The sequence below is a fragment of the Frigoribacterium sp. CFBP 13605 genome, assembly GCF_014839405.1.
In the GTDB taxonomy this organism is placed as follows: Bacteria; Actinomycetota; Actinomycetes; order Actinomycetales; family Microbacteriaceae; genus Frigoribacterium.
The window spans coordinates 1-57,671 of the sequence record NZ_JACYNS010000002.1 but is presented as its reverse complement, the minus strand read 5'-3'; the positions used below and the strand labels follow the sequence as shown (position 1 = coordinate 57,671).

General features: G+C 70.5%; 52 protein-coding genes, 2 tRNA genes and 1 pseudogene (1 of these 55 running past the window's edge). 38 read left to right on the top strand and 17 right to left on the bottom strand.

All coding sequences use genetic code 11. The features are described from left to right. From IFT36_RS01400 to secA, 4 genes are all read left to right on the top strand, one after another. Positions 1-383: the 3' end of an LpqB family beta-propeller domain-containing protein gene (locus IFT36_RS01400; protein WP_157485337.1), read on the top strand. 1,318 nt of this gene lie to the left of the window's left edge; the window shows 383 of its 1,701 coding nt (coding positions 1,319-1,701); its start codon lies beyond the left edge, outside the window; the stop codon is at positions 381-383. Positions 384-484: 101 nt separating this feature from the next. After that, positions 485-1,222, top strand: a complete 738-nt coding sequence (locus tag IFT36_RS01395; RefSeq protein WP_162234604.1) for a ComF family protein — start codon at positions 485-487, stop codon at positions 1,220-1,222. 117 nt (positions 1,223-1,339) lie between these two features. Further along, positions 1,340-2,044, top strand: coding sequence for a ribosome hibernation-promoting factor, HPF/YfiA family (gene hpf, locus IFT36_RS01390; protein WP_056046276.1), 705 nt, complete (start codon positions 1,340-1,342; stop codon positions 2,042-2,044). Between the two features lie 200 nt (positions 2,045-2,244). After that, entirely contained in the window at positions 2,245-5,091 is a 2,847-nt protein-coding gene (gene secA, locus IFT36_RS01385; protein ID WP_200412245.1) for a preprotein translocase subunit SecA, read from the top strand. An 82-nt stretch (positions 5,092-5,173) separates the two neighbouring features. Here secA and IFT36_RS16295 read toward each other — a convergent pair whose 3' ends face one another. After that, positions 5,174-5,722, bottom strand: a complete 549-nt coding sequence (locus tag IFT36_RS16295) for an Rv3235 family protein (RefSeq protein WP_249408412.1) — start codon at positions 5,720-5,722, stop codon at positions 5,174-5,176. Between the two features lie 163 nt (positions 5,723-5,885). Here IFT36_RS16295 and IFT36_RS01375 point away from each other — a divergent pair, with 163 nt between their 5' ends. After that, a complete protein-coding gene (locus IFT36_RS01375) occupies positions 5,886-7,379 on the top strand; it encodes a sensor histidine kinase (protein ID WP_173151150.1) in 1,494 nt (497 codons plus the stop codon). Between the two features lie 127 nt (positions 7,380-7,506). Here the strand turns inward: IFT36_RS01375 and IFT36_RS01370 are convergent, their stop codons facing one another. Then, positions 7,507-7,755: a WhiB family transcriptional regulator gene (locus IFT36_RS01370; RefSeq protein WP_043594001.1), complete on the bottom strand. Its 249-nt coding sequence runs from the start codon at positions 7,753-7,755 to the stop codon at positions 7,507-7,509. Between the two features lie 168 nt (positions 7,756-7,923). Between IFT36_RS01370 and IFT36_RS01365 the strand changes: the two genes are divergently transcribed. Continuing rightward, entirely contained in the window at positions 7,924-8,379 is a 456-nt protein-coding gene (locus IFT36_RS01365; RefSeq protein WP_200412244.1) for a hypothetical protein, read from the top strand. 99 nt (positions 8,380-8,478) lie between these two features. Here IFT36_RS01365 and bcp read toward each other — a convergent pair whose 3' ends face one another. Beyond that, the gene (bcp, locus tag IFT36_RS01360; RefSeq protein WP_056046268.1) at positions 8,479-8,949 is read right to left on the bottom strand and encodes a thioredoxin-dependent thiol peroxidase; all 471 of its coding nucleotides are present in this window, start codon (positions 8,947-8,949) and stop codon (positions 8,479-8,481) included. Between the two features lie 97 nt (positions 8,950-9,046). Here bcp and IFT36_RS01355 point away from each other — a divergent pair. Continuing rightward, a tRNA-Lys gene (locus IFT36_RS01355) sits at positions 9,047-9,119 on the top strand. A 362-nt stretch (positions 9,120-9,481) separates the two neighbouring features. On the opposite strand, the gene IFT36_RS01350 is transcribed toward IFT36_RS01355, so the two are convergent. Then, positions 9,482-11,020 carry an amino acid permease gene (locus tag IFT36_RS01350; RefSeq protein WP_200412243.1) on the bottom strand — a complete coding sequence of 513 codons (1,539 nt, stop codon included), beginning with the start codon at positions 11,018-11,020 and terminating at the stop codon, positions 9,482-9,484. Positions 11,021-11,510: 490 nt separating this feature from the next. On the opposite strand from IFT36_RS01350, the gene IFT36_RS01345 reads away from it, so the two are divergent. The 4 genes from IFT36_RS01345 (at position 11,511) to IFT36_RS01330 (ending at position 15,215) form a co-directional block, all read left to right on the top strand. After that, positions 11,511-12,782: a quaternary amine ABC transporter ATP-binding protein gene (locus IFT36_RS01345; protein WP_200412242.1), complete on the top strand. Its 1,272-nt coding sequence runs from the start codon at positions 11,511-11,513 to the stop codon at positions 12,780-12,782. Next, complete coding sequence (locus IFT36_RS01340; protein WP_200412241.1) at positions 12,779-13,735, top strand: ABC transporter permease; 957 nt, start codon at positions 12,779-12,781, stop codon at positions 13,733-13,735. Before IFT36_RS01345 ends, IFT36_RS01340 begins: the two co-directional genes overlap by 4 nt. A 75-nt stretch (positions 13,736-13,810) precedes the next feature. Next, entirely contained in the window at positions 13,811-14,725 is a 915-nt protein-coding gene (locus IFT36_RS01335; protein WP_200412240.1) for a glycine betaine ABC transporter substrate-binding protein, read from the top strand. Positions 14,726-14,975: 250 nt separating this feature from the next. Further along, complete coding sequence (locus tag IFT36_RS01330) at positions 14,976-15,215, top strand: hypothetical protein (RefSeq protein ID WP_148053626.1); 240 nt, start codon at positions 14,976-14,978, stop codon at positions 15,213-15,215. 56 nt (positions 15,216-15,271) lie between these two features. Here IFT36_RS01330 and IFT36_RS01325 read toward each other — a convergent pair whose 3' ends face one another. Continuing rightward, a complete protein-coding gene (locus IFT36_RS01325; RefSeq protein ID WP_307784993.1) occupies positions 15,272-16,087 on the bottom strand; it encodes an alpha/beta hydrolase in 816 nt (271 codons plus the stop codon). Between the two features lie 61 nt (positions 16,088-16,148). Here IFT36_RS01325 and IFT36_RS01320 point away from each other — a divergent pair, with 61 nt between their 5' ends. Continuing rightward, on the top strand, positions 16,149-17,441 hold the full coding sequence (locus IFT36_RS01320) for a mechanosensitive ion channel family protein (RefSeq protein ID WP_082460288.1): 1,293 nt from the start codon (positions 16,149-16,151) through the stop codon (positions 17,439-17,441). A gap of 69 nt (positions 17,442-17,510) precedes the next feature. Here the strand turns inward: IFT36_RS01320 and IFT36_RS01315 are convergent, their stop codons facing one another. Next, positions 17,511-17,690 carry a hypothetical protein gene (locus IFT36_RS01315; RefSeq protein ID WP_043593989.1) on the bottom strand — a complete coding sequence of 60 codons (180 nt, stop codon included), beginning with the start codon at positions 17,688-17,690 and terminating at the stop codon, positions 17,511-17,513. A 122-nt stretch (positions 17,691-17,812) separates the two neighbouring features. On the opposite strand from IFT36_RS01315, the gene IFT36_RS01310 reads away from it, so the two are divergent. Beyond that, positions 17,813-18,967, top strand: coding sequence for an SLC13 family permease (locus tag IFT36_RS01310; protein WP_056046260.1), 1,155 nt, complete (start codon positions 17,813-17,815; stop codon positions 18,965-18,967). A 71-nt stretch (positions 18,968-19,038) separates the two neighbouring features. Here IFT36_RS01310 and IFT36_RS01305 read toward each other — a convergent pair. Both IFT36_RS01305 and IFT36_RS01300 read right to left on the bottom strand, forming a co-directional pair. Then, a pseudogene (locus IFT36_RS01305) lies at positions 19,039-19,767 on the bottom strand (sugar phosphate isomerase/epimerase family protein); the annotation flags it as partial. A gap of 83 nt (positions 19,768-19,850) precedes the next feature. Then, the gene (locus tag IFT36_RS01300) at positions 19,851-20,891 is read right to left on the bottom strand and encodes a magnesium transporter CorA family protein (RefSeq protein WP_200412238.1); all 1,041 of its coding nucleotides are present in this window, start codon (positions 20,889-20,891) and stop codon (positions 19,851-19,853) included. An 18-nt stretch (positions 20,892-20,909) separates the two neighbouring features. Between IFT36_RS01300 and IFT36_RS01295 the strand changes: the two genes are divergently transcribed. From IFT36_RS01295 to serA, 17 genes are all read left to right on the top strand, one after another. After that, positions 20,910-21,680, top strand: coding sequence for a fructosamine kinase family protein (locus IFT36_RS01295; protein WP_200412237.1), 771 nt, complete (start codon positions 20,910-20,912; stop codon positions 21,678-21,680). Between the two features lie 108 nt (positions 21,681-21,788). Continuing rightward, positions 21,789-23,288, top strand: a complete 1,500-nt coding sequence (gene otsA, locus IFT36_RS01290; RefSeq protein WP_200412236.1) for an alpha,alpha-trehalose-phosphate synthase (UDP-forming) — start codon at positions 21,789-21,791, stop codon at positions 23,286-23,288. Continuing rightward, complete coding sequence (gene otsB / locus IFT36_RS01285) at positions 23,285-24,064, top strand: trehalose-phosphatase (RefSeq protein WP_200412235.1); 780 nt, start codon at positions 23,285-23,287, stop codon at positions 24,062-24,064. Before otsA ends, otsB begins: the two co-directional genes overlap by 4 nt. Before the next feature lie 141 nt (positions 24,065-24,205). Next, a complete protein-coding gene (locus tag IFT36_RS01280) occupies positions 24,206-27,208 on the top strand; it encodes a Na+/H+ antiporter subunit A (RefSeq protein ID WP_200412234.1) in 3,003 nt (1,000 codons plus the stop codon). Beyond that, positions 27,205-27,717 carry a Na(+)/H(+) antiporter subunit C gene (locus IFT36_RS01275; protein ID WP_082460284.1) on the top strand — a complete coding sequence of 171 codons (513 nt, stop codon included), beginning with the start codon at positions 27,205-27,207 and terminating at the stop codon, positions 27,715-27,717. Before IFT36_RS01280 ends, IFT36_RS01275 begins: the two co-directional genes overlap by 4 nt. Beyond that, positions 27,714-29,351, top strand: coding sequence for a Na+/H+ antiporter subunit D (locus IFT36_RS01270; protein ID WP_082460283.1), 1,638 nt, complete (start codon positions 27,714-27,716; stop codon positions 29,349-29,351). The genes IFT36_RS01275 and IFT36_RS01270 overlap by 4 nt, the downstream gene beginning before the upstream one ends. Continuing rightward, complete coding sequence (locus IFT36_RS01265) at positions 29,348-29,968, top strand: Na+/H+ antiporter subunit E (RefSeq protein WP_056046254.1); 621 nt, start codon at positions 29,348-29,350, stop codon at positions 29,966-29,968. The genes IFT36_RS01270 and IFT36_RS01265 overlap by 4 nt, the downstream gene beginning before the upstream one ends. Beyond that, positions 29,965-30,228, top strand: a complete 264-nt coding sequence (locus IFT36_RS16290; RefSeq protein WP_054145652.1) for an MrpF/PhaF family protein — start codon at positions 29,965-29,967, stop codon at positions 30,226-30,228. Before IFT36_RS01265 ends, IFT36_RS16290 begins: the two co-directional genes overlap by 4 nt. Beyond that, entirely contained in the window at positions 30,225-30,785 is a 561-nt protein-coding gene (gene mnhG, locus IFT36_RS16850) for a monovalent cation/H(+) antiporter subunit G (RefSeq protein WP_277958958.1), read from the top strand. Before IFT36_RS16290 ends, mnhG begins: the two co-directional genes overlap by 4 nt. Positions 30,786-30,838: 53 nt before the next feature. Further along, entirely contained in the window at positions 30,839-32,551 is a 1,713-nt protein-coding gene (ilvD, locus tag IFT36_RS01250; RefSeq protein ID WP_056046252.1) for a dihydroxy-acid dehydratase, read from the top strand. A 104-nt stretch (positions 32,552-32,655) separates the two neighbouring features. After that, on the top strand, positions 32,656-34,548 hold the full coding sequence (locus IFT36_RS01245) for an acetolactate synthase large subunit (protein WP_082460282.1): 1,893 nt from the start codon (positions 32,656-32,658) through the stop codon (positions 34,546-34,548). Beyond that, positions 34,545-35,051, top strand: a complete 507-nt coding sequence (gene ilvN / locus IFT36_RS01240) for an acetolactate synthase small subunit (RefSeq protein ID WP_043593980.1) — start codon at positions 34,545-34,547, stop codon at positions 35,049-35,051. Before IFT36_RS01245 ends, ilvN begins: the two co-directional genes overlap by 4 nt. Before the next feature lie 72 nt (positions 35,052-35,123). After that, positions 35,124-36,149: a ketol-acid reductoisomerase gene (gene ilvC / locus IFT36_RS01235; RefSeq protein WP_056046250.1), complete on the top strand. Its 1,026-nt coding sequence runs from the start codon at positions 35,124-35,126 to the stop codon at positions 36,147-36,149. 102 nt (positions 36,150-36,251) lie between these two features. Next, on the top strand, positions 36,252-37,391 hold the full coding sequence (locus IFT36_RS01230; protein ID WP_123570815.1) for a mannitol-1-phosphate 5-dehydrogenase: 1,140 nt from the start codon (positions 36,252-36,254) through the stop codon (positions 37,389-37,391). Further along, positions 37,388-37,891, top strand: coding sequence for a hypothetical protein (locus IFT36_RS01225; RefSeq protein ID WP_159826235.1), 504 nt, complete (start codon positions 37,388-37,390; stop codon positions 37,889-37,891). The genes IFT36_RS01230 and IFT36_RS01225 overlap by 4 nt, the downstream gene beginning before the upstream one ends. Next, positions 37,888-38,301: a hypothetical protein gene (locus IFT36_RS01220; protein ID WP_200412233.1), complete on the top strand. Its 414-nt coding sequence runs from the start codon at positions 37,888-37,890 to the stop codon at positions 38,299-38,301. Before IFT36_RS01225 ends, IFT36_RS01220 begins: the two co-directional genes overlap by 4 nt. Positions 38,302-38,461: 160 nt before the next feature. Next, entirely contained in the window at positions 38,462-40,051 is a 1,590-nt protein-coding gene (gene serA / locus IFT36_RS01215; RefSeq protein ID WP_056046242.1) for a phosphoglycerate dehydrogenase, read from the top strand. Positions 40,052-40,139: 88 nt separating this feature from the next. On the opposite strand, the gene IFT36_RS01210 is transcribed toward serA, so the two are convergent. Then, positions 40,140-40,775 carry an MBL fold metallo-hydrolase gene (locus tag IFT36_RS01210; RefSeq protein WP_056046240.1) on the bottom strand — a complete coding sequence of 212 codons (636 nt, stop codon included), beginning with the start codon at positions 40,773-40,775 and terminating at the stop codon, positions 40,140-40,142. Positions 40,776-40,877: 102 nt separating this feature from the next. On the opposite strand from IFT36_RS01210, the gene IFT36_RS01205 reads away from it, so the two are divergent. After that, positions 40,878-40,953, top strand: a tRNA-Glu gene (locus IFT36_RS01205). 216 nt (positions 40,954-41,169) lie between these two features. Here the strand turns inward: IFT36_RS01205 and IFT36_RS01200 are convergent. The 7 genes from IFT36_RS01200 to IFT36_RS01170 form a co-directional block, all read right to left on the bottom strand. Then, positions 41,170-42,153, bottom strand: coding sequence for a carbohydrate ABC transporter permease (locus IFT36_RS01200; RefSeq protein WP_043593968.1), 984 nt, complete (start codon positions 42,151-42,153; stop codon positions 41,170-41,172). After that, the gene (locus IFT36_RS01195) at positions 42,150-43,289 is read right to left on the bottom strand and encodes a carbohydrate ABC transporter permease (protein ID WP_056046238.1); all 1,140 of its coding nucleotides are present in this window, start codon (positions 43,287-43,289) and stop codon (positions 42,150-42,152) included. The genes IFT36_RS01200 and IFT36_RS01195 overlap by 4 nt, the downstream gene beginning before the upstream one ends. Positions 43,290-43,420: 131 nt before the next feature. Further along, positions 43,421-44,779 (bottom strand): ABC transporter substrate-binding protein, encoded by a 1,359-nt coding sequence (locus tag IFT36_RS01190; protein ID WP_056046236.1) that lies wholly within the window; start codon positions 44,777-44,779, stop codon positions 43,421-43,423. Between the two features lie 129 nt (positions 44,780-44,908). Then, the gene (locus tag IFT36_RS01185) at positions 44,909-45,940 is read right to left on the bottom strand and encodes a LacI family DNA-binding transcriptional regulator (RefSeq protein WP_200412232.1); all 1,032 of its coding nucleotides are present in this window, start codon (positions 45,938-45,940) and stop codon (positions 44,909-44,911) included. A gap of 87 nt (positions 45,941-46,027) precedes the next feature. Further along, positions 46,028-46,672 (bottom strand): alpha-ketoglutarate-dependent dioxygenase AlkB, encoded by a 645-nt coding sequence (locus tag IFT36_RS01180; protein WP_056046233.1) that lies wholly within the window; start codon positions 46,670-46,672, stop codon positions 46,028-46,030. 53 nt (positions 46,673-46,725) lie between these two features. Then, positions 46,726-48,171, bottom strand: a complete 1,446-nt coding sequence (locus IFT36_RS01175; RefSeq protein ID WP_200412231.1) for a PQQ-binding-like beta-propeller repeat protein — start codon at positions 48,169-48,171, stop codon at positions 46,726-46,728. Beyond that, the gene (locus tag IFT36_RS01170; RefSeq protein WP_200412230.1) at positions 48,168-49,667 is read right to left on the bottom strand and encodes an outer membrane protein assembly factor BamB family protein; all 1,500 of its coding nucleotides are present in this window, start codon (positions 49,665-49,667) and stop codon (positions 48,168-48,170) included. Before IFT36_RS01170 ends, IFT36_RS01175 begins: the two co-directional genes overlap by 4 nt. A 218-nt stretch (positions 49,668-49,885) precedes the next feature. Between IFT36_RS01170 and leuC the strand changes: the two genes are divergently transcribed. From leuC to IFT36_RS01140, 6 genes are all read left to right on the top strand, one after another. After that, positions 49,886-51,376, top strand: a complete 1,491-nt coding sequence (gene leuC, locus IFT36_RS01165; RefSeq protein WP_159828509.1) for a 3-isopropylmalate dehydratase large subunit — start codon at positions 49,886-49,888, stop codon at positions 51,374-51,376. Next, a complete protein-coding gene (gene leuD, locus IFT36_RS01160) occupies positions 51,376-51,972 on the top strand; it encodes a 3-isopropylmalate dehydratase small subunit (RefSeq protein WP_200412228.1) in 597 nt (198 codons plus the stop codon). The genes leuC and leuD overlap by 1 nt, the downstream gene beginning before the upstream one ends. Beyond that, a complete protein-coding gene (gene murA, locus IFT36_RS01155) occupies positions 51,973-53,340 on the top strand; it encodes a UDP-N-acetylglucosamine 1-carboxyvinyltransferase (RefSeq protein ID WP_043593953.1) in 1,368 nt (455 codons plus the stop codon). A gap of 7 nt (positions 53,341-53,347) precedes the next feature. Next, the gene (locus tag IFT36_RS01150; RefSeq protein WP_307784992.1) at positions 53,348-54,130 is read left to right on the top strand and encodes a lysophospholipid acyltransferase family protein; all 783 of its coding nucleotides are present in this window, start codon (positions 53,348-53,350) and stop codon (positions 54,128-54,130) included. 73 nt (positions 54,131-54,203) lie between these two features. Then, positions 54,204-55,217, top strand: coding sequence for an NAD(P)H-dependent glycerol-3-phosphate dehydrogenase (locus IFT36_RS01145; RefSeq protein WP_043594016.1), 1,014 nt, complete (start codon positions 54,204-54,206; stop codon positions 55,215-55,217). Between the two features lie 168 nt (positions 55,218-55,385). Then, positions 55,386-56,477, top strand: coding sequence for a D-alanine--D-alanine ligase family protein (locus tag IFT36_RS01140; protein ID WP_307784995.1), 1,092 nt, complete (start codon positions 55,386-55,388; stop codon positions 56,475-56,477). A 28-nt stretch (positions 56,478-56,505) separates the two neighbouring features. Here IFT36_RS01140 and IFT36_RS01135 read toward each other — a convergent pair whose 3' ends face one another. Continuing rightward, positions 56,506-57,069 carry a DUF3515 family protein gene (locus tag IFT36_RS01135; RefSeq protein WP_056046223.1) on the bottom strand — a complete coding sequence of 188 codons (564 nt, stop codon included), beginning with the start codon at positions 57,067-57,069 and terminating at the stop codon, positions 56,506-56,508. A 24-nt stretch (positions 57,070-57,093) separates the two neighbouring features. Between IFT36_RS01135 and IFT36_RS01130 the strand changes: the two genes are divergently transcribed. Continuing rightward, a partial coding sequence (locus IFT36_RS01130) for a thiamine-phosphate kinase (RefSeq protein ID WP_249408411.1) occupies positions 57,094-57,671 on the top strand: 578 nt, incomplete at its 3' end.

Here is a 57,671-nt window from a genome sequence, read left to right as displayed (position 1 = left end):
CGTTGCTGCTGCTCGACGACCAGGGCGAGTCGCGCCTCCTCGTGGCCGCCGTCGTGCGGGACGCCGACGGGGTCCCGCTCCGGCTGGGCCCGACCCTCGAACTGTCGGCTCCGGACGGCGCCCCCGTCGACGCGACCTGGGCGGACCAACTGACCGTCGCCGTCCTGACCACCGTCGGGGAGTCGTCACGGGTGACGATGTCCGAGGTCGGCGGGGACTCCTCGAGCGCCGGCCGTCCGTCGGGCGAGGCGGTCGCGATCGTCGGGGGCAACGGCTTCGACCGACTGCTGCTGCTGGGTGCCGACGGCGACGTGCTCGAACCCCGGGGCAGCAGCTGGCAGGCCACGGGGTTGACGGCCGACCTGGTGGCGACCCAGCGCTGACGCCCCGGGTCGCCTCCTCCCCAGGGCAGGTGGGGGGTAGGTCGTCCTCCTCCGACGACGGAGGCGCGGCGTGCGCACCCGGGGGAGTCCACGCTGTCGGTGTGCCCCGGTCGCCTCGTCCCCGTCCCGCCGTCGATGCGCGGGACGCCCTGGTGCGGGCCGTCCGCGAGGCGCTGTCCGTCGTGTCGCCCGTCTCGTGCGCGGGCTGCCACGCCCCGGACGTCGGCCTGTGCCGCGACTGCCGGGGCCGGCTCGTCCCCGAGGTCGTCCGGATCGACCTCCCCGACGGGCTGACCGTCTTCGCCGGACTCGTCTACGCCTTCGAGGCGCGGGGCGTCGTGTTGGCCTTCAAGAACGGCGGACGCGTGCGCCTGGCCGAGGTGCTCGCCCCGGCTCTCGGTGCCGCTCTCCGGTCCTGCGCCGGTCAGGTGGCGGCCGAGGGGGCACCCGACGGGGACGCGCGCCCGGGCGATCGGTCGCTGCTGGTCGTCCCGGTGCCGGCGTCACGACGGGGGCGGCGTCGGCGGGGCTACGACCCGGTCGACCTGGTGCTGCGTCGGCTCGGTCTCGTGGTGGGCTCGCGCGTCCTCGTGCCGACGGCGCGGGCCGGCGGCGGACAGAAGGGCCGCGACCGACAGCAGCGTCTGAGGGACCGCGAGGGCAGCCTCCGCGCCACCCGCGATCTCACGGGGTCGCAGGTGGTCCTCGTCGACGACGTCGTGACGACCGGGGGCACCCTCCAGGAGGCGCGTCGTGCGCTGGTCGCCCGGGGCGCGATCGTGGTCGGTGCGGCGTGCGTGGCCGCCACCCCGTCGGGCTCGGGCGCCGGTCGCCCCTGAGCGAACGGTGAACGGTGCGTGACACGGGGGTGTCCGGGTGGCTACGGTGGGGCGAAAGGCGTGAAAGGACATCCGCCTGGCTGACAGGCGGCACGTCGATAGCCACAGGAGGTCGTCATGGAAATTTCCGTCACGGGTCGAAACGTCGGCATCACCGATCGTTTCCGCGAGTACGCCACCGAGAAGGCAGACAAGGTCGCCGCGCTGGCCACGAAGGCCCTCGCCCTCGAGGTCAAGGTGTCGCGGCACCACGAGAAGTCCGGTGGGCAGGCGGGCGACGACCGGGTCGAGATCACGCTGATCGGCCCCGGCCCCCTCGTGCGGGCCGAGTCCACGGCCGCCGACAAGTACGCGGCGTTCGACCTCGCGATCGGTCGGCTCCTCGAACGGGTGCGCCGGGCGAAGGACCGGCAGAAGATCCATCGCGGGCAACACCGACCGACGTCGCTGCGCGAGGCGGCCACGGCCGACTTCAGCGGCGTGGGTGTCACCCCCGCCGCGGCGGAGACGCTCGACCAGGTCCGCACCGGGGCCGTGACGGTGGTGGGCGACGAGGCCCCCGCCGACGAACTCGAAGAGGAGTACTGCCCCGTGGTCATCCGCGAGAAGGTCTTCGCGTCGACGCCCATGTCGGTCGACGACGCGCTCTACTACATGGAGCTCGTCGGCCACGACTTCTACCTCTTCATCGACGCCGAGACCGAGCGTCCGAGCGTCGTGTACCGCCGCAAGGGCTGGGACTACGGCGTGATCGGGCTCGACCAGGACTCGCCCGACCTGCAAGAGACGGCGACGGCCCTGCGGGCGGGTCTGGCGAGCTGACCTCCTGACCCACCGGGTGGCCGACACCCCGGGAGGCGCGGGCACGTCCCTGTCGCCTCCCAGGGGGTCGGCCACTACGCTTGCTACGATCGTGGGCCGGTCCAGGACGGACCTTCGACACCTCGGTGCTCCGATGCGGATCACCTCAGCGAGACCGCGGAGCGTTCCGCGGGTTCGACCGAACACATGGGAGCACACCAGTGGCCAACGTCCTCGAGAAGGTCCTCCGCGTCGGCGAGGGCCGCACGCTGCGCAAGCTGAAGGCCTACGCCAAGGCGGTCAACGAGCTCGAGGACGACTTCACGACCCTCACCGACGACGAGCTGCGCAACGAGACCGTCGAGCTGCGCGAGCGGTACGCGTCGGGTGAGTCGCTCGACGACCTCCTGCCCGAGGCCTTCGCCGCCGTCCGCGAGGCGTCCAAGCGCACCCTGGGCCTCCGGCACTTCGACGTGCAGCTGATGGGTGGCGCGGCCCTGCACCTCGGCAACATCGCCGAGATGAAGACCGGTGAGGGCAAGACGCTCGTCGCCACCACGGCGGCGTACCTGAACGCCATCGCGTCGCGCGGCGTGCACGTCATCACGGTCAACGACTTCCTCGCCAGCTACCAGTCCGAGCTCATGGGGCGCGTCTTCCGGGCGCTCGGCATGACGACCGGGTGCATCCTGTCGGGCCAGACCCCGGCCGAGCGTCGCGAGATGTACGCCGCCGACATCACGTACGGCACCAACAACGAGTTCGGCTTCGACTACCTCCGCGACAACATGGCCTGGCAGGCGCAGGACATGGTGCAGCGTGGCCACTTCTTCGCGATCGTCGACGAGGTCGACTCGATCCTGATCGACGAGGCCCGCACGCCGCTGATCATCTCGGGCCCGTCGTCGGGCGAGGCCAACCGGTGGTTCACCGAGTTCGCCACGGTCGCCCGGCGCCTCGTCGCGGGCACCGACTACGAGGTCGACGAGAAGAAGCGCACCGTCGGGGTCCTCGAACCCGGCATCGAGAAGGTCGAGGACTACCTCGGCATCGACAACCTGTACGAGTCGGCGAACACCCCGCTCATCTCGTTCCTCAACAACGCCATCAAGGCCGACGCGCTGTTCAAGCGCGACAAGGACTACGTCGTCATCAACGGCGAGGTCCTGATCGTCGACGAGCACACGGGTCGCATCCTCAGCGGTCGCCGCTACAACGAGGGCATCCACCAGGCCATCGAGGCGAAAGAGGGCGTGACGGTCAAGGCCGAGAACCAGACCCTCGCGACGGTCACCCTCCAGAACTACTTCCGCCTCTACAAGAAGCTCTCCGGCATGACCGGTACGGCCGAGACCGAGGCCGCCGAGTTCATGAGCACCTACAAGCTCGGCGTCGTGCCCATCCCGACGAACCGTCCGATGCAGCGCATCGACCAGACCGACCTCGTCTACAAGAACGAGACGAGCAAGTTCGACCAGGTCGTCGAAGACATCGTCGAGCGGCACGAGAAGGGCCAGCCCGTGCTGGTCGGCACGACCAGCGTCGAGAAGAGCGAGTACCTCTCGCGACTGCTCGCCAAGAAGGGCGTCAAGCACGAGGTGCTCAACGCCAAGAACCACGCTCGAGAGGCCGCCATCGTGGCCCAGGCCGGTCGCGCCGGCGCCGTGACCGTCGCCACCAACATGGCCGGTCGCGGGACGGACATCATGCTCGGCGGCAACGCCGAGTTCCTCGCCGTCGCCGAGATGAACGCCAAGGGTCTCAGCCCGGTGGACACCCCCGACGAGTACGAGGCCGCGTGGGACGACGTCTTCGCCGCCCAGAAGGCCGCCGTGCAAGAAGAGGCCGACAAGGTCATCGACGCCGGTGGGTTGTACGTCCTCGGCACCGAGCGCCACGAGTCGCGTCGCATCGACAACCAGCTGCGCGGTCGGTCGGGTCGTCAGGGCGACCCCGGTGAGAGCCGTTTCTACCTGTCGCTGACCGACGACCTGATGCGCCTGTTCAACTCGGGCGCCGCCGAGTCGTTGATGGGTCGCGGCAACGTGCCCGACGACCTCGCCATCGAGAACAAGATCGTGGGGCGGGCCATCCGCTCGGCCCAGTCGCAGGTCGAGTCGCGCAACGCCGAGATCCGCAAGAACGTCCTCAAGTACGACGACGTCCTCAACCGTCAGCGCGAGGCCATCTACGGGGACCGTCGCCACATCCTCGAGGGCGACGACCTGAAGGACCGCAGCCAGAAGTTCCTCGAGGACGTCGTCAACGAGGTCATCGACCAGCACACGGGTGACGGCAGCCCCGACGACTGGGACCTCGACGCCCTCTGGACCGAACTCGGCACCCTGTACCCGATCTCGATCACCATCGACGAGGTCATCACCGAGGCCGGCTCGAAGGGCAAGGCGACCCGGGCGTTCCTCGGGCAGGAGATCCTCTCCGACGCCAAGGTCGCCTACGAGGCGCGCACCGAGACCCTCGGCGAGCCCGCCATGCGCGAACTCGAGCGTCGGGTCGTGCTGTCGGTCATCGACCGTCGCTGGCGCGACCACCTCTACGAGATGGACTACCTGAAGGACGGCATCGGTCTCCGCGCGATGGCCCAGAGAGATCCGCTCGTCGAGTACCAGCGCGAGGGCTACGCCCTGTTCCAGAGCATGATGGGCCAGATCCGCGAAGAGACCGTGGGCTTCCTGTTCAACCTCGAGGTCGAGGTGCAGGGCCAGGTCGGCGCCACCGAGGCACCGGTCATCGCGGCCAAGGGGCTCGAGGCCGAGAAGCAACCGCAGACCCAGCTGGCCTACTCGGCTCCCAACATCGACGGCGAGGTCGAGGTGCGCAACCAGCGCGGTCAGCTCGAGAAGGGTGCGACCGCGAAGGCCCAGAAGGCTCAGGACGAAGCCGAGCGTTCCGATTCGCCCGAGATCGCGGCGGCTCGCGCCTCCGGTGGCCCGGCGGCACGTCAGGCCGACGACGGCAAGGTCGGCGCCTTCGGCCAGAAGACCGCCGGCGGCGAGGCTCCGGTGAACCGTGCCGATCGCCGAGCGGCCGGTAAGAAGACCCGCTGATCCCGTCGTCCGAACGACGATCGACGCGCCCCCGAGCCTGGCTCGGGGGCGCGTCGTCCGTCCGCGGTGACCGGGCCGACCGTCAGAGCACGTGCACGGCCGCTGCTCGCCACCGGCTGTCGTAGGTCTCGAGTCGGACGGCGACCGCTCGGCTCCGAGCGCGGCCGTGCACGACGACGACGGATTCGATCACCCCGTCGGCGGGCGAACTCGACCGGATGCCGCCGATCGTGAACACCGGTCGCCGAGCACGCATGCCGTGTGCGGACCGGGCCCGGGTGGCCAGGACGACCCGCTTGTGCAGGGTGCGGTAGACGTCCTCGGTGACCCACCGCGAGACCTGGTCGAGTTCTCGTGCCCCGGCCAGGATCTCGACGACGCAGCGGACCAGGTTCTCGACGAGCAGGTCCGGATCGTCCGGGAAGGGGGACCCGGACGAGGTGCCGCCACGAGGGACCGTGCGGACGGCAGGTCGGGGACCGGATGGTCGACCCTCCGACGGCCCACCCCCGGGCACGGGGTCGGTCGGGCCCGGGTTCGCGAGCGGCGGGACGGGCCTCAGGTGCGGCCGAGGCGGTGCGGTGGGCCCCTGGGGCTCGACGAGGGCGAGGGCGTGGTGGTTCGAGGGCATGGGCAGTCTTCCTGTTCACGTGCGTCCGGGCATGACTAGAAGATATGACATGTGAGATTGCAAAACCAGACCGACTCGACGGTCTGTGGAGAAGCGGTGGTCGGGTCCTCCCGCCGGGGAGTGGCCGACGTCGCCGGACGGACCGTCGACCTAGACTGGGCGGGTGTCGACGCTCAGTGATCTCGTTCTCGCCCAGGGCCTCTCGAGCGAGGTGGACGTCGAGTGGTTGCACCTGCTGGTGGGGGACTGGCAGCTGCTCGCCGACCTCGCCTTCGCGGACATCGTCCTCTGGGTCCCCACGCAGACCGACAGCTTCGTCGCCGTCGCCCACGCCCGGCCCTCGAGTTCGGCCACGCTCTTCTACCGCGACTTCGTCGGACAAGAGGTGCGGCCCGAGTGGCGCGAGCAGATCGAGCAGGCGTTCACGACGACCCGCATCGTCGACTCGGCCGCACCCGACTGGTACGAAGAGACGCCCACGCGCGTCCGGGCCGTGCCCGTGCTCCGCCGCCTGGGGGCCAGCCGGCCCGACGTGACCGACGCACCGATCGCCATCATCACGAGGCACACGAACCTCAGCGAGGCGCGCACGCCGAGCCGTCAAGAACTGACCTTCAACCAGTGCTCCAACGACCTCTTCGCCATGATCGCCGCCGGCGACTTCCCCGACCTGGGGGCGCCGACGGGTCCGCGACGGGGCGCACCCCGCGCCTCCGACGGGCTGCTGCGCCTCGACGTCGACGGCATGGTCACGTTCGCCAGCCCCAACGGCCTGTCGGCCTTCAACCGCATGGGGTTCGCCGGCGAGCTCGAAGGCGAGTCGCTGGCCGAGGTCACCACCGGCCTGCTCGCGGGCAAGCTCGTGATCGACGAGTCCCTGCCGTTGGTCGTCACGGGCCGGGCGCCCTGGCGCACCGACATCGAGGCGCGCGGGGTCACGGTGTCGCTGCGCGCGATCCCGCTGCGTGACCGTGGTGAGCGCGTCGGGGCGATCGTCCTCTGTCGCGACGTGACCGAGTTGCGTCACCAAGAGCGCGAGCTGATCACCAAGGACGCCACGATCCGCGAGATCCACCACCGGGTCAAGAACAACCTGCAGACCGTCGCCTCTCTGCTGCGCATCCAGGCACGTCGTACCCACACCGACGTCGCCCGTGAGGCACTGACGCAGGCCATGCGCAGAGTGCAGTCGATCGCCGTCGTGCACGACACGCTGTCCGAGGGGCTCAGCCAGAACGTCGACTTCGACACCGTCTTCGACCGGGTCCTCATGCTGATCGCCGAGGTCGCGTCGAGTCACAACACGACGGTCCGCCCCACCATGACGGGCAGTTTCGGTGCCCTGCCGAGCGAGTACGCGACGCCCCTGGCCCTCGCCCTGACCGAACTCGTGACGAACGCCGTCGAGCACGGCCTCGACGGTCGCGACGGCGAGGTCGAGATCGTCGCCGACCGTCGGGCGGAAGAGTTGACGGTCAAGGTGCGCGACAACGGGGTCGGGCTGCCCGAGGGCAAGGTCGGCTCGGGGCTCGGCACCCAGATCGTCCGCACGCTGATCCAGGGCGAACTCGGTGGCACCATCGACTGGCACACCCTCGTCGGCAACGGCACCGAGGTCACCATCGAGATCCCGTTCCGCTGGCTCACCCAGCCCTGAGCCACAGCGGAGGCCGGCGACGACCCCGCCCCGGACGCGACGAAGCCCGGCACCTGCAATCAGGTGCCGGGCTTCGTCATCGGCCCCGAGGGCCGGAGGTCGACCGCAGCGGGCGGTCGACGGTCGATCAGCTGGCGCGGCGGGCGCGGGCCGCGCGACGCTTGAGCGCGCGACGCTCGTCTTCGCTCAGACCGCCCCAGACGCCGGAGTCCTGCGAGGTCTCGAGCGCGTACTGCAGGCAGGTCTCGGTCACGGTGCAGCGGCCGCACACGGCCTTGGCCTTGTCGATCTGGTCGACGGCGGGACCCGTGTTGCCGACGGGGAAGAAGAGCTCCGGGTCAGCCTGCAGGCAAGCGGCTTTGTCGCGCCAATCCATCGATGGGTACTCCTTAAAAGTGCAGAACCAGGCACGTCGAAGCGCCTGGTTCGGGATGGGGAAAGAGAAGAATTCGGGAGGCGCGCACCGCAATGTGCGCGTCACTTCGACCTCGAATATGGTCGCATACTGGTACGGCCAAATCAAGGATTTTTCGGAGGCTCACACGTGACCACAGCAGGCCCGGACGGCGCCCGAGACGAGACCGGTCGGTCTGCCGAGACCCGTCGACCCGCACTGCTCTGGGTCGTGATCGTGCTGCTCTCCGCCGAGTTCCTGCTGGTCGCCGCAACGGCGGCTTTCTTGCTCGTCGAGCTGCTCGTCGCCCGTCCCGACTCGTACCCGTCGGCCGTCGCGATCTTCGTCCTGACCCTGCTGGCGACCGCCTGGCTCGGGTCCATCGTGGTCGGCGCCCTGCGCGGCCGGGCCTGGATCAGGGGAGCGGCGATCGTGTGGCAGGTGCTGCAGTTCGCGGTCGGCATCGGCAGCCTGCAGGGCGTCTTCGCCAACCCGACCATCGGCCTCGCGCTCCTCGCGCCGGCCGTCGCCGTCGTGGTCCTGCTGCTCGTGCCGTCGGTCGTCGCGGCCACCTCGGCCCGCGACTCGGACCCCCACGTCTACTGACCGACCCGCCCGCCGCCGTCGCGAGACGACACGCAGGAGGCGCGGTGCCGGTCCTCGAGACCGGCGCCGCGCCTCCTGCGCTCCTCGTCGCCGAAGGGGTCAGTCGAGGCCGAGCTTCTTGCGGAGCGACGCCACGTGCCCCGTCGCCTTCACGTTGTACAGCGGCAGCTCGACGGCGCCCTGCTCGTCGACCACGAACGTCGAGCGGATCGTGCCCGTCACGATGCGCCCGTAGTTGTTCTTCTCGCCGTAGGCGCCGTACGCCTGGTGCACCGTCAGCTCGGGGTCGCTGAGCAGCGGGAAGTTCAGCCCCTGCTCGTCCTTGAACTCCTGCAGGGCGGCCGGCTCGTCCTTCGAGACGCCCAGCACCTGGTAGCCCGACGACTTCAACGAGTTGATGTTGTCGCGGAAGTCACACGCCTCCGTCGTGCAGCCCGGCGTCGACGCCGCCGGGTAGAAGTACACGATGACCTTCTGCCCCGAGTAATCCGCCAGCGAGACGGGCGAACCGCTCTCGTCGTCGAGGGTGAACGTCGGCGCGGCAGCGCCCTTCTCGAGCTTCGTGGACATGGTGCTCCGATCTGCGGGCGCCGCGGACGGCGCCGATGGTTCTGAGTGGGTCGGATCTCATGCTAGTGTTGACCGTCGTTGCGAGAGATCGCAGCACGCACCTCTAGCTCAATTGGCAGAGCAACTGACTCTTAATCAGTGGGTTCTCGGTTCAAGTCCGAGGGGGTGCACGAAAGAATTGGGTCCCCCGTGTTCTGCAGTCGCAGAAGCGGGGGATTCTTTCGTCGTATGGGTCTGGTCCGCTCCGCGGACCGCGGCCCACCTCGCACGGGGAATCAGCCGGGCCCGCCAGGTCGCCGTTGCTCGGGGGTGACGTCGCTTCGCTCGTCACGGGGGGTGACGTCGCTTCGCTCGTCACGGGGGTGACGTCGCTTCGCTCGTCACGGGGGGTGACGTCGCTTCGCTTGTCACGGGGGGTGACGTTGCTTTGCTCGTCACGGGGGAGTGAGGTTGCTTGGGTCGTCAGCGGGGGGAGACGGCAGGAGGCGCGGGCGGGGCGGCCCGCGCCTCCTGCGCTCAGGGGGTGGCGGGGTTACTGGCCGTCGCGGGGGACCTGCGAGGCGGCGTCGCGGCCGGTCACGGGGTACGGGCCCGTCATGCCCTCACGGAGGCGGGCGGCAGCCAGGATGCGGTCGCGCTGCAGGTGCCACCCGAGCATCAACAGAGGGATGATCACGACGAGCGACATGACCGTGAACGACCCGATCGGCCAGTCGATCGCCATCAGGACGACGACCGCGGCCAGGAAGGCCAGCGTCAGGTAGCTCGTGACCGGCGCCCCCGGCAGCCGGAACGAGGGCTCCTTGGCCTTGCCCTGCTTCGCCCACTGACGCAGTCGCATCTGGCAGAGGATGATCGTGCCCCACGCCGTCAGGATGCCCAGAGACGCGATGTTCAACACGATCTCGAACGCCGTGTTCGCCCCCACGATCGCGTTCAGCACGACGCCCAGCAGGGTGATGCTCGCGGTCAACAGGATGCCGCCGAACGGCACCCCGCCCTTCGACATCTTCGTCGTGAACTTCGGGGCCGAGCCGTTCATGCCCATCGAGTGCAACACGCGGCCGGTCGAGTACAGCCCGGCGTTAAGGCTCGACAGCGCGGCCGTCACGACCACGAAGTTCATGATCGACCCCGCGACGTCGCCCACCTCGGGGCTGCCGATGCTGCCGAAGAACGTGACGAACGGGCTCTCGCCCGCCTTGTAGGCCGTGTAGGGCAGCAGCAGCGAGAGCAGCACCAGCGACCCGACGTAGAAGACCGCGATGCGGATGATGACCGTGTTGATCGCGCGCGGCACGACCTTCTCGGGGTTCTGGGTCTCGCCCGACGCCGTGCCCACCAGCTCGATCGCGGCATAGGCGAAGACGACGCCCTGCACCACGATGACGGCCGGCAGCAGGCCGTTCGGCAGGATGCCCGACGACGCCACGAGGCCCCAGCCGGTGTCGACCGCGGCACCGTCGTGCGTTACGGGGAACGCCGCCGCGAGCCACACGACGCCGACCACGAGGAACACCACGAGAGCGGCGACCTTGATGATCGCGAACCAGAACTCCATCTCGCCGAAGACCTTCACGGCCAGCAGGTTGACCGAGAGCACCACGGCGAGGGCCACCAGGGCCAGCAGCCAGTCGGGTGCCGCGGTGAACGCCGACCAGTAGTGCAGGTACAAGGCGACCGCGGTGACGTCGACGATGGCCGTCATCGCCCAGTTCAGGAAGTACATCCACCCGGCCGCGTAGGCGAACTTCTCGCCGAAGAACTCGCGGGCGTACGAGACGAACGACCCCGAGGAGGGGCGGTGCAGCACCAGCTCGCCGAGGGCACGCAGGATGAAGAACGCGAAGACGCCACAGATCGCGAACACGATCGCGAGAGCCGGACCGGCCGAGGCCAGTCGACCGCCGGCGCCGAGGAAGAGCCCCGTGCCGATCGCCCCGCCGATGGCGATCATCTGCAGCTGACGCGGCTTGAGCCCGTGCTGGAAACCCTCTTGCTCGTGCGAGAAGTCTTGCGGGAGGTGCGTCTCGGTGGAGGCGTCGCCGTCCCCGTTCGTGGGACTCGTCATCGGTCGACCGTAGCCCCTATCGGTTTCGCCCGCATCACCGCCGCGAGACGGGCGAACCCCCAGGAGGCGCGGTGCCGATTCACATGCGGGTAACGAATGGGTGACGATCACCAGGCCCACAGGCATGGGCGACACGCCGGGACACAGGGTGGCCGGGGTACACCCGCGGCGACGTCGGGCCGGTTCGCAATTCGGATGGACGACGGATGTCGGCTACGGTCGTGGAGGCCCGGGAGACCGGGCCCGTCATCATCAGGACGCGCCGACCGATGGTCCGATCAGTTCGGGTTCCGGTCGTCGTACGGTCTGGTGGCGCGAGGGTCCGGTCCCATGACCGACCCGGCGGAGGACAGGTTCGCCCCGTGGTTCCACGGTGGGCTTGAGCCGACACGGTCCGCACGCGTCGTCGACCCGTTCGCCCGACCCGATCGCCGCCGACGGCGAACCGGCCCGAGCGGCCGGTGCCCCCTCGGCGCGCCTGGAGACACCTGTGACCACTACGCCTGCCGTGCGTGCCCGGAACCTGTACAAGGTGTTCGGCCGCCGACCCAAGGACGCCGTCGCCCGACTCGAGGCCGGCGCCTCCCGCTCCGAGGCCGCGGGCCTCGGCACCGCTGCCGTCATCGACGCCTCGTTCGACGTCCGGCCCGGCGAGATCTTCGTCGTGATGGGGCTCTCCGGCTCGGGCAAGTCGACCCTCATCCGCATGCTGAACGGCCTGCTCGAGCCCACGTCCGGCTCGGTCGAGGTCGCGGGCTCCGCGATCTCGGACGTCCCGGCCAAGCGGCTCCGCGAGGTGCGTCGGCAGAACGTGTCGATGGTGTTCCAGCACTTCGCGTTGCTGCCGCACCGCACCGTCATCGACAACGTCGCCTACGGCCTCGAGGTGCAGGGGGTCGCGAAGGCGGCTCGTCTGGCGAAGGCCCGGGAGGTCACCGAGATCGTCGGCCTCGCGGGTTGGGAGGACGAGCTGCCGAGCCAGCTCTCGGGCGGCATGCAGCAGCGCGTCGGCCTCGCCCGCGCCCTCGCCGCCGAGACCGACATCCTGCTGATGGACGAGGCGTTCTCGGCCCTCGACCCGCTGATCCGCCGCGAGATGCAGGAGCAGCTCGTCGAGCTGCAGGCGAAGCTCGGCAAGACGATCGTCTTCATCACCCACGACCTGAACGAGGCGATGTTCCTCGGGGACCGCATCGCCGTCATGCGCGACGGCCGCATCGTGCAGATCGGGACGCCCGAGGACATCCTCACCGACCCCGCCAACGACTACGTCGCCCAGTTCGTGCAGGACGTCGACCGGGCGCGGGTCCTCACGGCGGCCAGCGTCATGGAGCCCGCCCGGGCGGTCGTCCCGCTCACGGTCGGCCCCCGGGGCGCCCTGCGTTCCCTGCGCGACCTCCAGACCGCCGCCCTGTTCGTCACCGGCCGTGACCGCAAGCTCCTCGGCTGGGTGCGCGACCGGCACGTCATGCGCCAGGTCAAGGCGAACGACACCGACCTCGCCGCCATCGTCAACGCGGAGTTCTCGAAGGTCGGGCCCGAGGCCGCGCTGGTCGACCTCTTCGAGTTGGCGGTCGAGAGTCCGCTGCCGATCGCCGTCGTGGACGACGCCGACCGCCTGCTCGGCGTCATCCCCCGCGTGACCCTGCTCGCGGCGCTCGGCAACGTCGACACGACCACCTCGCCCATCCCCGTGCTCGAGCCCGTCACCCGCATCTCGGACGTCGAGCTCGACGCCACCCTCGAAGGAGCCACCCGATGAACGAGTACCTCCGCATCCCCTTCGGCTCCTGGGTCTCGGACGTCGTCGACTGGATCACCACCCACCTGGGCGGCTTCTTCGACGTCGTCCGCCTGGTCTTCACGTTCTTCTACGAGTGGGTCGCGTACTTCCTCGGCGCACCTCCCTTCTGGGCGGTCGTGATCGTGATCGCCGCCCTCGCCTTCGTCGCGAAGGGCTGGAAGTTCTCGCTCGGCACGGCCGTCGGCCTGCTGTTCATCGGAACGGTCAACCAGTGGGACAACGCGATGTCGAGCCTCGCCCTCGTGCTCGTCGCCAGCACGCTCGCCATCGCGCTGAGCATCCCTCTGGGCGTGCTCGCGGCGAAGTCGGGCGTCGCGTCGCAGATCATCCGGCCCGTGCTGGACTTCATGCAGACGACGCCCGCGTTCGTCTACCTCATCCCCGCCCTGCTGCTGTTCCGCGTCGGCGTCGTGCCCGGCATCGTCGCCACCATCGTCTTCGCCATGGCCCCCGGCGTCCGCCTGACCGAGCTCGGCATCCGCGGCGTCGACAAGGAGGTGGTCGAGGCCGGCCAGGCGTTCGGCTCGTCACCGTGGCGCATCCTGCGTCAGATCCAGCTGCCCCTCGCGAAGCCCAGCATCATGGCCGGCGTCAACCAGGTGATCATGCTCTCGCTCTCGATGGTCGTCATCGCCGGCATGGTCGGCGCGGGGGGACTGGGCGGCGACATCGTCGCGAGCCTCAACCGCATCGACGTCGGGCTGGGTGCCGAGGCCGGCATCTCGGTCGTCATCCTGGCGATCGTCCTCGACCGCATGACGGCGGCCCTCGGGTCCGACCGTCACGCCCGACGGCTGGCCCGGGCGCAGAACCGCCGGTCCGTCCCGCCGACCCCGGCCCCCGACCGCGCCGAGGCCGAGCAGCCCCTTCCCCCGGCCGACCGCCGCGAACCCGCGACGGCCTCGGCCTAGACCCCGACCACCTGCGGGACGGGAGCAGCACGTACCCACCCGACCCGCGCCTCCTGCACCACCCGAAAGGAACACATGAAGAAGCGCACCATCGCCGCATCGATCGCCCTCGGCACCACCGCCGTCCTCGGACTGGCCGCCTGCTCGCCTCCCGGCAGCGGCTCGTCGGCCGAGGGCGAGACCCTCGACAACGGCGACCAGGCCGTCGTCGACCTCGCCGTGTTCAACGGCTGGGACGAGGGCATCGCGGCCTCGTGGCTGTGGAAGACCGTCCTCGAGGACGAGGGCTACACGGTCAACCTCCAGCCGGCCGACGTGGCCCCCGTCTACAGCGGGCTCACCACCGACGACTACGACGTCGTGCTCGACACCTGGCTGCCGACCACCCACGCCTCGTACATCGAGCAGTACGGCGACGACCTGACCGATCTCGGCGCCTGGAACGACGGCGCCAAGCTCGCGGTCGCCGTGAACGAGGACGCCCCGATCGACTCGCTCGACGAGCTGGCGGCCAACGCGGACCTGTTCGGCGGCAAGATCGTCGGCATCGAGCCGGGTGCAGGCCTCACGGCCGCCGTCCAGGACGAGACCATCCCCACCTACGGCCTGAGCGACCTGCAGTTGCAGACCTCGTCGACCGCCGCCATGCTGACCGAGCTCAAGAGCGCGACCGACGCGGGCGAGAACATCGCGGTGACGCTGTGGAGCCCGCACTGGGCCTACGACGCGTTCCCCATCAAGGACCTCGCCGACCCCGAGGGCACCCTGGGCGACGCCGAGGGCATCCACTCGTTCGGCGGCAAGAGCTTCACGGCGGACTTCCCGCAGTTGACCGAGTGGCTGCAGGGCTTCGAGATGGACACCGAGACCCTGTCCTCGCTCGAGAACGCCATGTTCAACGGCGACGAGGTCGACGGCGACGACTACGCCCCCGTCGTCGAGAAGTGGATCTCCAAGAACCAGGACTACGTCGACGGCCTCACCAGCTGATCCGATCCGCCTAGGACGTCGCCCCGGCCGAGCCCCGCTCGCCCGGGGCGTCGTCGTACCGGGCGCCCGGCGGGGTGCCGGGGCGGGGCCCGGTGGGTGGGTGACGGAGCCGGGTGAAACCACAGCCGGACGACACCCGACGCACAGCGAACCCCGAGGTCACACCCCGGGAGGCGCGGGTAGCGTCGTCGACGGACGTCACCGAGACGTCGTCGCACCACCCGCACGAGCACCACGAGAGGCACCACCCGTGAGCACCACCGCACCGACCGACGTCCTGAGGAGAATGGCCCGCGTCATCACGCGCACCGTCTCGTCCGACCTCGTCCAGGTGTCGACCCCGGACCGCGTGCTCGGCCACGTCCGGGCCGAGCAGGGCGCCTTCGTCGCGCTCCGCGGCGCCGACCCCCGCTGGGGCGAGGTCGTCGGGCGGTACCCCTCCGAGGGGCTCGCCCTCGAGGCCCTGCGGCAGCGCAAGCGCTCGATCTGAACCGTCGCCTGGCCCGCCCGTCCGTGCGTCGCCGCCGGTAAGAGGCCCTCGGGGGCCTAGACGCCGACGCCCGCGAAGAACGACGTGAGCTGGCGCGTGATGCGCTCGCGCGCCTCCTCGTCCGAGATCGTGGCCGAACCGTCTCCGGACTGCGCGCCGTAGCTGCCGAACTGTGCGTGGTTCGACCCGTCGATCTCGACCATCGACGCGCTGCCCGGCAGCATGTCGCGGTAGGTCGCGATCTTCGCCGGGGTGCTGAGGCCGTCCTCGGACCCGCCGAGGCTGAGGACGGCCAACTCGTCGTCGTCCGAGAGGTCGGTCGTCGCGCAGTACGAGCCGATGAGCACCAGGGCGTCCACCGACCTGTCGTCGGCGGCGTACTGACAGGCACGCACCCCGCCGAGCGAGTGACCGCCGACCGCCCACGCGTCGACCTCGGGGGCGAGGTCGGTGAAGGTCGACAGCGGGCGGGGGTCGAGGATGCCGAACCCGAGCGTGGGTCGTTCGACGACGACGGTGACGCCGGTGGCGACGAGCCCCGCGAAGGTCTGTTCGTAGGCCTGCGGGTCGACCCGGGCACCGGCGACGAACACGAGACCCTGGCCGGTGGCGGCCGTCTCGGTCGGTCGCATCACGACCGTGTCGGGTCTGCTCGTCACCTCGACCCGTTCGTCGGCGGACACCGAGGCGAGCGAGGACGCCGTCGCCGACATCGGCGTCTTGGCCCAGACGAAGAACCCCGTGGCGGCGAGCACGACCACGGCGAACAGTCCGAGGGCCACGCCCTTGAGCACGCGTCGTCGCCGGGAGGCGTGACGCCGGGGAGGAGAGGGCGGGGCGGACTCGTGACGGGAAGCTGTGGATCGTCTCACCGTTCCATCGTCCCAGGGGCCAGCCGGGACGGAGCCGTGCGTCATGCGACAGGCTCGGGGGATGCCCTGGATACAACTCGTCATCTCGCTCGTCGCCGCCGTCGTCCTCACCTTCGTCATCTCGGCCGTCGTCGGCCTGGTCGTCGGCGTGGTCGCCAAGCGCAAGGAGTGGGCGCAGGCCTTCGTGACGCGCATGCGCCGCCCCTTCCGCGCCACGCTGCTCGTCGTGCTGCTCGTCGTCGCGCTGACCACGTCGTTCGACGCCCTGCTCCCCGCCGACTACCCGGGGGAGGGGTGGGTGTCACAGGCCTTCCGCTGCGCCGTCATCGTCGTCGTCGCCTGGTTCGTGGGTGCCCTCGCGATCTTCTTCGAGGACCTCGGCCTGTCGCGCTACCGGGTCGACACCCCCGACAACCGGGTGGCGCGTCGGGTCCGCACCCAGGTGCTCATCCTCCGACGGCTGACCGTGGCCCTGATCGTGATCCTGGCCGCGGGCACCGTGCTGCTCGGGTTCCCGGGGGTCGAGGCGGTCGGTGCGAGCGTCCTCGCGAGTGCGGGGCTGGTCTCGGTCGTCGCGGGCCTCGCGGCGCAGTCGACCCTGGCGAACGTCTTCGCGGGCATCCAACTGGCCTTCAGCGACGCCATCCGCATCGACGACGTCGTCGTGGTCGAGGGGCAGTGGGGCCTGATCGAGGAGATCACCCTGTCGTACGTCGTCGTCCACGTCTGGGACGACCGGCGTCTCGTGCTGCCGTCGACCTACTTCACGACCACGCCCTTCGAGAACTGGACGCGGCGCAACAGCGAACTGCTCGGAGCGGTCGAGTTCGACCTGGACTGGCGGGTCGACCCGGGGGCCATGCGGAAGGAGCTCGACGTGATCCTCGCGGGGACGGACCTCTGGGACGGACGCACCAAGGTGCTCCAGGTCACCGACGCCCAGGCCGGCTACGTGCGGGTGAGGGTGCTCGTCACGGCCAAGGACGCACCGACCCTGTTCGACCTGCGCTGCCTCGTCCGCGAGGACCTGATCGCCTGGCTGCACGCGAAGAGCCCGCAGTCGATCCCGCGGACGCGGGTGCAGATGGTCGAGGCCGAACCGGCGCCGAAGGGACGGGCCCACCGGTCGACGTCGGAGGCCTCCGCCCTGTTCAGCGGCGACAACGCCGACTCCGAACGCACGGCGCTCTTCACGGCGGCCATCCCGATCCACGACGTCGCCGAGTACCAGGCCTCGCTCGGCGCCGAGGCGGAACACGACCCGCACGTCGCGGGACGACCCGGTGGCCTGCCGACCGGCCGTCCCGACGGCGATCCGGCCGGGCCGACGCCCGGCGTCGACGGGCGTCGCTGACGCGACCACACGGACAAGGAGGCGCGCCCCGCCAGAGCAAGACGCGCCTCCTCGGTGTCTCGGCAGACGTCAGTCGTCGTCGTTCGCGGCCTCGATGACGTTGCCCACGGCGATCGCGGTCGACGCCGCCCAGCTGATCGCCATGAGGGCGAGTCGCCAGTCACGAGGGCCGGCGCTCAGGCTCTTGAGGAGGCTGATGCCGGAGAAGATCGCGCTGATGATCGCGCCGTTGAAGAGGAATTTGCGCACGGTGGGGCTCCCAGGGGTCGTTTCGACCACGGTACCGCGTGACGTGGCACGAGTCCGGGTGGGGGTAGGTTGAGCTGCCCGGCGTCCCGTGCCGGTGCGTCCTGCGGTCGAAGGAGAATGCCGTGCGCACTGCCCTGCTCGGAGGCGTGTTCGTGTTGCTCGGCCTCGTGGCCGTGTTCACCGGCGTCCTGACCGGTGACGAACTGCTCGCGCTCGTCGAACGGGTCGCGCCCGTGCTCGGCTTCGTCGTCGGCCTGACGATCGTCGCGGAGCTCGCGGCGGAGGCCGGACTCTTCTCGTGGCTGGCGTCCGCCTCGGCCCGGCTGGCCGGAGGGCGGGTGCTCGTGCTGTGGCTCCTGGTCGTGGCGCTCGCGGTGCTCTGCACGGTGTTCCTCTCGCTCGACACGACGGCGGTGCTGCTCACGCCGGTGGTCGTGATCGTGGCCCGGCATGCCGGCCTGCCGCCGATGCCGTTCGCGCTGACGACGGTGTGGCTCGCGAACTGCGCCTCGATGCTGTTGCCGGTCTCGAACCTCACCAACCTGCTCGCGCTGCACGAGCTCGGATCACCGGCCCCGGTGCAATTCGCCGCCTTGGTCGCACCGGCCGCCGTGGTGGGCGTCGTCGTCCCCGTCGTGGCCATCGGACTGCGCTACCGCCGTCAGCTGGTCGGCCGGTTCGAGGCGCCGGCGTCCGAGCCCGTGGCCGACCGCGTGCTCTTCGGCGTCGCCGCGGTCGCGACGGGGCTGCTCGTGCCGGCCCTGGTCTCGGGCGTCGAGGTCTGGATCCCCGCCGCCGTCGCGGCGCTCGTGCTCGTCGTCACCACGGCCGTCCGCCGCCGCGGCGTCCTCCGACTCGGGCTGGTGCCGTGGGGCACGCTGCTCTTCGCCGGCGGGCTGTTCCTCGTCGTCGAGGCCGCTCACTCGCTCGGCCTGGCGGACCTGCTCGGAGCCGTCGTGGGCACCGGCGACCAATTGCCCGACCTGCTGCGACTGGCGGGCGGCAGCGCGGTGGCCGCGAACGTGGCCAACAACCTCCCGGCCTACCTCGCCCTCGAGCCGGTGGCCGGGTCGCCGCTGCGGCTCGTCGCCGTGCTCGTCGGGGTCAACATCGGCTGCCTCGTGACGCCGTGGGCCTCGCTCGCCACGCTGCTCTGGCACTCGCGCTTGTCGTCGATGGGCGTCGAGGTCGCCTGGGGGCGGTTCGTGCTCGCCGGCCTCGGGGTGGCGGCGGTCGCCGTGCCGCTCGCGGTCGTCGCGACGGTGCTGTTCGTCTGAGGGTCCCGGGCGCTCGGGCCCGACGCGGGTGCGGTCGCGAGGTGACGGCGCGCGAAGGCGAGCGTCCGCCGGAGCTGGCCGAGCCGCGCCTCCTCGTCCCCGTCGGTGTGCACCTCGGCGGCGACGGTGCCGGCCCACCCCGACCGGGCCAGGTGGGTGAGCACCTCGGCGACCGGCTGCGTGCCGAGACCCGGCACCCGGTGCTGGTCGTGCAGCCCGCCGGGGCGGGACGAGACGACGCCGTCGGTCAGGTGGACGTGGCGCAACCTCGGCCCGAGCGCCAGGGCGAGGTCGAGCGCGTCGCGCCCGGCGACGGCGGCGTGCGAGAAGTCGAGGGTGGCCGCCTCCACGTCGAGGGACGAGGGGTCGTGTCCCGGGCGGTAGGGGTCGAACCCGGCCGGCCCGAACCTCACGGGGAACATGTTCTCGACGGCGAGGGTGACGCCCGTCTCGGTCGCGATCTCGCGGACGGCGTCGACGAAGCGCGCCGCGTAGGACCGCTGCCAGACGAACGGCGGATGGACGACGACGGTCGTGGCGCCCAGCTCGCGGGCCAGTCCGGCCGAGCGCCGCAGCTTGTCGACCTGGTCACGACCGAAGGCGAAGTGCGCGACGGGCAGGACGGGGGCGTGCACCGAGAGCACGGGCAGGCCCCACCGGGCGGTCGCCGCGCGGATCAGCTCGGGGCGTCGGGTCGCCCGGTCGGCCGTCACCATCACCTCGACCCCGTCGAAGCCGGTGAGCCGCGCGAGCCGGAAGGCCTCGTCGGTCGACAGCGGGAAGACGCAGGACGTGCTCATTCCGACCGTGATCACGCGGCCAGGCTACGACCGGGGCGTCTCGGCGGCGTCGACCTCGCGGTGAACAGTGCGGGAACGGCGGGCTACAGCCAGTCGCGGCGCTTGAACTGCCACCAGAGCAGGCCGCCGATCGCCACGATCAGCACGCACGAGGTGACGAAGCCGGCGGCGGACTGGAACCCCGGATACGGCACGTTCTGCCCGTAGAACCCGGTGATCGCCGTGGGCACCGCGATGATGGCCGCCCAGCTCGTCACCTTCTTCATGATGAGGTTCATGCGGTTGGACTGCAGGTTGAGGTTCGTGTCGAGGATGGTCGAGACGAGGTCGCGCAGGGAGTCGTTCTGCTCGGCCACGCGCAGCACGTGGTCGTAGACGTCCTGGAAGTACGGGTGCATGGCGGAGTCGACCTCCTTCAGGTCGCGGCGCAGCAGCGTGTTCAGCACCTCGCGCATCGGCGACGCGACCCGCCGCAGCTGGACGAGGCTCTTCCGCAGGGCGAACGAGCGCTTCTGCACGTCGATGGTCCGGGGCGCGGGGTCGAAGAGGTCGTCGGCGATGCCCTCGATCTCGTCGTCCAGCGCATCCGTGGCGTCGAAGTGCCGGTCCACGACGCAGTCGAGCAGACCCCAGAGGAAGTACGAGACGCCGTGCGACGCCAGGTCGCGGTTCTGGTCGAAGGTCGCCTGCAGCCGGGTGACGTCGAACTCCGGATGGTGGATCGTCACGAGGGCGCGCTCCGTGATGAACGCCTTCACCTCGCTCGTGTCGAGCACGCCGCTGGCCCGGTCGAACCGCACGTCGTAGAGAGCCGTGAACAGATGGTTGTCGTAGCGGTCGACCTTGGGCCGCTGTCCGTCCTGCAGTGCGTCCTCGACGGCGAGCTCGTGCAGTCCGAGTTCGTCCTCGAGCGAGGCGAGGTCGCCGGCGGTCGGGTCGGTGAGGTCGATCCACACGTGGCAGCCGTCCGTCTCCAGGTGGTCGCTCACCTCGTGCAGCGGGAAGTCGTGGGCGATCAGCTCGCCCCCTCGGTAGGCGCGCGTGACGATGGTCGTGTCGGGACGGGCGCCGTCGTCGGCGGGGCCGCGGGGCCCCTCGGTGCGCGGGGGACGGGTGTCGGTCATGGGGCGCATGCTATTCCCGTGACCTCTTACACGAAGCAGCGTGCCGACGCCCCCGCCGGCTTCTTCGAGGCCGAGGCGGCCGGTCTCGCCTGGCTCGCCGAGGCCACGCCCCGAGGAGGCGCGCGCACGGTCGGCGTCCAGGCCGCGTCCCCGGGGCGCATCGACCTCGATCCCGTGCACGAGGTCCGTCCCCCGGCGGAGGCCGCACGGGCCTTCGGCGAGGCCCTCGCGGTGACCCACGCGAGCGGTGCGGAGGCGTTCGGTGCGCCTCCTCGGGGGTGGGCGGGGCCGTGCTTCATCGGCAGCCGTCCGATGACGGTGCGACCGAAGGCGACCTGGGGGGTCTTCTACGCCGAGCAGCGGGTCCTGCCCTACGCCCGCGTCGCCGTCCGGGCGGGCGGTCTCGACCGGGCGGGCCTCGAGGTCGTCGAGCGAGCCTGCCGCCTCGTCGCCGAGGGCGCGTTCGACGACGACCTGCCCCCGGCCCGCCTCCACGGGGACCTGTGGGCCGGCAACGCGCTCTTCGACGCCGGGGGAGTCGTGCTCATCGACCCGGCCGCCCACGGCGGTCATCCCGAGACCGACCTGGCGATGCTGGCCCTGTTCGGCTGCCCGCACCTCGAGGACGTGCTGGCGGGCTACGAGGCGCGCTCGCCACTGGGCGAGGGGTGGCGGGGTCGCGTGCCGCTGCACCAGCTCCACCCGTTGGCCGTGCACGCCGCCGGACACGGGCCGAGCTACGGGTCGTCCCTCGTGCGGGCCGCCGAGGCGACCCTGCGCCTCGTCTGACGATCGTCCGGGTGGGGTACGCCGGTCGCCAGGAGCCGTCTGGGGCACCGCTGATAATCTGGCCGTCCCGCGTTCGTGCGGGCGATGCGACAGGAGCCGACCCACCCCATGCCCGACACCCCCGAACGTTACGGCTTCGTCGTCGTCTCCAACCGCCTCCCCGTCGACCGGGTCATCGCCGACGACGGGTCGGCGTCGTGGCAGCACTCGCCCGGGGGTCTCGTCACCGCCCTCGAACCCGTCATGAAGGCCAACGACGGGGCGTGGGTGGGCTGGGCGGGCCAACCCGACCTCGAGTTCGAGCCCTTCGAGTCCGACGGCATCGAGATCGTCCCCGTGCCGCTCAGCGCCGACGAGGTGCAGCGCTACTACGAGGGCTTCAGCAACGACACGCTCTGGCCGCTCTACCACGACGTCATCGCCGCTCCGACCTACCACCGGGTCTGGTGGGAGTCCTACGTGCAGGTCAACCAGCGATTCGCCGACCGCGCGGCCGAGATCACCGAAGAGGGCGGCACCATCTGGGTGCAGGACTACCAGCTGCAGCTCGTGCCGAAGATGCTGCGCGAGGCCCGACCCGACGTCACCATCGGGTTCTTCAACCACATCCCGTTCCCGCCGCTCGGCATCTTCTCTCAGCTGCCCTGGCGGCAGCAGATCGTCGAGGGCCTGCTCGGTGCCGACGTCATCGGCTTCCAGCGGGCGGACGACGCGTCGAACTTCTCCCGCGCCGTCCGCCACCTGCTCGGGTACTCGACGACGCGCCCCTACATCGAGGTCCCGGTCGACGACGAGTCCGCGCCGGTCTCGCGCCGGGGCACCAAGGTCCGCCGGGTGCTGGCGAAGCACTTCCCGATCTCGATCGACGCCGCCAGCTACGAAGAGCTCGCCGCGCGCCCCGACGTGCAGGCCAGGGCCCGCGAGATCCGCGAGGGCCTCGGCAACCCCAAGACGATCATGCTCGGCGTCGACCGTCTCGACTACACGAAGGGCATCCGGCACCGCATGAAGGCGTTCGGCGAGCTGCTCGCCGACGGTCGGCTCAGCGTCGAGGACGCCACGCTCGTGCAGGTCGCGAGCCCGAGCCGTGAGCGGGTCGAGACCTACAAGCTGCTGCGCGACGAGATCGAGCTCACCGTCGGCCGCGTGAACGGCGACTACGGCACCATGAGCCACACGGCCATCAGCTACCACCACCACGGCTACCCGCGCGAAGAGATGGTGGCGTTGTACCTCGCCGCCGACATCATGCTGGTCACGGCCCTCCGCGACGGCATGAACCTGGTCGCGAAAGAGTACGTGGCGGTGCGGCGCGACAACGACGGCGTGCTCGTGCTCAGCGAGTTCGCCGGCGCGGCCGACGAGCTCAAGAGCGCCCTGCTGATCAACCCGCACGACATCGGCGGCCTCAAGAACACCATCATGCGCGCCGTCGAGATGCCCAAGCGCGACCGCACCACCCGCATGCGGGCCCTGCGCCGTCGCGTCCTCGAGAACGACGTGGCCAAGTGGTCGGCGTCCTTCCTGCAGGCCCTCGAGAACGTACGACCCGGGCAGCAGATCACGCCCGCCCCGGCCCCGGCGACGACGGACGGTGACGTCTCGTGACCGGTTCCGACCCCCTGGCCCTGAGCGATGCGCTCGGTCGTCTCGCGACGACCCCGCGCCTCCTCGTCGCGCTCGACTTCGACGGCACCCTGGCGCCCGAGGTCGACGCGCCCCTGCGGGCCCGGGCGTTGCCCGCGGCCCTGGACGCGATCATGCGCCTGTCGGCACTCGACCAGACCACCGTCGCCCTCGTGTCCGGGCGCGACCTCGCCTCGTTGATCGAGGTCAGCCAGACCCCCGACGAGGTGCTGTTGGTCGGCTCGCACGGCATCGAGGTCCGGGTCGACGGTCACGAGACCTCGTTGAGCGACGACGAGAAGGCCGGCCGTGCGCGCTTGTCCGACGCCGTCCACGGTGTGGCCGAGGGGCGTGAGGGCGTCTTCGTCGAAGAGAAACCCGCAGGCCTCGCCCTGCACACGAGGCTCGCGGACGCCGCGACCACCGAGGCCGTCCACACGGCGGCCCGCGAGGCCGTCGAGGCGCTCGGCGGCATGCACGAGCGCGTGGGCAAGAACGTCCTCGAGTTCGCCGTCCGGGCGACCGGCAAGAACGACGGCATCGACCGGCTCCGGGAGGCCGTCCAGGCCACGGGCGTCCTCTACGCCGGGGACGACGTCACCGACGAGGACGGCTTCCGGGCACTCGGCGAGGGTGACCTGTCGATCAAGGTCGGCCCGGGCGAGACGGGGGCGATGCATCGCGTCGCCGACCCCGCCGCCGTGGCGGACCTGCTCGTCGAACTGGCCGGCCTGCGTGGGCATCTCGGTCATGCCTGAGCGCGCATGCCTTGAACGGGTGTGATGTCCGGGTCTGAGCATTCCCAGGCGACTGCAAGGTAGTCTGGACACCCCGCCGCGACTCCCCGCCGCCGCTCAGCCGAGCCGGTCCGACGAGGTCGCCAGCCGACGGAGGTCCTCGTGATCGTAGTCCTGACAGCGTTCGCCGTGGCGGCCGTCGTCGTGGCCTGCGTCGGCGGACGACTCGGCCGTTCGCTCTTCCTCTGGGCGTCCGTCGTCCCCTTCGCCGCCTTCGCCTTCACGGCCCTCCAGGGGCCCGCCGTGTTGTCGGGCGAGGTGCCCACCGAGGCCGTGCCGTGGATTCCGCAGCTCGCCATCTCGCTCACCCTCCGCATGGACGTCCTCGCCTGGGTCCTCGCGCTCGTCGTCACGGGCATCGGCGGCCTCGTGCTCGTCTACTGTGCGCGCTACTTCGAGCGGGACGAGGCCGGTCGGGCACGCTTCGCCGCCGTGCTGGTGGCCTTCGCCGGAGCGATGTACGGCCTCGTCACGAGCGACGACGTGTTCGTCCTGTTCGTCTTCTGGGAGGCCACGAGCGTCTTCTCGTACCTGTTGATCGGGCACTACACGGCGAAGCAGGCCAGCCGCGGGGCCGCGTTGCAGGCGCTCATCGTGACGACCGCGGGCGGGCTCGCGATGCTCGTCGGCCTCGTGATCCTCGCCGTCCAGGGCGGCACGAGCTCGTTGTCCCAGCTCGTCGAGCAGCCACCCACCGGGACGGTCGTCACGGTCGCCGTCGTGCTCGTACTCGTCGGGGCGCTGTCGAAGTCGGCACTCGTGCCGTTCCACTTCTGGCTCCCGGCCGCGATGGCGGCTCCGACGCCGGTCAGTGCCTACCTGCACGCCGCCGCGATGGTCAAGGCCGGCATCTACCTCGTCGCCCGTCTCGCCCCCGGCTACCACGACCAGCCCGGCTGGCAAGAGATCATCGTCACCGTCGGGGTGGTCACGATGGTCCTCGGCGGGTACCGCGCGCTCCGTCAGCACGACCTCAAGCTCGTCCTGGCCTACGGCACGGTGAGCCAACTCGGCTTCCTGACGATCGTGGTGGGGTTCGGCACCCGCGACGCAGCCCTCGCCGGGCTCGCCCTGCTGGTCGCCCACGCCCTGTTCAAGTCGACGCTCTTCCTCGTGGTGGGGGTCATCGACCACCGGGCGGGCACGCGAGACCTGCGCAAGCTCTGCGGGCTCGGTCGACAGGCTCCCGTCCTCCTCGTGGTGACGCTCCTCGCCCTCGCCTCGATGGCCGGCGTGCCGCCGACCTTCGGCTTCGTCGCGAAGGAGGCCGTGCTCACGGCCCTTTACGACGACGCCGTGACCGGGTCGGCCTGGGGCGTCGTCGCCCTGGTCGGCGTCGTCGTCGGCTCGATCCTGACCACCGCCTACAGCCTGCGGTTCCTCTGGGGGGCCTTCGGTCGCAAGAAGGGCGTCGAGCCGGTCGACTTCGTCCGTGAGCACGTCGACTTCTTGGCGTCGCCGATCGTCCTCGCCGTCGCCGGCCTGGTGCTCGGCCTCGTCTCGTACCAGGTCGGTCCGGTCTTCGCTCGTTATGCCGACACGCTCCCCGCGGCCCCGGGCGAGCACGGCCCCTACTACCTGGCGCTCTGGCACGGTCTCGAGCCCGCGCTCGGCTTCACGGCGGTCTCGCTCGGGGTCGGGGCCCTCCTCTTCTGGCAGCGCGACCGGGTGTCGCAGGTGCAGAAGGCCGTCTCGTTCCTGCCCCGCGCCTCCGACGGGTACGTGCGGATCATGGCGACCATCGACCGGACGGCGTCGCGGACGACCGCGACGACGCAGCGCGGTTCGTTGCCCTTCTACCTCGCCACCATCCTCGTCGTGTTCATCGCCTCGTCGGTGGTGACGCTGGCGCTCAACAGCGACTGGCCGACCACCGCCGTGCTCTGGGACTACCCGGCGCAGCTGGCCATCGGCGGGTTGATGATCATCGGTGCCATCGCGTCGGCGCTCTCCAACAAGAGATTCCAGGCCGTCGTCCTGGTCGGGGTGACCGGCTACGGCATGGCCGCGCTCTTCGCGCTGCACGGGGCCCCCGACCTGGCCCTGACGCAGGCGCTGATCGAGACCATCACCCTCATCGCGTTCGTCCTCGTGCTGCGTCGGCTGCCGGCCCGTCTGGGCGAGCGCAACGGCCGCACCCACCGGGCGATCCGGGCCGTCATCGGCATCTCGGTCGGGTCCGTCATGGCCGCCATCGCCGTGGTCGCCCTGGGGGCACGCTCGATCCCCACGGTCTCGGGTGCCTTCCCCGACCTCGCCGTCGACGGCGGTCACGGCCGCAACGTCGTCAACGTGACGCTCGTCGACATCCGCGGATGGGACACCATGGGCGAGATCGCCGTCCTCATCGTCGCCGCGACCGGTGTCGCGAGCCTGGTCTTCCTGACCTCCCGCGCCGACGTCCTGCCCCGGCCCGAGCGGCGCACGCGTGCCCAGCGGTTCCTGGCACGGGTCCGGCCCGTGCGCGAGCCGGCACCCGTCGTGCCCGTCGGTGGGGCGACGGCGCAGATCGGCGACAGCACCGAGGGCGATCGCCGCGCCTGGTTGCTGGCCGGGCGCAAACTCGCCCCGCAGAACCGGTCGATCCTGCTCGAGGTGGTCGTGCGCCTGATCTTCCACGCCATCATCGTCGTCTCGATCTACCTGCTCTTCGCCGGTCACAACCTGCCCGGCGGCGGCTTCGCCGGCGGTCTGGTGGCGGGCTTCGCCTTCGTGGCCCGGTACCTCGCGGGCGGTCGGTACGAACTCGGTGCGGCCGCACCCCTCGATGCCGGCAAGCTCCTCGGTGCCGGTCTGCTGACGGTCGCCGCGACGGCACTCGTCCCGCTCTTCTTCGGCGTCGACGCCCTGACCTCGACCTGGGTCGAGGCCGAGGTGCCGTTGCTCGGCCACGTCGAGTTCGTCACGTCGACCTTCTTCGACGTCGGCGTCTACCTGGTCGTCGTCGGGCTCGTCCTCGACGTGCTCCGGAGCCTCGGAGCCGAGGTCGACCGTCAAGAAGAAGAGGACGCGTTCGGCCACCCGAGCGAGGTGTCCGAACCCGAAGAGGAGGCGCTCCCCGTGTCCGTCGCCGGTACGCCCCCGACCGAGCGGGGCCGCGCATGAGCGTCTCCCTCGTCCTGATCGTCGTCATGGCCGCGCTGTACGCCTGCGGCGTCTACCTGCTGCTCGAGCGCAGCATGACCCGTGTGCTGCTGGGTTTCCTGCTCGTCGGGAACGCCACCAACATCCTCATCCTCCTCATGTCCGGCCGACGCGGCGCGGCCCCCGTGGTCGACGGCCAGGCCGATCCGACCGACTTCGCCGACCCGCTGCCGCAGGCGTTCGTGCTGACGGCCATCGTCATCACCTTCGGCATCTCGGCCTTCATGCTCGCGTTGATCTACCGGTCGTGGCGGCTGGCCCAGGGCGACACCCTCGCGGACGACGCCGAAGACCTCGAGATCGGGCGTCGCGGCGTCCCGGCCGAAGAAGAGTCCGAACAGGGCGACGGTGACGACGAGGCGGGTGGCGACAGCGAGTTCGGCAGCCGTGCCGAAGCGGCCGTGCCGACGGACGACCGGCCGCTGCGCGACGACCGGCCTCACCACGACGAGAAGGGGCACCGAGCATGAACCCCAGCTACCTCGTGCCGCTCGTCGTCCTCATCCCGCTGCTCGGAGCCGCGGCGGCCCTGATCGCCGGTCGGCGGCCCCGCTCGCAGGCCGTGGTCTCGATCGTCGCCCTGGCGCTCGTCGTCGTCATCAGCCTGGTGCTGCTCGTGGTCGTCGACACGCACGGAGCGATCGCCGTGCAGGTGGGTGGTTGGCAGGCGCCGTTCGGCATCACGCTCGTCGTCGACCGTCTCGCCGCTCTCATGCTCAGCATCTCGTCGATCGTCCTGCTGGCGGTGTTCGTGTTCTCGGTCGGGCAGGGCCAGGCCGACGGTGACGGCGAGGCCCCGGTCTCGATCTACAACCCGACCTACCTCATCCTCGCCACGGGCGTGTTCAACGCCTTCATCGCGGGTGACCTCTTCAACCTCTACGTGGGCTTCGAGATCCTCCTGGTGGCCAGCTACGTGCTGATCACCCTCGGCGGCACCGAGCAGCGCATCCGGGCCGGCGTGGTCTACATCGTCGTCAGCCTGGTGTCGTCCGTCCTGTTCCTCGCCTCCATCGCGATGATCTACGGAGCGCTCGGCACGGTCAACATCGCCGACATCGCCCAGAAGATGGACACCATTCCGCCCGACGTGCAGACGATCATCCACGTCATGCTGCTCACGGCGTTCGGCATCAAGGCGGCGATCTTCCCGCTGTCGTTCTGGCTGCCCGACTCGTACCCGACCGCTCCCGCCCCCGTCACCGCCGTGTTCGCCGGCCTGCTGACCAAGGTGGGCGTCTACGCCATCATCCGCACCGAGACGGTGCTGTTCGTCGAGAGCAACGTCAACGTCTACCTGCTGATCATCGCGTTGCTGACGATGATCGTGGGCATCCTCGGTGCCGTGGCCCAGGCCGACATCAAGCGTCTGCTCTCGTTCACCCTGGTCAGCCACATCGGCTACATGATCTTCGGCATCGCACTCGGGACCGTCGAGGGCCTGGCCGCCACGATCTACTACGTCGTGCACCACATCACGGTCCAGACCACGCTCTTCCTCGGGGCGGGCCTGATCGAACGGCGAGGCGGCACGGCGTCGATCACCCGCCTGGGCGGTCTCCTCAAGGCGGCACCGATCGTCGCCGTCCTCTTCTTCATCCCGGCCCTCAACCTGGGCGGCATCCCGCCGTTCTCCGGTTTCATCGGCAAGGTCGCGCTCTTCGAGGCCGGTGCCCGGCTCGACGATCCCCTCGTGTACGTCCTCATCGGAGCCGGGGCCCTCACGTCGCTGCTGACGCTCTACGCGCTCATGCGTGCCTGGAACCTCGCGTTCTGGCGCCCGAAAGCCGATGTCGACGACCACGAGTCACCCTTCACCGAGCACCTCGAGGAGGCCCCGGGTCGGGTGGCCGTCCAGCGACGTCGCACCAACCCCCGCACCATGGTGGGCGCGACCGCGGGCATGGTGCTCGTCTCGCTCGCCCTGACGTTCGCTGCCGGCCCGCTCTACGGCGTCGCCGAACGTGCGGCCGGCCGGGTCTACGGCTCGAACGACTACGTGCAGACGGTCTTCCCGGGCGGTCAGGGCGAGACGACGTCCGACCCGTCGTCGCCCGAGCCCGAACCCGCCTCGGACTCCGCAGACGAGGGGAGCACCCCGTGACCGGCCGTCCCACCCGCGGCGAGGTCGGCCGCAGCCTCGCCCGGCAGCTCCCCCTGCTCGTCGGACTGGTCGTCCTCTGGATGGCCTTGTGGAACCAGTTCACCGTCCTGGCCTTCGTCACCGGCGTCGCCGTGGCGCTGCTCGTGACCCGGGTGTTCTTCCTGCCCCCGGTCGAACTGAGCGGCCGGTTCAACCTCTGGTACGCCGTGGTCTTCCTGGCGCACTTCGTGGTCGACCTGGTGCGCGCCTCCGTCATCGTCGCCTGGCAGGCCGTCCGACCTCGCGGCGTGACCTCGAACGCGATCGTCGCGGTGCAGCTGCACACGAGGTCGGACTTCATCATGACCCTCGTCGCCGAGGCGATCTCGCTCGTCCCCGGGTCGCTCGTGGTCGAGGCCGACCGCGAGCGGTCGATCCTCTACCTGCACGCCCTCGCGGTCGAGGACCTCGCCGGTGTCGAGGGCGTCCGCGACGGCGTCCTGGTCGTCGAGGCCCGCCTCGTCCGGGTGCTCGGCAGCGACGACGACCGCCGTCGCATCGCGGAGGGCACCCCGGCCGCGGCCGAGGTCCACGAAGCGGTAAGCCGTTCCTCGTCCCACGAAGGAGGTCCCTCGTGACCGTCGTCGCCTACGTCGTCGGAGCGCTCTTCGCGTTCGCCGGCCTCGCGTCGGTCATCCGCATCGTGCGGGGGCCGTCGATCCTCGACCGCATGATCGCGTCCGACATGCTGCTGACCACCCTGATCTGCGTCCTCGCCGCCGACATGGTCTTCAACGGCCACACCCGGACCATCCCGGTCATCCTCGCCCTCGCGCTGACGGCCGTCCTCGGCTCCATCACGGTCGCGCGCTACGTCTCGAAGCAGGATCCCTCGTGATCCCCGAGACGGTCTACGACGTGGCGGCCTCGGTCATGCTCATCGGCGGGGCGCTGCTCTCGGTCGCGGCAGGCATCGGCCTCCTGAGGTTCCCCGACGCCCTGTCGCGCATGCACGCCGCGACCAAGCCGCAGATCTTCGGCCTCATCCTGGTCCTGGCGGCGATCGCGCTCGACCAGCACACCGTGGGGACGATCGCGTCCCTGCTCGTCGTCCTCGTCTTCCAGATGCTCACCGCACCCATCTCGGCGCACATGATCGGTCGGGCGGGGTACCGCAACGGCGACCTCCTGCGCGATCGGTTGGTCGTGGACGAACTCGACGACGCCGTGGCCCGGGCAGCCGGCGAGATCGCCGAGACGACCGAGGGCGACGTCGCCGATCTCGACGTGTCCGACCTGCCCGTCGGGTCGGCCGACGCGTTGGCCGTCGAGATGGACCGGGTCGGGGACTCGTCAGGGCTCGACGACAGCGAGGGTGACGACGACGCCCGCGACCACGAGGGTCGGCGGACGCGGTCGACCGGAGACGCCGCGGGGGAGCCGGGCGAGCTCTGAGGCCGTCGGCGACGGTGGACGGCGCGAGCGCGGGCACGCCCTAAACTCGACCCATGCCAGAGAAGCCCACCCCGGACGGGATCGACATCAAACCGCGCAGCCGCGTCGTCACCGACGGCGTCGAGGCCACCACGTCGCGAGGCATGCTCCGTGCCGTCGGCATGGGCGACGAGGACTGGAGCAAGCCCCAGATCGGCATCGCCAGCAGCTGGAACGAGATCACCCCCTGCAACCTGTCGCTCGACCGTCTGGCCCAGGGTGCCAAGGAAGGCGTCCACGCCGGGGGAGGGTACCCGCTCCAGTTCGGCACCGTCTCGGTGTCCGACGGCATCTCGATGGGCCACGAGGGCATGCACTTCTCGCTGGTCTCACGCGAGGTGATCGCCGACAGCGTCGAGGTCGTCATGAACGCCGAGCGGCTCGACGGGTCGGTGTTGCTCGCCGGTTGCGACAAGTCGCTGCCCGGCATGCTGATGGCCGCCGCCCGGCTCGACCTCGCCAGCGTCTTCCTCTACGCCGGCAGCGTCGCCCCCGGTTGGGTCAAGCTCAGCGACGGCACCGAGAAGAACGTCACGATCATCGACTCGTTCGAGGCCGTGGGCGCCTACAAGGCCGGCAACATGAGCGACGACGACCTGAAGGCGATCGAGTGCGCCATCGTGCCGGGCGAGGGTGCCTGTGGCGGGATGTACACGGCCAACACCATGGCCAGCGTCGCCGAGGCCCTCGGCATGAGCCTCCCCGGTTCGGCGGCCCCGCCGTCGGCCGACCGCCGCCGCGACTACTTCGCCCACCGTTCGGGCGAGGCCGTCGTCGAGATGCTCCGTCAGGGCATCACGACGCGTGACATCCTCACCAAGAAGGCGTTCGAGAACGCCATCGCCGTGGCGATGGCCTTCGGTGGCTCGACCAACGTCGTGTTGCACCTGCTCGCCATCGCGTACGAGGCCGAGGTCGACCTGACCATCGACGACTTCAACCGCATCGGCGACAAGGTGCCGCACATCGGCGACCTCAAGCCCTTCGGCAAGTACGTCATGAACGACGTCGACCGCATGGGTGGCGTCCCCGTCGTCATGAAGGCGCTGCTCGACGCGGGTCTGCTGCACGGCGACTGCCTCACCGTCACCGGCAAGACCGTCGCCGAGAACCTCGAGTCCATCAAGCCGAAGCCGCTCGACGGCGAGGTGCTGCGGACGCTCGACAACCCGATCCACGCGACCGGCGGCCTCACCGTCCTCAGCGGCTCGATGGCCCCCGAGGGCGCCGTCGTCAAGACGGCGGGCTTCGACGCGTCGGTGTTCGAGGGGCCGGCGAAGGTCTTCGAACGCGAACGTGGCGCCATGGACGCCCTCACCGAGGGGCGCATCGAGTCGGGCGACGTGGTCGTCATCCGCTACGAGGGCCCCAAGGGCGGCCCGGGCATGCGCGAGATGCTCGCCATCACCGCGGCCATCAAGGGCGCAGGGCTCGGCAAAGATGTACTACTGTTGACGGACGGACGATTCTCAGGCGGCACAACCGGCCTGTGCATCGGCCACATAGCACCCGAAGCGGTCGACTCCGGTCCGATCGCCTTCGTGCGCGATGGTGACTTGATTCGGGTCGACATCGCCGCTCGCTCGATCGACCTACTCGTCGACGCCGCAGAGCTGGAAGCCCGCCGAGACGGCTGGGCACCGCTTCCCCCGCGCTACACCCGCGGTGTCCTCGCGAAGTACGCACGCCAGGTCCGCTCCGCGGCCGAGGGCGCCGTCACCTACTGACGCGTCCCACCGCCGGCCGATCCGTCGCGACGTCGCACCCCGTGCACGGCCGCGTCCCGCACCGTCACCATCGATCACCGACCACGAACAGGGAACCGGCACTGATGCCTGCAGAGTCCACCCCCACGCCCGGCACCGCGACACGGACGGCCCGGCCGAGCGCCGGCGCGTCCGTCGGGGCGCCGACCGCGCCTCCCGTGCTGACCGGGTCGGGCGCCATCCTCAAGTCGCTCGAGCACCTGGGCGTGACCGACGTCTTCGGGTTGCCCGGCGGAGCCATCATCCCGTTCTACGACGAGTTGATGGCCTCGACGGCGATCCGACACATCCTGGTCCGCCACGAGCAGGGCGCCGGGCACGCCGCCGAGGGCTACGCCGCCGCGTCCGGTCGCGTCGGCGTCGCGATCGCGACGTCCGGCCCCGGCGCGACGAACCTCGTCACGGCCATCGCGGACGCCTACATGGACAGCATGCCGCTGCTGGCCATCACCGGGCAGGTCTTCTCGACCCTCATGGGCACCGACGCCTTCCAGGAGGCCGACATCGTCGGCATCACGATGCCGATCACGAAGCACTCGTTCCTGGTGACCAAGCCCGAGGACATCCCGGCGACGCTCGCCGCCGCGTACCAGATCGCGAGCACGGGGCGTCCCGGCCCGGTGCTCGTCGACATCACGAAGGACGCGCAGCAGAACAGCGCACCCTTCATCTGGCCGCCCGTCGTCGACCTGCCGGGCTACCGACCGGTGACGAGGGCGCACGGCAAGCAGATCACCGCCGCGGCCCAGATGATCGCCGACGCCAAGCAACCCGTCTTCTACGTCGGCGGCGGCGTGATCCGCGCCGGGGCGTCGGCCGAGCTCAAGGCCCTCGTCGAGCTCACCGGGGCTCCCGTCGTCACTACCCTGATGGCCCGCGGTGCGTTCCCCGACACCCACCCGCAACACCTCGGGATGCCCGGCATGCACGGCACGGTGCCGGCCGTGCTGGGACTCCAGGAGAGCGACCTCATCATCGCCCTCGGCGCGCGCTTCGACGACCGGGTGACCGGCAAGGCCGAGCTCTTCGCGCCCGGTGCCAAGGTCGTCCACGTCGACATCGACCCCGCCGAGATCTCGAAGATCCGCATCGCCGACGTGCCCATCGTGGGTGACGCCAAGGTCGTCATCCCCGACCTCACGAGCGCGTTCGCCGAGGTCACCGGTGGGGTCAAGCCCGACATCGCGGCCTGGTGGGAGCACCTCGAGGGTCTTCGCGAACAGTTCCCGCTCGGCTACACCCAGCCCGACGACGGCCTGCTGTCACCCCAGGCGATCATCCAGCGCATCGGGCAGCTCTCCGGCCCCGAGGCGATCTACGCCTCCGGCGTCGGCCAGCACCAGATGTGGGCGGCCCAGTTCATCGAGTACGAGCGCCCGCACGCCTGGCTCAACTCCGGAGGCGCGGGCACGATGGGCTATTCGGTCCCGGCCGCCATGGGTGCCAAGGTCGCCCAGCCCGACCGCGTGGTGTGGGCGATCGACGGCGACGGCTGCTTCCAGATGACCAACCAGGAGTTGGCCACCTGCGTCATCAACGACATCCCGATCAAGGTCGCGATCATCAACAACTCGTCGCTCGGCATGGTGCGGCAGTGGCAGACGCTCTTCTACGAGGGGCGCCACTCGTTCACCGACCTCAACACGGGTCACGAGACGCGCATGGTGCCGGACTTCGTCAAGCTCGCCGACGCCTACGGCGCCCTGGGCATCCGGGTCCGCACCGAGGACGAGGTCGACGCGGCCATCGAGCTCGCCCTCGCGACCAACGACCGCCCGGTCGTCATCGACTTCGTCGTCAGCCGCGACGCGATGGTCTGGCCGATGGTGCCGCAGGGGGTCTCGAACTCCGAGATCCAGCACGCCCGCGCCCTCGCTCCCGAGTGGGACGACGAGGCGCCGGGCACGAGCGCCTCCGACACCACCCGCGACGGCGACATGACCGGAGAACACGCATGAGCCACGTCCTGTCCCTGCTCGTCGAAGACAAGCCGGGTCTGCTGACCCGTGTCGCCGGCCTCTTCGCCCGGCGCGGCTTCAACATCGAGAGCCTCGCCGTCGGCAAGAGCGAGGTCGAGGGGCTGAGCCGCATCACGGTCGTCGTCGACGTCGAAGAACTGCCGCTCGAGCAGGTCACCAAGCAGCTGAACAAGCTCATCAACGTGATCAAGATCGTCGAGCTGGACTACTCGCAGTCCGTGCAGCGCGAGCACCTGCTGATCAAGGTGCGCGTCGACAACACGACCCGCTCGCAGGTGCTCGAGGCCGTCACCCTCTTCCGCGCCTCCGTGGTCGACGTGTCGACCGACGCCCTCGTCATCGAGGTCACGGGCGACACCGGCAAGACGACGGCGCTGCTCCGCGTGCTCGAGCCCTACGGCATCAAGGAGATCTCGCAGTCGGGCCTGTTGGCCATCGGCCGCGGCGCGAAGTCGATCACCGACCGCGTCTTCAAGAACTGAACCCGCGAGGGGTCGCGCACCGCGCCTCCTCGCCCCGACACCCCACCGTCACCACCCAAGGAGAACCACACCGTGACTGAAATCGTCTACGACAACGACGCCGACCTGTCGATCATCCAGGGCAAGAAGGTCGCCGTCATCGGCTACGGCTCGCAGGGCCACGCCCACGCGCTGAACCTCCGCGACTCGGGCGTCGAGGTCGTCGTCGGCCTCAAGGAGGGCTCGAAGAGCCGCGCCAAGGCCGAGGAGGCCGGCTTCACGGTGCAGACGCCCGCCGAGGCCTCGGCCTGGGGCGACGTCATCGTGATCCTCGCGCCCGACCAGGTGCAGCGTCACGTGTACGCCGACGACATCGCGCCGAACCTCGCCGACGGCAAGGCGCTCGTCTTCGGCCACGGCTTCAACATCCGGTTCGGCTACATCGAGGCGCCCGAGGGCGTCGACGTGGTCCTCGTCGCCCCCAAGGGCCCCGGCCACACCGTCCGTCGCGAGTTCGAGGCCGGCCGCGGCGTGCCCGTCATCGTCGCCGTCGAGAAGGACGCCTCCGGCGCCGCGTGGGATCTCGCCTGGTCGTACTCCAAGGGCATCGGCGGCCTGCGTGCCGGCGGCATCAAGACCACCTTCACCGAAGAGACCGAGACCGACCTCTTCGGCGAGCAGGCCGTGCTCTGCGGCGGGACCTCGCAGCTGATCCAGTACGGCTTCGAGACCCTGACCGAGGCCGGCTACCAGCCGCAGATCGCCTACTTCGAGGTGCTGCACGAGCTCAAGCTGATCGTCGACCTGATCTGGGAGGGCGGCCTGGCCAAACAGCGCTGGAGCGTCTCCGACACGGCCGAGTACGGCGACTACGTCTCGGGCCCCCGCGTCATCACCCCCGACGTCAAGGACAACATGAAGGCCGTGCTCGCCGACATCCAGTCGGGCGCCTTCGCGAAGCGCTTCATCGAGGACCAGGACGCCGGCGCGCCCGAGTTCACGGAGCTCCGCAAGAAGGGCGAGGAGCACCCGATCGAGGCCACCGGCCAAGAGCTGCGTGCCCTGTTCGCCTGGAAGCAGCAGGACTCCGACTACGTCGACGGCAGCGCTGCGCGCTGACCTCGACGCAGCACCGGAACCACCCGAGAGGGCCCCGCACCACCCGGTGCGGGGCCCTCTCGCCGTCCGCCGGCGCGGTGACGTCGTGGCATGATCTATGGCATGGCTCACAGCAAGAAGGCCGTGCACTTCGGCGCCGGCAACATCGGTCGGGGCTTCGTCGCCCAGTTCCTCCACGCGAGTGGTTACGAGGTCGTCTTCGCCGACGTGAACGACGACCTGATCGGGGCGCTGCAGTCGCAGTCGTCGTTCGAGGTGCACGAGGTCGGTGAAGACAGCCGTACGACCGTCGTCGACGGTTATCGCGCCATCAACAGCCGCACCGACGAGGCGGCCCTCGTCGCCGAGATCGCGACCGCCGACGTCGTGACCACCGCGGTCGGTGCCCGCATCCTGCCGTTCGTCGCGCCGGTCATCGCCAAGGGGCTGGCCCAGCGGTCCGCCGATCGTGCGCCGCTCTCCGTCATCGCGTGCGAGAACGCCATCAACGCCACCGACTCGCTGGCGGCCGCGGTGCGCGAGCACGATCCGGCCGAGAACGCCGTCTTCGCGAACTGTGCCATCGACCGGATCGTGCCCGAGCAGGCCGGGGGCACGCTCGACGTCACCATCGAGTCGTTCTTCGAATGGGTCGTCGAGAGCACGCCGTTCGGCGAGCACCGCCCCGACATCGAGGGCGTCACCTGGGTCGCCGACCTCGAGCCCTTCATCGAGCGCAAGCTCTTCACGGTCAACACCGCCCACGCCGCGGCCGCTTACCACGGGTTCCGCAAGGGGCTCACGAGCATCCGTGAGGCCCTGGACGACGCCGAGGTCATGGCCGAGGTCCGCGGCGTCCTCGCCGAGACGAAGGGCCTGCTCGTGGCCAAGCACGAGCTCGACGCCGACGAGCAGCAGTCCTACATCGAGAAGAACCTCGTCCGCATCGCCAACCCGCACCTCCCCGACACGACCGAACGCGTCGGCCGCAACCCCCTCCGCAAGCTCAGCCGCCACGAGCGGTTCGTCGGCCCCGCGGCCCAGGCCGCCGAACGTGGACTGCCCTACGACGCACTCGTCCGCGCCGTGCGTGCCGCCCTCGACTTCTCCGTGCCCGACGACGTCGAGAGCGTCGAGCTGCAGTCGCTGCTGAGCTCGGGCCTCGCCGCCGACGAGCTGACGCGCACGCTGACCGGCGTCCAGGACGACCACCCGCTGTTCCCCGCGTTGCTCGCGGCGGTCTCGTCCAAGCTCACCGCATGACGCCAGCCGACCCGCGGGTGCCGACCGGCGGCGACGCCGACGACGCCCTGACCTGGGGTGACGAGGCCGACAGCAGCCACGTCGAGGGCCCCGCACCGACGGGTCGTCCGCGTCGTACCCGGCGGTCGGACGGTGCAGGCGACGAGCCCGTCGACGAGTCCGACGACCCGGACGCAGAAGACGAGGACGACGTCGACGACGGCCCTGCGGTGATGAGTTCGGCGTCGCTCGTGGTCCACGGCGTCCTCGGCGGCGTGTTCCTCCTCTGGGCCGCGGGCTGGATCGTCGCCGTGGGCGACTTCACCAACCCGTTCACCGATGCGATCTCGTCGCTCATGTGGAACCTCGGCGAACTGTTCGCCGTGGTGGCCCCGATCGCGTGGTTCGTGGCGGTCATCGTCCTCGTCCCCGTCGATCGCACGGGCCGTCGCCTCGCATGGATGGCCCTCGGTGCGCTCCTCGTGGCCCCCTGGCCCCTCGTGACGGGAGGCTCCGCATGAGCGACCACGACCACGGCGACAACCACGAGCACGACGCCGTCTCGGTGACGGCAGGCGACGCGAGCGAACCGGGCCGCGCCTCCTTCTTCTTCTACCTCGCCGTGGCTATCGTCTTCGCCGTCTTCTTCGCCTTCGACCTGTTCGAGGCCATCTCGAACCTCGTGCTCGTGCCGCAGGTCTTCACGCAGAACAACGAGTTCTACCGTGAGAACGGCCTCGACGGCCTGGTGGTCTCACCCCCGTGGGTGCCGCTCATCGTGGGTGTCGTCGTGCCGCCGCTGGCCTTCGTCGGGGCGATCGTGGTGGGGCGCCGTCGTGAACTGTGGAAGTTCACGCTGGCGCTGTTCGCGGCCCTGGGTCTCGTGGCGGCCGTGTCGCTGACCCTGACGGCCTACGTCACGACCGTCTGAGCGAGCCCAGGAGGCGCGGCTCGGGTCCGTGACGCCGCCCACCGGGGACGTCGTCATGCGGACGTAACGATCCGCGCGAGTCGATAGAGTCGTCATCAGCCGCGCCCACGGCGCGTCGCGGCCCCTCACCGAACATCACCCAGAGAAGGACGTCCGCCCCGTGGCCAAGCCCGTCGTGTTGATCGCAGAAGAACTGTCACCCGCAACCGTCGACGCCCTCGGGCCCGACTTCGACGTGCGATCGGTGGACGGCACCGACCGCCCCGCACTGCTCGCCGCCCTGGCCGACGCCGACGCGATCCTCGTGCGGTCGGCGACGCAGGTCGACGCCGAGGCCATCGCTGCCGCCCCGTCGCTCAAGGTCGTCGCGCGCGCCGGCGTCGGGCTCGACAACGTCGACATCAAGGCGGCCACCACGGCCGGCGTCATGGTCGTCAACGCACCGACGTCGAACATCATCTCCGCCGCCGAGCTGACGGTCGGGCACATCCTCAGCCTCGCGCGTCACATCCCGGCAGCGCACTCCGCCCTGGCCCAGGGGCAGTGGAAGCGGTCGAAGTACACCGGCGTCGAACTCTACGAGAAGACGGTCGGCATCGTCGGCCTCGGCCGCATCGGCGCCCTCATCACCGCGCGCCTGCAGGCCTTCGGCGTGAACGTCGTCGCCTACGACCCCTACGTCACTCCGGCCCGCGCCCAGCAGCTCGGGGTCACGCTGCTGTCGCTCGACGAGCTGCTCGCCACGAGCGACTTCGTGACGATCCACATGCCCAAGACCCCCGAGACGACCGGCATGATCGGCCTCGAGCAGATGAAGGCGATGAAGAAGTCGGCCTTCGTCGTCAACGTCGCACGCGGCGGCCTCATCGACGAGGACGGCCTGTACGAGGCCCTGACCACCGGCGAGATCGCCGGTGCCGGACTCGACGTGTTCGTGAAGGAGCCCCCGGTCGACCAGAAGCTGTTGGGTCTCGAGAACGTCGTGGTGACCCCGCACCTCGGTGCCTCGACGGACGAGGCGCAGGAGAAGGCCGGCGTCTCGGTGGCCCGCTCGGTGCGGCTCGCACTCGGCGGCGAGCTCGTCCCCGACGCGGTCAACGTGGCCGGCGGCGTCATCGACCCCTACGTGCGACCCGGCATCCCCCTGGTCGAGAAGATCGGTCAGGTGTTCTCCGGCCTCGCCGACAGCCCGTTGACGAGCGTCGACGTCGAGGTGCGCGGCGACCTGGTCGAGTACGACGTCAGCGTGTTGAAGCTGGCGGCCCTGAAGGGCATCTTCACGAACATCGTCAGCGAGTCGGTGAGCTACGTGAACGCGCCGTTGCTGGCCGAGCAGCGCGGCATCACCGTTCGTCTGCTCACCGACCCGACCAGCGACGAGTACCGCAACGTCATCACCCTGCGCGGCTCGCTCAGCGACGGCTCGCAGATCTCGGTCTCGGGCACCCTGACCGGCACGAAGCAGGTCGAGAAGATCGTCGAGATCAACGGCTACGACGTCGAGGTCCCCCTGGCGGCCCACCACCTCGTGATGGTCTACACCGATCGCCCCGGCATCGTGGCGGTCTACGGTCGCGAGTTCGGTGACGCCGGCATCAACATCGCGGGCATGCAGATCGCCCGCCAGAGCGCCGGTGGCCAGGCGCTGAGCGTCCTGACCATCGACAGCCCCGCGCCCGACGAGCTCGTCGAGAAGGTGCGCGTGGCCATCGACGCGAAGACGCTGCGCGAGATCGACGTCACGCTGTAGCCACGGCGGCCGACGACGAACCGCCCCTCATCCGGTCACGCCGGAGGGGGGCGGTTCGTCGTCGGGGGAGTGCCCCTCGCGGGTGGGGCTAGAGGTCGATCGACTCGTGCGCCTCGAGCTTCACGGCGTCGCCACCGATCGACTGCGCGGACGCCTTCATGCGGTCGAAGTGCATGGCGAGCCCGGGGCCGGAGAGGGTCTGCTCGTGGGTGGGGAAGGCCAGTCGGGGCGCGACCGCCGCGACGTAGTCGATCACCTCGGCCACCTTGAGCCAGGGCGCCCCGACGGGCGTCGCGAGGACGTCGACCGGCACCGGCGGGACCGTGAACTGGTCACCCGGGTAGAACAGCGACCCGTCGACGAGCACGCCGACGTTGTCGACGACCGGGATGCTCTCGTGGATGACCGCGTGGCGCGAGCCGTGGAACGCCAGCGTGAAGGGGCCGACCTCGACCGTGTCTCCGTCGCCGACCACGTGCACGTCGAAGCCCTCGGCGGCCGTGGCCACGCCCGCGGGGCCGTAGACCGTCGCGCCGGGGTTCGTGGCGAGCAGGTGGGTCAGCTGGTCGGGCGTCCAGTGGTCGGCGTGCTCGTGGGTGACCACGACGGCGTCGACGTCGTGCAGGTCGATGAGGGGAGCCGTGAACGACCCGGGGTCGACGACGAGCTTGCGCCCGTCCTTCTCGAGGATCAGGCAGGCGTGTTCGAGCTTCGTGAGGCGCATGACAGCGACTGTACGCGCGTCGGGCGGGTCGATCTCGACGCGCCGGTGCCTCGATTTGTGACGGGCTCGCGCGGTGTGGCATACTCGACGAGTTGCAAATACGGCCCCATCGTATAGCGGCCTAGTACGTCGCCCTCTCACGGCGGTAACACGGGTTCGAATCCCGTTGGGGTCACCAGCACCGACAGAAACCGCCAGGCTCTCGCCTGGCGGTTTTTTCGTTTCCGGTACGTGGTCCGACACGGCACGGCCCGGCATGGTCTGACCCGGCACGGTCCGACCCGACACGGTCCGGCACGGTCCGACTCGGCCCGGCCCGGCCCAGCGCAAGACCGGACGACATGACGAGAGACCGCCGGGCGATCGCCCGGCGGTCTCTCGTGCTGCGACGGGGTCAGCCCTTCGTGGCGCCGGCCAGCAGGCCGCGGACGAAGAACCGCTGCAGGGCGAAGAACACGATGAGCGGCACGATGATCGAGATGAACGCCCCGGCCGTGAGCAGCTCCCACGACTGGCCGTACGACCCCGAGAGGTCCTGCAGCGCCTTCGTGATCGGCAAGCCCTGGCCCGAGGTGAAGACCGTGGCCACGAGGAGGTCGTTCCAGACCCACAAGAACTGGAAGATGCCGAACGAGGCGATCGCGGGCATCGACAGCGGCAGCACGATGCGGAAGAACACCTGCCCGTGACCGGCGCCGTCCATGCGGGCGGCCTCGATCACCTCGGCCGGGATCTCCGAGATGAAGTTGTGCAGCATGAAGATGGCCAGCGGCAGGGCGAAGATCGTGTGGGCGATCCAGACCTTCGCGAACGAGCCGTCGAGACCGTTCACCCCGAGCCCCGGCAGGATGTACAGACCGCCGATGCGCAGACCGTCCGAGAACAGGCGCAGCAGCGGCACGAGAGCCATCTGGATCGGGACGATCTGCAGGGCGAACACCAGCACGAACATCGTGTTGCGTCCCTTGAAGTCGATCCAGGCGAACGCGTACGCCGCGAGACTGGCGATCGTGATCGGGATCAGCGCCGCCGGCAACGTGATCACCAGCGAGTTCAGGAACGCCTTCCCGAGCGTGAGGCTGTCGCCCGAGTTGAGGGCGTTCACGTAGTTGTCGAGAGTGAACCCCGGGTTGGCGAAGACGGTCCACCATCCGGTCGTCTTGATGTCGTTCGCGGGCCGGAACGACGAGATGAACAGCCCGGCCGTGGGCAGCGTCCAGATCACGGCGATGATCAACGCGGCGATGGTGGCGCCGCGGCTGGTCGTGCCCTTCTTCAGCTTGCCGCTCGAGGTCTCGATCTTCGCGATTCCTCGCTTGAGCTGTCTCTCGGTGCCCGAGCCGACGGCGACCCCGACGGGGGTGGGTGTGGCAGTCATCGGATCTCCCTCTGCTTCTGGATCTGGCGGGCGTTGTAGATGACGATCGGCAGCACGAGCACGAAGAGGATGACCGCCAGCGCCGAGCTGTAGCCGGTACGGCTGCCGAGCTGGAACTGCCGGACCATCTCGAACGCGAGGATCGTCGTGTCGTTGCGTCCGCCGGTCATGGCCGAGACGATGTCGTAGACCTTCAGCGAGGCGATCGAGATGGTCGTCAGCACGACGATGATGGTCGTTCGGATGCCGGGGACGGTGATGTGCCGGAACGCCTGGAACCCGTTGGTGCCGTCGAGCGACGCCGCCTCGAGTTGCTCGGCGGGGACGCCCTTGATCGCTGCCGACAACACGGTCATGGCGAATCCGGCCTGGGTCCAGATCAGCACGATCACGAGCAGCAGCGTGTTCCACGGTTCGAGCCCCAGCCAGTCGACGGGCTGGCCGCCGAAGGCGACGAGGATGCCGTTGAGCAGGCCGATCTGTTCTCCCTGGCGGATGTCGTAGAAGAACTTGAAGATGATCGAGGCGCCGACGAACGAGATGGCCATCGGCATGAACACGAGCAGCTTGAGGAACTTCTCGCCCCGGCTCTTGTCGATGAAGACGGCGTAGGCGAGGCCGATCGCGGTCGCCGTGATCGGTGCGAGCAGCACCCAGACGAGGGTGTTGCCGAAGGCGGTCAGGCCGTCGGGGCTCGTGAACACCCAGACGAAGTTGTCGAGCCCGGCGAAGCCCGATCCGTCGTTCTTCATGAAGGCCTGGCCGGCGGTCGTGATGGTCGGGTAGATCAGGCCGATGACGAGGAAGAACACGGCCGGGGTCATGAAGGCGATCAGCTGCAGCGAGTAGCCGGCACCGCGTTTCGAGCGGTAGTCGAGCAGGAACAGTCCGCCTCCCAGGACGGCCGCGACGGCGGCGACCCAGATGACCGAGTTGTAGAGGCCGAACGCCAGCAGCACGACGACCGGGACGACCACGCAGACGGCCAGTCGGATGATCGTGTACTGCGTGCCTCGGCGGGGGGCGAACTCGACGAAGACGAGCACCACGGCCACGAGGGCGGTGAAGGCGATGAGGATCAAGGGGATCTGCGCCAGGGGCGGGATTCCCGCCAGCCACTGGAAGAAACTGGACATCTCTGTCCTTTCACGTTCGGGTCCGAGCAGGACGCGGCCCGTCGCCGCCGCCGCTCGGAGCGGCGAGCGGGGCGGCGAGCGGGCGCGGGGTCAGGGGCCACCGACGTGCGGTGGCCCCTGTGGCGCGGGTGTTACGAGGTGTAGCCGGCCTGGATCTCGTCGAGCACCGTGTCGGTGTCGGTGCCGTCGATCCAGTCGACCATGCCCTTCCAGAAGCTGTCGGAGCCGACCGACTTGGGCATCAGGTCGGAACCGTCGAAGCGGAAGGTGGTGTCGGTGCCCTGCAGGATCTCGACGGCGCCCTTCAGCAGGTCGCTACCGGCGTTCTCGGGGTCGAGTCCCTTGTTGGCCGAGATGACTCCGCCGAGCGAGACGCGGCTGTTCGCCCAGTCGGCGCTGGCGAGGTAGGCCTGCACCTTGGCGGTGTCGTCGTCGTTCGAGAACGCCGCGACGAACTCGCCACCGCCGGTGACGGCTGCGGGGTCGCCCTCCTTCATGGGCGGGGTGAGGAAGGCCCAGACGTCGCCGTCCTCGGCGACCGTCGCCGGCTGTCCGCTGGCGTTGTTCGCCGCCGTCAGGAAGCCCTCGAAGAACGAGGCCTGGTGGGTCAGGGCGCAGCTGCCGTTCGCCACGTTGGTCGCGACGTCTCCGAAGGCCGTCGAGTTGATCGACTTCACGTCGCCGTAGCCGGCGTTGACGAGGGTCGGGTCGAGCAGGATGTCGCCGACCGAGTCGAACGCGGCCTTGATCTCGGGGTCGGTGAACTCGGTGTCTCCCGCGACCCACGAGTCGTAGGCGTCAGGTCCGGCCTCGCGCAGGACGAGGTCCTCGACCCAGTCGGTGCCGGGCCAGCCGCTGGCCTCGCCCGAGTTGAAGCCGGCGCACCACGACGGGCCGCCGGTCTTCTCCTGGATGGTCTTGGACAGGGCGACGAGTTCGTCGTAGGTCTTGGGGACCTCGACGCCCCACTCCTCGAACTTGGCGGGGGAGTACCAGACGTAGCCCTTGACGCTCGCCATCAACGGGGCCCCGTACTGCTTGCCGTCGACCTGACCGTACTTCTGCCAGTCCTCGGACCAGCCCTCCTTGACGTTGGCCAGGGCGTCGGCGGGCAGCTCTTGTACCTTGCCCGAGGCGACCGTGTCGGCCAGCAGGCCGGGCTGGGGGAAGATCGCGAGATCGGGGGTGTCGCCACCCTGCACCTTGATGCCGATCTGCTTCTCGAACTCCTTGTCGCCCGTGTACTTGATCTCGATGTCGTTGGCCTTCTCCCAGTCGGCCCACGACTGCTCGAGCAGGGTCGCCTCGTCGCCGTTGATCGTGCCGTAGACGTTGACCACGCCGTCGGCGGTTCCGACGTCACCGGCACCCGCGCCTCCGGCGTTCGGGTCGTTGGGGTCGGCCGTGCCGGAGCATCCGGCCAACAGGAAGCTCGACGCCGCCAGGATGGCCAGGGGGCCCGTGAAGCGGCGGTGCAGGGATGCTCGCATTGGTGTCTCCTCATTGAGTCGCAAGAACGGACGGCCCGTGCTGTCGGGGTGATCGTCCGCCGCACGTCGTCGTCGACGCGCGTCGACGATGAGTGTCACATACTCGCAGGAGGCGCGCAACCGCGTCTGCTAGCGAGTCCATTCCGACGGGGCGGCGGCCGACGTGCCCCGCACGACGAGACGGGGGGCGACGAGGACGTGGGGGGCGTCGTGGCGTCGACCCTCGATGCGGTCGACGAGGTCGTCGACCGCGGCGGCGGCGATGTCGGCTCCGGGAGGGTTGACGGTCGTGAGCGGCGGCGAGGTCATCTCGGCGGCGAGGTCGCCGATGCTCAGCGCGACGACCGTGAGGTCGTCCGGGATGGACCGGCCTGCCGCCGCCGCGGCCTGCACGAAGCCGGCGAGGGCCATCTCGTTGAACGCCAGCACGGCCGTGGGGCGGGCCGTCGAGGCGGCGAACGCGTCGAAGGCCCGGCGGCCGCCCGGGACGGAGTCGGTGGCGGCGTGCGTCTCGAGCGACAGGCCCCGCTCGTCGGCCGGGCCGCGCAACGCCCTCGTCGTGCGGTCGAGCGGACCCGACCCGCGCTCGGGGGCCCGGATGCTCTGACCGAGGAAGAACACGCGTCGGTGGCCGAGGTCGGCGAGGTGGTCGACGGCCTGTCGGGCAAGCGAGTCGTAGTCGGCGTCGACGAACCAGAGTCCCTCGACGTCGTCGGGGCGACCGATGTTCGTGAACGGCAGGCGCGACCGCGACAGCACGGCGACGCGGTCGTCGCGCGCGGTGAGCTCCATGAGGATCACGCCGTCGACGAGGCCTTCGCTGACGAGGCTGCCGAGTCCTTCGACGTCGTCGATGGGGTTCGACCACAGCAGCAGGTGGTAGCCGCGCTCCCTCGCCCGGTCGGTGGCCGCCGCCACGTACTCGAACTCGGACGACGTGACGCCGCGGCGTCCGTAGGGGTAGTGCAGGGCGAGGATGCCGCCCCGTGCTCCGGCGAGACCCCGGGCGAACGCGTTGGGGGTGTAGTTCAGCTCGGCCATCGCCGCCTCGACCCGGCGGCGGGTGGCGACGGAGATGGTCCGTCGCCCGCTGATGGCGTACGACACGGTGCTCGACGAGACGCCTGCCAGACGCGCCACGTCGTCACGGGTTGCCGGCATACTCGTCCACCTCGTCGTCGATCGTGTGCACAGCATACGAGCGACGGCCCCGTGGTCCGCGCGGCCGGCCGGTCCGTCAGAGGCGGGCTAGGTGGGCCACACCGGTCGGAACTGCACGCTGATTCGCGGGCCGACGGCCTTCTTGGTCTTGGCGATGGCGTGCTCGTGGGTCCGCTGGCAGCTGCCGCCCATCACCAGGAGGTCGCCGTGGCCGAGCGGGAACCGCCGGGTCGTCCCGGTCGATCGGGACCGCACCGCGAGCGTGCGCGGTGCCCCGAGCGAGAGGATGCCCACCATCGTGTCGCGGTCGATCGTGCGCCCCACGTGGTCGCCGTGCCAGGCGATGCTGTCGTCGCCCGTCCGGTAGAAACACAGCCCCGCCCGGTCGAAGCGCTGCTCGACGGGGGCGCCACGCTCGAGCGCGTAGTACGCGTTGAGGTCGTCTCGAGCCTGGGCGAGCACCGGATCGGGGAGCGCGTCGCCCGCGTCGTAGGAGGAGACGAGCCGGGGCACCTCGACCACCCGGTCGTACATCTGGCGGCGGTCGGCTCGCCACGGCACGTCGGTCACGAGACGTTCGAACAGGGCGTCGGAATTCGACGCCCAGCCCGGGACGACGTCCAGCCAGGCGCCCTCGCCGAGGTCGAGGTGGTCGACTCGCCCGACAAGCGGCGCGAGGTCGGGGCCGTCGGACAGGCCGTCCAGCAGCGAGGCGGTGAAGGGGAGGCTCATGCCGACACCCTACGCCCGATTCGAACACGTGTTCGAACCGAGCGGGCGAAGCGTCACCCCCCGGAGTAGCCCGTCGGGACGGCGAAGCGCTCGGGGGAGACCAGCACCCGCGCGACCCCCTCGACGTCCACGTCCACCAGCCGCCCCGCCCAGGCGTAGACCTGCAGCTCCGCAGCGTGCTCCCAGAGGGCGCGCCCGCTCGAGAGGTCGAACGCGACGAGGGTCGACCGCCCGCCCGAGGTGCCGTAGGCCAGGGCGTAGCCGACCGTCCGGCCCGCCGCCGCGAGGACGGCTCCGTCGGGCAGCGACAGGCGGGCGCCGGCCGAGCCGCTGGAGCCGTCGAGCGCACGGACCACCACGGGCCCCGGGCCTGCGGCGGTCGCCGTCGCGAAGACGCGGTCGTCGGTCTGGCCGGGCAGGCCGTCGACGGCGGACGAGCTCGACGCCGGGTCGGTCCACCGCACGTCTCCCGTCGCGAGGTCGAGGCAGGTCACCGTCTGCGCGCGCACGTCGGTGACGGCGAGACAGGAACGCGTCACCGAGTAGCCGCCCCGGACGTCCCGGTCCGAGCTCCAGAGGCGCTCGCCGTCGGCGGTCAACGCGACGAAGCCGGCGTCGCCTCGTCCCGTGGCCGCGCCTCCTCGGGGGGCGTAGACGACGTCGTCGTGGACGACGTAGCCGATGAGACGGTCGAGCCGTGCCGCCCAGGGGCGCTCGGTACCGGTGGCGAGGTCGACCTGGACCGAGCCGTCGGCCCGCGCGACGACCAACCGGTCGCTCAGTGCGAGGGCGACGCCCGTGGTCGAGGCGGGTCCGCTCCACGTCACGCGGTCGAGGTCACGGGCGTCGCGCAGGTCGTAGCGGTAGACGCCGCCGACGCCCTGCTGCCGACCGGTCACCACGACGGCCCCCACGGTCTGGAACTGGTCCCCGTCACCCGCCGAACCGGTCTCGACCACCTCGACGGGTCGCCCGGTCTCGACCGACAACGTCATCAGCACCTGCTCGCCGTCGACCGAGGCCCGGACGAGCACGAGGCCCGCCTCGTGCACCGCCGTCACGGACGAGACGAGGGCCGGGCCGGTCAGGCCGAGCCCGGCGAGGTCGTCGGCGACGTCGTGCACCCAGCGGAAGGTGCCGCGGTCGACGTCGAGTGCTCCGATGCGCGTGCCGACTCCCTGGGTCGGGGTGGCGCAGTCGCCGTCGTTGGCGAATCCGTAGGTCCAGGCGCCGGCCGCGCTCACGAGCGCGAGCCCCTGCGCGACGGGCGTCGCCCGGTAGCGGAGGCACTCGGCGGGGGCCCCGGGGGCGAGAGCGGCACGGAGGTCGACGCGCCACCCGGTGGTGCCGGGTTCCTGTCGGAGGTCGTCGACGGCGATGCCCTGCCACGGCGGGTCCGACCCGTACTCGGGCTGCGTCGGCGCGACCAGCACCGTGGTCGCCAGCGTCGCCAGGACCACGGCGGCGTAGGCCACGGCGAGTCGACGCCCCGCCCTCACGACGTCGCCCCGACGCGGGCGGTGTCCACGAGTCGTCGGGCGACCCCCTGGTCGTCGATGCGCACGAGATGACCGCCCCAGAACACCACGGTGCCCGAGGACGAGGTCGCCCACAGCGGCCGACCGTCGTCCAGGTCGAGGGCCGCGACCTCCCGCCCCGACGAGCGACCGTCCTCCGTCTGCAGGTAGAGCACCGACCGGCCCGCCGCCGCGAGGTCGTCGAGCAGCCCCACGGACGAGCTGAAGCGGGTGTGCCCGTCGGCGCCGTCGAGGGCGAGCAGGCGCGACCCGCCCGACCGCTGCACGACGACGAAGACGTCGGTCGCGCGCTGACCCGGCACGGCCTCGACCGCGAACGGGGCGCCGAGGTCGGTCCTCCAGCGGACCGAGCCGTCGCGGGGATCGAGGCATTCCGCGGCCGTGTCGCCGTCGGTGACGACGACCACGCAGGACGGCGTGACGGCCAGGCGGCGCCCGGAGGTGGGTCGGCTCCAGACGGCCTCCCCGTCCTCGTCGAGCGCCTCGACGGTGCCGTCGGCCCTGGTCCTCTCGATGCCGAAGGCGACGATGCGGCGCCCGTCCCCGGTCGTCACGGGCGAGCCGACGGGCGGCACGGCGATCTCGTCCGGTGAGGCCGCGAAGGGACGTTCGCGGCCCGTGGCGGCGTCGACGAACACGGTCTCACCGCCCCGTGACACGAGGGCGCCGTCGTTCAGCAGCGCCGGAGAACTGCCCGAGTCGACCCCGCCCTCCCACACCGGGTCGGCCAGACGCGAGGCCTCGACGAGTTGGTACCGATCGCCCGACCCCGCGATGCCCGAGAAGGTGCGCAACTGCAGGGGTCCCCGCGAGTCGACGCTCACGCTCGGCAGGTCGCGCCGGCCACGGGTCGACTCGACGAGCGAGCCGTCACGCAGGTCGAGGGCGGCCAGCACGGTCGCCCCCGTCGTCTGCGTCTGCACCAGCACGCGACCGGCCGAGGGGACGACCTGCGTCGCGGGGATGCTCAGGGCGTCGGTGTCGGGGACGTCTCGGGCCAGGTCGTGCACCCAGCGGACCGTGCCCGTGGCCGTCTCGACCAGCCCGACGAGGCTCGTGCTCGCCTCGGACGCGTACGAGCGGCAGGCCGGCGCCCCCAGGGCGTCCCCGAAGTCCAGGTCGACCGAGGTGCCGACCGCCACGAGTCCGTCGACCGCGGGGGACGTCCAGAAGTTCAGACAGCGCCGCGGGGCGTCGGGCGCGAGCGTCGCCGCCAGGTCGAGCGTCCAACCGGTCGCGTCCGGCGACCGTCGGAGGTCGTCGACCGCGAGCCCCGTCCACGGACGGCCGTCCCCGTAGTCCGGAGCCACCGAGACCGCCCCGGCGGCCACGAGCGTGGACGCCACCACCAGGGCGCCGAGCACGGCGGCGACGCGACGACCCGGGGAGGCGCGGTGCCAGCGACCGACGACCCGCGCCTCCCCGGGGTGGTCGCGTGCGCGCTCGGGGTGGCTCATGGTCGGCCTCCTCGTCGAGCGCAGCCGTCGTCCGCCCGACGGGTGTCGTCATGCTATTCGGAGCCCTCGTCCCACGCGCTCGCCGCAGCCCCCGGGTGCGCCGGGAATGGCCGCCCTCGGGGCGGGGTTCACCCCACGACCGTCGAGAAACGTGCCGGAGGCACTGGCGTAGACTCCACGGATCATCTTTCCGTCGATACAGGAGAAGGGGCGTGCCCGTGGGTAGGACGCTGGCCGAGAAAGTGTGGGACGACCACGTCGTCGTTAAGGGCGAAGACGGCGCCCCCGACCTTCTCTACATCGACCTCCACCTCGTGCACGAGGTCACCAGCCCCCAGGCGTTCGACGGACTGCGCCAGGCCGATCGGCCGCTGCGTCGCACCGACCTGACGATCGCCACCGAAGACCACAACACGCCCACCCTGGCGATCGACAAGCCGATCGCCGACCTCACCAGTCGCACGCAGATCGAGACGCTCCGTCGCAACACGGCCGAGTTCGGCGTCCGCCTGCACCCGTTGGGCGACGCCGAGCAGGGCATCGTGCATGTCGTCGGCCCGCAGCTCGGACTGACCATGCCGGGCATCACCGTCGTCTGCGGCGACTCGCACACCTCGACCCACGGGGCCTTCGGCGCCATGGCCTTCGGCATCGGCACCAGCGAGGTCGAGCACGTCATGGCGACGCAGACCCTGCCGCTGAAGCCCTTCAAGACGATGGCGGTCACCGTCGAGGGTACGCTGCGCCCCGGCGTCACCGCGAAGGACATCATCCTCGCCGTCATCGCGCAGATCGGCACCGGCGGCGGGCAGGGCTACGTGCTCGAGTACCGCGGCAGCGCGATCCGCGCCCTCTCGATGGAGGGGCGCATGACGATCTGCAACATGTCGATCGAGGCGGGTGCCCGGGCCGGCATGGTCGCTCCCGACCAGACCACGTACGACTACCTGCAGGGTCGTCCGCACGCCCCCACGGGTGCCGACTGGGACGAGGCGATCGCCTACTGGGACACCCTGCCGACCGACGACGACGCGGTGTTCGACGCCGAGATCTTCCTCGACGCCGACACGCTCGAGCCCTTCGTCACGTGGGGCACCAACCCGGGCCAGGGCGTGTCGCTCAGCGACTCCGTGCCCGACCCCGAGACCGTCGTCGACCCCAACGAGAAGGCCGCGGCGACGCGGGCGCTCGAGTACATGGCCCTCGAGGCCGGCACGCCGATGAAGGCCATCCCGGTCGACGCGGTGTTCATGGGGTCGTGCACCAACAGCCGCATCGAAGACCTCCGTGCGTTCGCGTCGATCATCCGCGGGCGCACCAAGGCCGAGGGCGTGCGCGTCATGGTCGTGCCGGGGTCGGCTCGCGTCCGCCTCGAGGCCGAGGCCGAGGGGCTCGACGAGGTCTTCACCGCCTTCGGTGCCGAGTGGCGCTTCGCCGGGTGCTCGATGTGCCTGGGCATGAACCCCGACCAGCTCGCACCGGGCGAGCGATGCGCGTCGACCTCGAACCGCAACTTCGAGGGTCGCCAGGGCAAGGGCGGTCGGACGCACCTCGTGTCGCCCCTCGTCGCCGCGGCCACCGCGGTGCGCGGGACGCTGTCCTCGCCGTGGGACCTCCAGGCCGACGACGACGCGGCGGCCTCCACGGCCGTCCGCACGTCCGACGAACCCGTCCTCGCCGACGGCACCGATCGGGCAGGGGTCCGCTGATGCAGAAGTTCACCACCGTCACCGGTGTCGCCGCGCCGCTGAAGCGCTCGAACGTCGACACCGACCAGATCATCCCGGCTCAGTTCCTCAAGCGGGTCACCAAGACCGGCTTCGAGGACGCCCTCTTCTTCGGGTGGCGCAACGACCCCGAGTTCGTGTTGAACCGACCCGAGTTCCAGGGCGCGCGCGTCCTCGTCGCGGGTCCCGACTTCGGCACCGGCTCGAGCCGTGAGCACGCCGTCTGGGCGCTGCGCGACTTCGGCTTCGACGTGATCATCAGTTCGCGGTTCGGCGACATCTTCCGAGGCAACTCCGGCAAACAGGGGCTCCTCGCGGCGGCCGTCGCCGAGGACGACGTCGAGCGCATCTGGGCCGAGATCGACCGGCAGGCGGGCGTCGAGATCACGGTCGACCTCGTGGCGCAGACCGCCACGGTCGGCAGCCTCACCGTCGGATTCGAAGTCGATGCCTACACTAAGTGGCGACTCCTCGAAGGCCTCGACGACATCGGCCTGACCCTCCGCGACGAAGCGGCCATCACAGAATTCGAATCCCGCCGCGCCGCCTGGCGCCCGAAGACATTGCCGGTGAAGTAAGTGAACTCTCTCGTCCAAGACGCAGCAGCAGCAGGTGCCCGTGTGGGGCTCACCTCCGATGAGATCGTCATCCGGGGCGGCAAACCGCTGATCGGTCGCATCGAGGTGCGCGGTGCCAAGAACCTCGCCACGAAGGCCATGGTCGCCGCCCTCCTGGGAGACACCCCCAGCATCCTCAAGGACGTCCCCGACATCAGCGACGTCAACGTCGTCCGCGGCCTCCTCTCGGTCCACGGGGTGCGCATCACCGACCCGGCCCGCGGCGAGATGATCCTCGACCCGTCCAACGTCGAGTCCGCCCACTTCGCCGAGATCGACGCCCACGCCGGGTCGAGCCGCATCCCGATCCTCTTCTGCGGGCCGCTGTTGCACCGCCTGGGCGAGGCGTTCATCCCCGACCTCGGCGGCTGCCGCATCGGCGACCGGCCCATCGACTTCCACCTCGACGCCCTCCGCGCCTTCGGCGCCGTCGTCGACAAGTCGTACAACGGCATCCACCTCACCGCGCCCGACGGGCTCACCGGTGCCAACATCGAGCTGCCCTACCCGAGCGTCGGGGCCACCGAGCAGGTGCTGCTGACCGCGGTCCTCGCCAAGGGCGTCACCGAGCTGCGCAACGCCGCCATCGAGCCCGAGATCATGGACCTCATCGCGATCCTGCAGAAGATGGGCGCCGTCGTCTCGGTCGAGCCGAACCGCGTGATCTTCATCGAGGGCGTCGAGAAGCTCCGCGGCTACACGCACCGGGCGATCAACGACCGCAACGAGGCCGCGAGCTGGGCCTCGGCCGCACTCGCGACCAAGGGCGACATCTTCGTCGAGGGCGCCGACCAGAAAGACCTGATGACGTTCCTCAACGTCTTCCGCAAGGTCGGCGGCGACTTCGACGTCCACGAGGACGGCATCCGCTTCTTCCACCCCGGTGGCGAGCTCAAGCCCGTCGTCGTCGAGACCGACGTCCACCCCGGGTTCATGACCGACTGGCAGCAGCCGCTCATCGTCGCCCTGACGCAGGCGCAGGGCACCTCGGTCGTGCACGAGACGGTCTACGAGAACCGCTTCCAGTTCACCGAGGCCCTCAACGACATGGGCGCCGACATCACGGTGCACAAGGACGGACTGCCCGACCACGACCGTCGCGTCGCGCGTCGCGAATTCGAGCAGGCCGCGGTGATCAACGGACCGACGGCCCTGCACGGTGCCGACATCCGCGTGCCCGACCTGCGGGGCGGCTTCAGCCACCTCATCGCGGCCCTGACCGCCGAGGGCGAGTCCAAGATCAGCAACGTCGGCATCATCAGCCGCGGCTACGAGCACTTCATCGCGAAGCTGCGCAAGCTGGGCGCCGACTTCGACTTCAAGGGCTGATCGGCCGGTGTCGACAGCCGACCCCGACGTTCCTGTCGTCCCGGTCCCGGCGCGGAGGCGTCGCAAAGAAAAGGGCGCGTTCTTCCGCGTCCTCGCGACTCCGGCGGCACCGCTCTTCGACCTGATGGCCCGGATCGACATCGTCGACGGCGACAAGCTGCCGGCCGAGGGTGCGTTCGTGCTGACCCCGAACCACTACACGAACATCGACCCGGTGGTCGTGGGCCGTGTGATGTGGTCCCTCGGGCGGGTGCCGCGCTTCCTCGCGAAGGCGTCCCTCTTCCGGGTCCCCGTCTTCGGTCGCATGATGCACGCGATGGGGCACATCCCCGTCGAGCGGGCGGGTCGCACCCACGACCACGACCCCCTGGCGGCCGGGCGTCTGCTCGTGGCCCGGGGCGGTGGCGTGATCGTCTACCCCGAGGGCACCCTCACCCGCGACCCCGACCTCTGGCCCATGAAGGGCAAGAGCGGTGCCGTGCGCCTCGCCCTCGCCGCCGGGGTGCCGCTCGTCCCGATGGCGCACTGGGGCAGCCAGCACCTCATGGGTCGCTACTCGAGTCGGCTGCACGCCTTCCCGCGCAAGCGCATCACCGTCGTGATCGGCGACCCCGTCGACCTCTCGGCCTTCCGCGATCGTCCCCTCGACCAGGCCTCGGTCACGGCCGCCACCGCCCTCGTGATGGACGCCGTCACCGAGCTGGTCGAGCGGCTGCGGGGCGAGAAGGCACCCGCCGAACGGTGGAACCCCACCAAGAACCACCAGAAGGAGACAGGCCGCTTTGAGTAGCTCCGAGTCACGCGAGGGCGCCATCGAGGCCCTCGGAGAAGGGGCGGTCACGACCGAGGCGATCTCGATCGTCATGCGCGACTCGATCCCGCGCCGGGTCGCCGTCCTGGGGTCCGGCAGCTGGGGCACGACCTTCGCCAAGGTCCTCGCCGAGGGGGGCGCGGACGTCACGCTCTGGGCCCGCCGTCCCGAGGTGGCCCGCGAGATCACCGAGAGCAAGCGCAACAGCGACTACCTGCCGGGCATCAACCTGCCCCGCACCCTCGTCGCCACCCCCTCGGTCGAACAGGCCCTGGCGGGTGCCGAGCAGGTCTACCTGTCGGTCCCCAGCCAGACGCTCCGCGACAACCTGACCGCGATCCGCGGCATGGTCCCGTCCGGCGTGCCGGTCGTCAGCCTGATGAAGGGCGTCGAGAAGGCCACCGGGTTGCGCATGAGCGAGGTGATCGAGGCCGAGCTCGGCATCGACCGCGACCTGATCGCCGTCGCGTCGGGGCCCAACCTCGCCCTCGAGATCGCGAAGCGGCAGCCCACGGCCGCGGTCGTGTCGTCGTACAGCCTCGACACGGCGACCCTGGTCGCGGCCACCGCCACCAACCCGTACTTCCGTTCGTTCGTCAACACCGACGTGATCGGCACCGAGTTCGGCGGGGTCCTCAAGAACCTGATCGCCGTCGCCATCGGCATCGTCGACGGCGTGGGGTACGGCGAGAACACCAAGGCCTCGATCATCACGCGCGGGCTGGCCGAGATGACCGCGTTCGCGGTGTCGTTCGGGGCCAAGGCCGAGACCCTCGCCGGCCTCGCCGGCCTGGGCGACCTCATCGCCACGTGCGAGTCGCCCCTCTCGCGCAACAACACCGCGGGACGACTGCTCGGGCAGGGATACGCCTTCGGCGACGTCGTGCGCCAGATGAACCAGACCGCCGAGGGACTGGCCTCGGTCGCTCCGATCCTCGAACTCGCGCGGTCCCGCGGCGTCGACATGCCCATCGTCCAGCAGGTGGCCGAGGTGCTCGCCGGTACACTCGACCCGCGCAACATCGCCCCGCACCTGACCGAGACGGACGAGCCGCAGGGCGAGTGACCGCTGGTCGGCCGTGCCGGGGCGCGTGACGAACAGAGCCCGCCCACCGCGGGTCGGCCCGCGGGCCGTGACACCGACGAAAGGCCCCTCATGGCGAGCACCGAGCCCACCACGACCCCGCGCGTCGCCGCGACCGACGCCTCGTCCGTCGGTGCCTCGACACCCGGGGTGGCGAAGACCGTCGTGGTCGTCCTCTTCGGCGGCCGCTCGAGCGAGCACTCGATCAGCTGCGCGACGGCCGGGGGAGTCCTCTCGGCGATCGACCGCTCCCGCTACGACGTGGTGCCCGTGGGCATCACCGTCGAGGGGGCGTTCACGCTCCAGCCCGACGACGCGGCACGGTTCGAGCTCGACGCCGAGACGCTGCCGACCGTCGTCGACAACGGCACCCGCGTCCACTGGCCCGAGTCGTCCACCACCCGCGAGCTGACCGTCACCGAGCCCGACGGCACGACGCGCCTGCTGGGCGAGGTGGACGTGGTGTTCCCGATCCTGCACGGTCCGTTCGGCGAGGACGGCACGGTGCAGGGCCTGCTCGAGCTGACCGGGCTGCCCTACGTCGGCGCGGGCGTGCTCGCCTCGTCGCTCGGCATGGACAAGCACTTCACCAAGACCGTGCTGCAGGCCGCCGGCGTGGTCGTCGCCCCCTGGCGCACCGTGCGTCGTCGGGACTGGGACGCCGCGCCCGAGCACGTGGCCGCCGACGTCGAGGCGCTCGGTTACCCGATGTTCGTCAAGCCCGCCCGAGCCGGATCGAGCGTGGGGGTGTCGCGCGTCGACTCGCCCGCCGGCCTCCCGGCGGCCATGCGGAAGGCCTTCGCCGAGGACCACAAGGTGCTCGTCGAGTCCGCGGTCGTCGGCCGCGAGATCGAGTGCGCCGTGCTCGGCGGACGCGACGGCGCGCCTCCCCGCACCTCGGTCGCGGGCGAGATCGTCCTCGCCGGCGACACGTTCTACGACTTCGAGTCGAAGTACCTCGGCGCCCCCGGGGCCGACCTGGTCTGCCCCGCCGACCTCGCACCCGGCGACCTGACCGAGATGCAGCGTCTCGCCGCTCTGGCCTTCGAGGCCATCGACGGCACGGGCCTCGCCCGCGTCGACTTCTTCCTGACCGACGACGGCTGGGTCGTCAACGAGGTCAACACGATGCCCGGCTTCACGCCCATCTCGATGTTCCCCGCCTGCTGGCTCGCGAGCGGCCTCAGCTACCCCGAGCTGATCGACGAGCTCATCGCCCTCGGCCTCGAGACCGAGCGCTGACGGAGCCCGTCCGTCCCGGCCACCGGGCCTACGGCGTCGGTGTCGCCGACGGGTCGTCGGCCGATCCGGCCGAGCCCGGCAGGTCGCCCGCGCCGACGCACTCCTTGCCGTCGTTCGGCAGGTAGCCGACCGAGTCGGCCAGGTCGCGCAGCACGTTGCCGCCGTTCGCCTTGGTGGTGTCGACGATCACCTGCACGCCCGGCTCACGGCCGTACGTGGTGAGGATCGAGGTCTCGGCGTCGTCGGGGTCCTGGTCGACGAGCCAGTCCACGCCCTGGATGTCGTAGCAGGGCAGGTCGGACACGGCGGGCGTCTCGACGCCGCAGTGCAGCAGCACGCTCGTCGGCGAACCCCAGGCGCCCGTCGCCTGCGCGTCGGTCTCGCGGCGGTCCTGACCGTCGTCGACGACCTCGGGCAGGTGGACGGTGACCTGCGCGCAGGCCGGGTCGTTCGCCCCGGCGGCGGGCTGCATCGGGACCGCTTGCGAGCAGCCGACGAGCGTCGTCGCGAGACCGGCCCCGACGAGCACGAGGGCCGGGACGCGAAGGCGGGGACGGAGGCGCGCGGTGAGGCGCGAGGACGGGTTCGACATCGCATCCAGGCTACCGTTCAGCACATGGAACGACGCTCCACGGACCCCCGCCCGGACGACGCCGACACCGTCGAGGGCGTCGGCGAGCTCGCCACCCTCGCCCGCATCCTGCCCCGCCTGCCCCGCGGCGACGACACGCTGCTCGGTCCCGGTGACGACGCCGCCGTCGTCGCGGCGCCCGACGGTCGGTTCGTCGTGACGACCGACCTCATGGTGCACGGCCCCGACTTCCGGCGCGCGTGGTCGACGTCGTACGACCTCGGTTGGAAGGCCGCGGCGTCGAACCTGTCCGACGTCGCGGCGATGGGCGCTCGGCCCACGGCGCTGGTGGTCGCCCTCGCGGTGCCCGGCGACACGGGCGTCACCGAACTCGAGGCCTTCGCGGACGGTCTGCGCGCGGGTTGTTCCGTGATGGCCCCGGGCGCGGGGGTCGTCGGCGGCGACCTCTCGGTGTCGCCGACCTTCACGGTCGCGGTGACGGCGTTCGGTGACCTCGAGGGGCGCGCGCCCGTGCGGCGGGACGGGGCGCGCGTCGGCGACGTCGTCGCCGTGTCGGGCGCGCTCGGCCGCTCGGCGCGGGGGCTCGACCTGCTGTTCCGTCT

Coding starts and splice junctions, on each gene's coding strand:
- IFT36_RS01300 (WP_200412238.1), bottom strand. CDS start 20,891: ATGACCGACACCCGTCCCCCGCGCACCGAGGGGCCCCGCGGCCCCGCC.
- IFT36_RS01170 (WP_200412230.1), bottom strand. CDS start 49,667: ATGAGCCACCCCGAGCGCGCACGCGACCACCCCGGGGAGGCGCGGGTC.
- IFT36_RS01335 (WP_200412240.1), top strand. CDS start 13,811: ATGAAGAAGCGCACCATCGCCGCATCGATCGCCCTCGGCACCACCGCC.
- IFT36_RS01195 (WP_056046238.1), bottom strand. CDS start 43,289: ATGTCCAGTTTCTTCCAGTGGCTGGCGGGAATCCCGCCCCTGGCGCAG.
- IFT36_RS01320 (WP_082460288.1), top strand. CDS start 16,149: ATGCCCTGGATACAACTCGTCATCTCGCTCGTCGCCGCCGTCGTCCTC.
- IFT36_RS01145 (WP_043594016.1), top strand. CDS start 54,204: ATGCGCGACTCGATCCCGCGCCGGGTCGCCGTCCTGGGGTCCGGCAGC.
- IFT36_RS16295 (WP_249408412.1), bottom strand. CDS start 5,722: ATGCCCTCGAACCACCACGCCCTCGCCCTCGTCGAGCCCCAGGGGCCC.
- IFT36_RS01210 (WP_056046240.1), bottom strand. CDS start 40,775: ATGCGCCTCACGAAGCTCGAACACGCCTGCCTGATCCTCGAGAAGGAC.
- bcp (WP_056046268.1), bottom strand. CDS start 8,949: ATGTCCACGAAGCTCGAGAAGGGCGCTGCCGCGCCGACGTTCACCCTC.
- IFT36_RS01230 (WP_123570815.1), top strand. CDS start 36,252: ATGGCTCACAGCAAGAAGGCCGTGCACTTCGGCGCCGGCAACATCGGT.
- otsA (WP_200412236.1), top strand. CDS start 21,789: ATGCCCGACACCCCCGAACGTTACGGCTTCGTCGTCGTCTCCAACCGC.
- IFT36_RS01220 (WP_200412233.1), top strand. CDS start 37,888: ATGAGCGACCACGACCACGGCGACAACCACGAGCACGACGCCGTCTCG.
- IFT36_RS01225 (WP_159826235.1), top strand. CDS start 37,388: ATGACGCCAGCCGACCCGCGGGTGCCGACCGGCGGCGACGCCGACGAC.
- IFT36_RS01350 (WP_200412243.1), bottom strand. CDS start 11,020: ATGACGAGTCCCACGAACGGGGACGGCGACGCCTCCACCGAGACGCAC.
- ilvD (WP_056046252.1), top strand. CDS start 30,839: ATGCCAGAGAAGCCCACCCCGGACGGGATCGACATCAAACCGCGCAGC.
- IFT36_RS01245 (WP_082460282.1), top strand. CDS start 32,656: ATGCCTGCAGAGTCCACCCCCACGCCCGGCACCGCGACACGGACGGCC.
- IFT36_RS01200 (WP_043593968.1), bottom strand. CDS start 42,153: ATGACTGCCACACCCACCCCCGTCGGGGTCGCCGTCGGCTCGGGCACC.
- IFT36_RS01185 (WP_200412232.1), bottom strand. CDS start 45,940: ATGCCGGCAACCCGTGACGACGTGGCGCGTCTGGCAGGCGTCTCGTCG.
- ilvN (WP_043593980.1), top strand. CDS start 34,545: ATGAGCCACGTCCTGTCCCTGCTCGTCGAAGACAAGCCGGGTCTGCTG.
- IFT36_RS01135 (WP_056046223.1), bottom strand. CDS start 57,069: ATGTCGAACCCGTCCTCGCGCCTCACCGCGCGCCTCCGTCCCCGCCTT.
- leuD (WP_200412228.1), top strand. CDS start 51,376: ATGCAGAAGTTCACCACCGTCACCGGTGTCGCCGCGCCGCTGAAGCGC.
- hpf (WP_056046276.1), top strand. CDS start 1,340: ATGGAAATTTCCGTCACGGGTCGAAACGTCGGCATCACCGATCGTTTC.
- IFT36_RS01370 (WP_043594001.1), bottom strand. CDS start 7,755: ATGGATTGGCGCGACAAAGCCGCTTGCCTGCAGGCTGACCCGGAGCTC.
- IFT36_RS01180 (WP_056046233.1), bottom strand. CDS start 46,672: ATGAGCCTCCCCTTCACCGCCTCGCTGCTGGACGGCCTGTCCGACGGC.
- IFT36_RS01190 (WP_056046236.1), bottom strand. CDS start 44,779: ATGCGAGCATCCCTGCACCGCCGCTTCACGGGCCCCCTGGCCATCCTG.
- IFT36_RS01275 (WP_082460284.1), top strand. CDS start 27,205: ATGAGCGTCTCCCTCGTCCTGATCGTCGTCATGGCCGCGCTGTACGCC.
- IFT36_RS01270 (WP_082460283.1), top strand. CDS start 27,714: ATGAACCCCAGCTACCTCGTGCCGCTCGTCGTCCTCATCCCGCTGCTC.
- IFT36_RS01340 (WP_200412241.1), top strand. CDS start 12,779: ATGAACGAGTACCTCCGCATCCCCTTCGGCTCCTGGGTCTCGGACGTC.